The organism is Novosphingobium sp. FG90 (genome assembly GCF_057808725.1).
The window spans coordinates 57,672-115,342 of the sequence record NZ_JBMDIO010000013.1; the positions used below are offsets into that span (position 1 = coordinate 57,672).

Genomic DNA, 57,671 nt, shown 5'->3' on the forward strand with positions numbered 1-57,671 from the left:
CGCGCGGGCCTGCACCGACGAAATCCGCGACTTCGCGCCAGCGGGCGGGTCCGATGCGCAGTTCCAGCGTGCTCGCGCGGCCGAGCGGCGTGGGGGCCGATACCCAGGTCAGCGGCTTGCCGGGCAGCGCCACGGCCTGGAAGGCGAGCGTCGCATCGCCGTTGCCGATGGCGTCCTCGCGCGTTTCGCCGTGGCTGGCGGCGACGACGTTGGCATTGATCCGCAGGCTGCGCGGGGTGAGCGGCGGGTCGATCTCGGCGGTGAAGGTCAGGCGGGTGGCGTCCCGTGCCGGGGGAGCGAGTTGCGGCGCGTCGCCACCCGCCGCGACCGTGCCGATCTGGGCGATGGTGAGGATGCGCGCGGCCGCCGCGCCGCTCGCAGCCTCGGAGCCGGTCAGGGCGACGCGCTGGCCGACCGAAAGCCCGGTAACGTGGCGGCTTAGCGTCACGCTCTTGCCGCTGACGGTTTCGGTTACCGGCGTCATCGCCCAGCCGAGCAATTCGCTGACGCCGTGCACGGTGGTCGAGCGCGGCGAGAAGGCCGTCATCGCAGGGCCGCTCAGCTTCAGGCGGGTGACCTTGCCGGACATGCCGAAATCGCTGACGCTGATCTCGCTGGCTTCGGTGACCTTGTAGGTCTCCATAGTCGTCCCGGCGCGCAGCACGACCCAGCTTCCCGCCACGAAGCGTTCGTAGACCTGGTCGAGATCGACATAGTCGCGGGTGGCGGGAAACGGTGCATCGACCCAGCTGGAACGCCTGCGGGCGTAGAGCCCGGGCGCGAGTTTGCGGGTGGTGTCGAACTCGATGATCTCGCTGATGTCGTCCAGGATACCGTCGTAGCCGATCGCGCTTACAGCGGTGTCGCCGATGCCGCCCACGATGGCCCGCTTGATCGCCTTGGCCTCCACAGCGGCCGCGGCGATCGGCAGGAACTCGCCGACGCGCAGGGCGAGGGGCAAAGACTCCCAGGCGGGGGCATTGTGCCCGAACAGGCTGGCGCGCTGGCGCAGAGCGAAGACGCGGGGCGCCAGTTGCGGGATGGCAGCGGCGACGCCGAGCGGGGCTTCGAGAACGACTTCGCTGCGGGCGGGGATCTGGTCGGCGGTGTCGGTGGGTACGTCGGTCACGCCCGCGACACGGCGGGCCTGCCAGCGGGGGCTGGTGGTCGCGGTGTCCCGCTCGGAGCCGACGATCAGCACCATGTCGCCGGTGCGCAGCTGCGTGGGCGGCTGCAGCATGAGCCTGTCGTCGCCCGCCTTCGGGGCCACGTAGCGGACGCTCTCGGCGCGCAGGTCCTGCCAGTTCGGGCGCGCGTCCATGGCGGCGTCGGTATCGAAGATCTGGGGCTTCTCGTCGGGGCCGGGGATGCTCATGATCCCGGACCCGGCGGGGAGCGAGACGACCTCAGGTGAGCCGGGAATGGTGTCGCAGGTCACCGCCAGCCAGGCCGAGGCGGAGACGCCGGGTGCGGGTGCATAGCCGATCAGCCGCGCCAGTTCGAGCACCGAGCGCCGCTCGGTGGCGGGGCGCAGGAAACCTTCGTTGCCGATGCGCTCGTTGTAGAAGGCGAGGATGTCGAGCGCGGTGGCCCAGCCGTCGAGCAGGGCGATGGCGGGGTCGGCGGGGTCGCGAGTGGTCAGCCGGGCGAGCGCCGGGGCCTTGTGCAGCCGGTCCAGCATCGCGCCGTTGAAGCCTGCGTGCGTGGCCAGTCGCCACGGGATCATGGCGAGGTTCGGAGCGGGCGTGTCCGGCGGCGTGTCTGCGCCACCGAAGCAGGCGCATTCGGGGTCAGTGGTCATCGTCCGCCCTCCATGTCGAAGCGGATGCGGCCCCGGTCGGGATGGTCGGGGTCATTGTCGAGCCGCAGCAGTTCCGGGCCGGTCGGTGCGATCACGCCGTCGGCGACCGGGTCTATCGGCGGCGCCCCGGCGCGGCCGAAGCGCGTCAGCATCGCCGATCGCACGCCTTCCACGCCTACGGCAGCGGCGAGGATCGCGCTGGCGTGCACCGGGTCGCCGAAGCTGCGGCGGTCGGGATGGAAGAACCCCGGCGCCCCGTCCGGCGCGGTGGCCGCGCTGAAAGTGCGCTCCAGCCGCTGCCGCACATCGGCGAGGATCGCGCCGGGATCGACGCAGACGTGCATCACGATGTCGAGCGGCACGTGGACCGGGTCGGCGACTTCGAGGTCGAAACCGGCCATGCGCTTCGCTTCCAGATGGGCGAAGAGGTCTGCAGCGAAGTCCGGGTCGTTCGTCGCGGACAAGCCGCCGATGCGGTCGACGATGAGGAACACGGTGTACCAGCTTCCCGTCCAGCGAATGCGCGCCTGTGCGCGCTGGACGCCGGGCAGTTCCTCCAGTGCGGCTGCATAGTCGGCCTCGGTCACCGCGCGGTCCTGCCTGGCGACGCGGGCGGGGGCGAAGCGGCGGATGTGCGCGGCATCCTCCCGGTCGCGGCCGCCCTGCGCCGGGAGCGGGTTGGTGACGGCGACGATACCTTCGTGCGGCGGCAGGGCGACGTGGCGCAGCACGTCGCGCCCGACGTTTCCGGCCGCGCCGCCGCCCAGACGGTAGGCGACGGAGAAGCGTGTGCCCAAGGCAGGCCGCACGCCCAGCCGGTCGTCGCCGAAGCGCAAGCTCACGGTGCCGCCGTGCTCGACTTCGGTGACGGCGGCGCGGGCGAAGCGGTCGGCGCCGAGCAGGTCGGGCAGGATGTCCCACGCCTGCGCTCCGTCGTTCAGCCGGATCGCGGCATGGGTGGGCGCTTGGGCGGGCGGGGCAAGGAAGCCGGAGACCGGCCCCGATGCGGCGAAGTCCGCTGCGAAGACGACGCCGGCATGCGCCAGTTGCGGACGATAGGGCCGGTCCGTGTCCCGGGCGGTGTCGGGCAGGAGCGTGGCCTGCGGCTCCCAATGCCCGGCATCGGCAGGGGCGAGGTTCGCCATGGCGAGGGCGCAGGGACGCACTTCACCGGCAAGGCTCAGGCTGTCGAGAGGCAGCGCGAAGGGCAGGGCGTCCTCCTCGTCCCACGCGACGTCGCAGACCGGGGTGCCGTCCACCGGATCGACGGCGTGGCGCACGGCGGTCAGCCGCACCGCATGGCGCAGGCGCGGGTCGGCGTCAGTGGCCGCGCCGGTATCGGGATCGGCGCTCTGGAGCAGCATCAACAGGTCGCCGGGGGCAAGGTTCAGCCGGGGCTCGTCCACCAGAGTGACGCCGAGCGCGCCGGGCGGCAGGCAGCAGGCCGCATCGGACCAGGTGTGGATGGGGATCGCGTCGTGGGCGGACCACAAGGTCACGTCGGCCATCGTCTCGAAGATCGCCGCGCCCGAGCGTAGCGCCGCGTCGCGCTGCGCGGCGGTCTTCAGCACCGCCTCGCGCCCGGGCTGCATCCCGGCGACGAGCTGACCGGCGGGCAGCACCCGGCCGTCCATCGCCGATCCCGCCGCGACGCCGAAGTGGACGAGCGTGCGGGCATTGGCGCCTTCGTCCACGCGGTAGTCGACCAGCCGCGCGTGGCGGCGCAGCGATATGCGGCTGCGCGCGGTGCCGAGGTAGGCTTCGGTGCCCGCCGCGTCCTGCGCGTAGCTGAGCCGGTCTGCGTGGTAAGCCAGCGTCTCCACCAGTGCGAGGTAGGGATCGGCCGCACCCCGGTCGCGCCAGCCGGGCATCAGCACCGCCAGCCTGTCGAGCATGACGCGGCGGAAGCTGGCGTAGTCCTTCGCGAGATAGTCGATGCGCGGTTCCTCGGCCACGACCGGGGGGCAGCGGTGCACGGGGGCGCAGTCGAAGTCGCTGGGGCAACCGGCCTTGAACAGGAAGTCGATGGCGGCAAGGCGCGGGTCGAAACGCTGCGGTGGTTCCTCCTCTCCGCTCGCGCTGACGAGGTGCAGGACGTAAGTGGAGAAATCTCCGGCGGCATTGACGCGCAGGCGTATCCGGTTACCGTCGGTTTCGATCAGTTCCTCCACGCCGATCCCGGTCACGCGGTCGCCGCCGGTCACGCTGAAGTTGGCCGCGACCAGCGGCGGCGAAGCGGGAACGCCAGCGGTCTCGCCGGGCAGCGGATGGACGAAGAACACGTCGATCAGGGTCTGATCCGGCGAGGCGATCTCCAGATAGTCGAAGCCGTTGATGGCGTCGGGCTGCGGGTCGCCCAGGGTATCGCGCACCGCCGCCACGCGGCGCGCCTCGCGGCAGAGGTAGCGGACTGTCATGGCAGCGGCCTTTCGATCGTGGCCAGCTTCGGTTCGCCGCTGGCGCGCAGGACGTAGGCGACGCGGATGCGCAAGGTGGCCTCCTCGATGGTCACTTCCACCTGCCCGACCTCGATCAGATCGCCGAGCCACTGGCCGAGCGCGCCCTGCAGGCCGAGTTCGACGGCCACGGCGATCGAGGGATCGTTGCCGCCGAACAGGATCTGCCTCAGCCCGCTGCCGAAGTCGGGCCGCATCACCCGCTCTCCGGGAGAGGTCAGCAGGAGCTGGCCGATCAGCATCCGCACATAGCCCTCGGCGTCCATGGCGGCGGTGCGACCACCGGAATCGAAGGCGAGGGGGAAGGCGATGTGCGGCGCCTGCGAGGTGGCTGGCTGGGTCATTGCGCGATCACTCTCGTCTGCACGGTGGTGACGGTGGGCGGGCCTTGCGGGATCTGCTCGGCGCTCTTGCACAGGCCCGGCGAGGTGGAGAGGATCAGCGGCTGCCCTCCGGCGGTGACGCGGGTGGCGGGCACCAGCCACTGCACGGTGACGCAGGGCTGGGGCTTGGTGCCCGCGCCTACCGGGACCTGGAACGGGCAGGCCGCGATCGTCGCCATGTCGGCCGTGGTCGCGGCGGGCATCCCGCCCAGCATGACGCGCGGTGACCCGGGGGCGATGCTCATCTGCCCGGAGTGGGGGCACATGCCGAGCGCGCCGACGTGGAGGACCGGGCCGGGCATCAGGTCACCACCAGCGCGCCCTGGTTCACGGTCACGGTCGGTCCCGTGAGCATGATCGTCGCGCCCTTGCCGTTGGTGATGGTGATGCCGACGTCGTTGATCGCGATCATCGCGCCGGTCATGGTCTTGAGCAGGAAGCCTCCGGTCGGCCCAGGGGTGTCGCTGATCATCAGCGTGTTCTGCCCGGCGGTCTGGATCACGAAGTTCGACAGGCCGGGCGTGCCCGCCATCGCCAGCGGCGGGACTTCGCTGGTGCTGTGGTAGTAGCACCCGGTCCAGATCGGGTAATTCAGGTTGCCCTGTTCGAACTCCACCCACACGCCCGCGCCGATCTGCGGCAGCCAGTGCATGCCCATCTGCTTGCCGGTGGCGGGAAAGCACGGCTCTGCCCATGTCGAGGGGGCGAGGCCGGGACCGTCGGGGACCTGCACCATCAGGCGGCCGGTCTGCATCGGGTCGATGTTGTTGATCACCGTGCCCCGGTACTTTCCGTAATAGCGGCGGGTCTCGGTCATGCGGCCACCTCCTGTGTCCATGAGCCGTGCGCATTGCGCGTCAGCTGGAAGTTCTGGCGGAGTTCCCCGCGCTTGATCGAGGTCGTCACCGACTTGACGAGGTAGACGCCGTCGTGATGCGGCCCGGCCCCGCGCACCGGCACCAGCCGCCCGGGCACCAGCACCCGGCCGTAGCGCGCGACGTCGAGCGTGCCCGAGGCACCGACCACGCGGCTGGCCTGCGCGGCTTCTCCCAGCCCGCGCATGACCAGTTCGGGGACGTCGAGCCGTGCCTGCGTCTCCCGGTCCGAATTGCGGCCGAGGTCGGCGAGCTTGGAGAAGCGGGCATAAGGTATCCAGCCCGGCCCCATCGGCGGGCTCAGGACCTCTCCGGGAATGGGGATCGGGATGGTGAGGCCGGTGCCGCGCACTTCCTGGCTGAGCAGGTAGGGCAGCAGCTTCTGGGTACCGTCGAAGGTGAAATTCAGCGACTGCACGTTGGATGCCTGATCCATGTTCACCGTCAGCGCGGGCTGCATCGAGAAGCCCTGGCTGTTGAAGTTGCCGCCCGGCGTCAGGCCGCCGAGGTCCGGCCCCCAGTAGGCGGTCGTCACGCCTTCCTCCTCGGTCGGCTCGACCATGAAGACGTAGCCGCAATCGCGGGCGAGACGGTTGACGTGGCCGTAGTCGGTGCCTTGCTGGACGTGCCAGCCGTTTACCGGATTGGGGATCGTCCAGCTCGGCGGAGGAAGGATCGCGGCGATCACCCCCAGCGGCGTCCACCGGGCCAGGATGAAAGCGACCTGGCCCATCGGCGGCATGCCCGGCATCGGCAGGCCGGTGACGTCGTATTGGTCCATCAGTTGCGTCACGTCGCCGCCGGTGACGCTGAGGGTGGCCTTGCCGCTCTCGTTCGACTGCGCGACGTCGTAGCGGGCCACGAAACCGTCGAGCAGCACCGTGCGCAGGCCGTCGATGGTGAGCGAGAAGATGAACCGCTTGCCCGGCGTGAACATGCCGCCGGGCAGCATCTCGGTCTCCACCGCGCCGCCTTTGGCGAGGTTCAGCTTCATCTGGAAACCGCCGCGCGGGGACTGGCGGGTCACCTGAAGTTCGGTGATCGCGTCGATCAGCGCGGGCGGCACCGGGTCATGCGTGATGAACCCGGTCCGGATCGAGAGCTGCGCGCCCCTAAGCATCGCCTTGCGCCTGATGCGTGGGGCCGGGCAAGGGCACCATGACCCGCGAGCCGGGCGTCGCGGCGAGCGCGTCGATGTCGGACAGCCCGGCCGCGTCGGCGAGGCGCCAGTCCAGTTCCGCCCGGCCGTAGGCCCGCGCCGCGACGAGGTCGGCGCGGTCGCTCACTCCGATTTCGGCGACCCCGGCGGGGGAGAACGCCTCGGGCGGCGGGATCAGCCGCCGGGTGACGTAGGCCGCGTCACTGCCGTCTGGCAGCGTGACGGTGGCGAGCGGCAGGCCCTGATAGCGGCTGGTCGCGCCGAATGCGGGCTCGGCACCGGGAGTAAGGCCGGGCAGGACGGGAAGCTGCGACGTGCTCATTGCAGCGCCTCCAGCCCAAGATCGGACAGAGCCCGCCCGCCGAAGCGTCCGGCAAGGCTCTCCTTGCGCCCCTGATAAGCGAGGTAGAGCGATGCGGGCCAGCTGGTGAAGCCCAGATCATTGGCATTGAGCACCCGTAGCGACAGCTTCACTTTCGCGCGGATCGGGTTGAGCGCGGTGTCGAAGGCCTCCTCGGTCACGCTCATGTCGGTCAGGCGCACCGGCATCACCCGCGAGCGGCCCCAGACGAAGACGGTCAGCGGCTCCGGCGCGGGCAGCACCTCGATCGCACCGCGCGCCGCCTGTGCGTGGGCCGCGCGCATCGCCGCAAGGCCGGGGTAGAGCATCCGTTCGAGGATCGCGAGCTGGGGCCAGAGGCCGAGCGTGGCGGCATCGTCGGTCGGCTCGGCATTCTCCAGCGCATCGATGGCGTCGAGTTCGGCTTCCAGCGAGATCGTCTCGGTCGGCGGGCCGGTTAGGCGGGTCGCCTCCTCTGCCGGGGCGCTGTCGGTCGCCCCGCGCGGCTGCAGGGTGCGGGAGAGGGTGTCGGGGTTGTACTGCAGCGGCACGACCTCGATCAGCACGCCGGTCTGGGGCTCGACACGCACGAGACCGGCCTTGAGCAGACGGGGGGTGAGGGGGGAACTGGCCATCGTCGCGCCTTTTGCTTCAGGGTTTCTTTTTCTTCCTCTCGGCCCAGGGGGGATCGAGCAGGTCGATCGAGAGCCCGCGCACCGAGGTGCCCCGGATCTCGTCTTCCTGCTGCCAGCGGTCCCACTGGTTCGGGTTTTGTCGGTACTGGTAGGATTCGTAAGCACTGGAGATCGTGCGGCGGGCGAGGAAGTCGCCGATGCCGAGGCCGAAGATGTCGCTCCAGAACGGCAGGAGTGCGCGATATCGCGCTTCCGCCGCGGCCGCGTCGCGCGGGTCAACCGACTGGCCGCGCAGCGCCGCCGAGCGCGAGAGCGCGGTCCAGTCCACGCCATCGCCGTTCCATAACGAAGGGCTTGCCCCCGTCAGCGGCGGGACCAGAGTGGCATCGAAGCGCGCCGCGTAGTCAGGAGGCAGCAGGCTCTCTCCGAAGCGCGGGGAGAAGAGAGGCACGGATGCCTCCGGCTCGCTCCCGACCGGCGGCGTGGACGTATTGGGGCGTCCCCCGACCAGCGGGCTCGGATCGAGCTGCAGATGGAAGTCACCGAGCAGGCCGATGCTGGAAAGCTCCGGCGCGTCGCGCAGGCGGATGCCGACCCGGCGGTTCTCTTCCACCGGACCGAAGTCCTGCACTTCGCCCTGCGCGTGGACGTCGAGCAGCGAACCGGGCGGCAGCAGCGGCTCGATCGCGCGGCGAACCGCGACGCCGCGATGGGCAGAGAGGTTCGCGTTGTAGGCGTCGTCGCCCTCCAGCGAGGCATAACCGTAGACGTCCACCCAAAGCCTGCGGCTGCGCCCGCGCATCAGGCCCTCGATGGTGGCGAGGTCGCCGGGGTCGAGGTCCGCGCTGTCGCGCTCGAACAGGACGTGGCCGGTTTCCGGCATCACGCCCTCGCCGCGCTCGAACGGCTCGCGCGGGGGCGCTGCGCCGATGCCGCGCGGGCGGGGCGGATCGTCGTGGAGCGCGATCGGCGGGGCGGCCCCGGTGCGCGTCTGCGCGACATGGGCGAGTTCGTGGAGCAGTACCGGCGTATCCGCTCCGGTGGCGAGCACGACATCGTCCCCGAGTGCAAAGGCATTGGCGCCCAGCGCTTGCGCACGTTCCCGTGCTTCGGCTCCGGTATGGAGGCGCACGTCGGACAGATCGACGCCCAGCCGCCCTTCGGCCTGCCGACGCACCGGATGAGGCAGCGGGGCACCCCCGCTGCGGGGTAGCAGTCCGGCGTCGTCCCGAGCGTCCCGGCGGGCTGCGGGCAGGCCGCCGAGGAGGCCCGGCGCGGCCAGTCCGCGCACCGCCGTATCGTGCGCGCGCTGCTCCAGCGCGGGGCGTATCGCCGTCTGCGGGGCGCGGGGCGCGGGGGCGTTCACGGCCGGTCCTCCACCGGCCTGCCGTTGGCATCGAGCGGCCGGAACGTGCCTGCCGTGTCGAGCGCTGGCGCACCCGTGCGGCGCGCTGCGGGCGTCTCGGGCACCGGGCAGACCTGATCGGGATTGAGCGTGACGATCAGGTTGGTGACGCTAGCCTCGGACAGCGTGCCCTCCGCCGTGCGCGGGGTCAGCCCGGCAAAGGCGATCTCGGCGTCGGCGATGCGGCCGATGTGCACCGCGCCGGTGCGAACGTCGCGCGATCCGCGCCCGCGCGTCGGGAAGCGCAGGTCGAGCGCGCTGAGATCGAAATGATCGAGCCGCACCGCCAGCGCGCCGGGGCGCTCGGGATTGGTGATCCCTTGGCGGCGGAGGCTCGGGTAGGCGTTGAAGATCGGGTCGAGTGGCTGCAGCGCCCCCGTAACCGTAAGGCCCCCGAGCGCGTGCGGGGCGAGTGTCGCTGTTCCCATCGATCCCAGCGAGACGGTGAGGTCCGACCCGTTGTCCAGCCCGAGCGCGAGAGCCAGTCGGTCGATCCTGAGCGGCGCCGCGTAATCCGTGCCGCCGGAGTCGTCGGAAGGTGCGGACGGTGCGCGGGGCGAGCGGGCTCGCAGCAGGGTTTCAAGGTCGATCCGGCCTGCTTCCGCTTCGCGCAGGTGGTTGCCTTCGAGGTTCCATTCGAAGAAGTCGTGATAGATGGGGATCGGCTCCGGCGCAGGCCCCATGCCTTCGGGGTCGCCGGGCGGGTAGAAGTGGAAGCCGGCGCCGATGAAAAGCGTCGATCCTTCGAGGTGGAAGTCCACCAGCGCATCGGCGAGGTTGGGGATCTGCGCCTCGAGGTCGGCGTAGCTGATCGAACCGTTGGTGATCGGAACGTTCACCCCGAAGGTGTAGTCCAGCGAAGGGATGCCCAGCGCTCCATCGATGCCGTAGGCCCCCGCCAGCGTGAAACTGCCGTTGACGTGGCTGAACAGTTCATGGTTCGCGGCCAGCCATGCCGCGCCCGCGTCTCCCGCCACGTAGCGCGACGCTGCTGCCCCGCTGCCGCTGCCGCCGGACGGGATCGGATCGATGCGGAACCAGGCGTCAGTAATCGTAGCCGACGGAATCTCGATGACCCGGCGGCCCTGGTTGTTGCCGCCAAGGTCCACCGCGACTTGCGGAGACTCGATGCGGCGGATGTCGAGGTGGATGCCAGAACCCTCGTCGTCATAGCGCAGGCCCCGCGCATTGAGCCCGGCGACGGTGACGTGGCCGCCCTCGGCCTCGTTGTAGGTCAGCCGCTCGCCACCGATGCCGGTGCCTTCGCCGAACATGTCGTGCCGGGTGCCGCCCGCACCCCGGCGCACGCGGATGCGCTGGTCGGGGTCGCCCATGACGTAGCCGACGATCTGCGTGGCCGACCAGTTGAGCAGGTCTATGCTCATCGGCCCGCTTCCGGCGAGGTTCGCTTCCAGCACGTCGGCGTGGAACGCCATCCGGGCGTTGAGGGAGCCGACGAGTTGCGCCTGCAACCGCTCGGTGTGCAGCGCCTCGGCGCGCACCAGCCCGGTTATCGCGGTTCCGCTTGCGGAGGGTACGATCTCCAGCGGTTCGTTGCTGGCGGGATCGACGGGGCGGCCGACAAGGACCGGGCCGACCGTGAAGGGCTCGTTCTGCGGCAGGTCCAGCCAGAGGTCGAGACTCGCAAGGTGGATGCGCATCCCCGCAGCCGCGACCTCGCCGATGCGCAACTCGTCGATGACGATGCGCTCGTAGGGAGTGCCGGCGGCCGCCGCGGCTGCGGGCGTGGGATGCAGGTGGATGGAGAGGCGCGCGGTGACGTCGCCGACGGTGATCTCGCTGGTGTCGGGCGCGAGGATCTGCATCGACGGTCCCGACAGCTCGAGCTGGGACAAGGCGATGCTGTCTAGGTGCAGCGGCGCGCTGCCGTTGGCGCCGATGGAGACGACGTTGCCCGAATAGCGGATCAGGCCGGTGTCGAAGTTCCGGAAGCCGTAGCCGACATCCACGCTCGTTCCGGTGCCCGTTCCCCCGCCTGTTCCCCCGGCCGTCCCAGTGCCCGTCCCATCGCCGTAGTGGACGGTCCCTGCGCCGGACATGCCGGTCGCTCGCCCTTCGATCGCGCCGCCGGGATCGAAGGCGAAGTCGATCCGACCTGCGCTCAACATGCCGGTCGCACGCAGTTGTTCGCCGTAGCGGACCAGGAAATCGGCCTCGACCGAGCCGATCGAGCCGCGCGCCCGTGGGGCGCCCGGCGTCGGCCCGATGGTGGTGGCCGCGCCGCCCCCGCTTGCGATCAGCAGGTTGTGCACGTTGATGTCGGAAAGCGTCGCCGCCTCTCCGGCCAAGGGATGCCCGCCGGGAGCGGCTTCGGGCAGTTCGAGATGCAGCGAACCGGCGTCCACTACGATCCGCGCGGCGGTGATCCGGTCAACGTGGAGGCGGTCGATCGCGAATTCGCTGCGGTCGTCCGCCAGCGAGGCGTAGTGGCCGGAGAACCGGACGCCGGTCGCGATGGTCGGGCCGTCGGCCCGGATCGTCGTGCCCTCGGCGGTGCGCCAGTCGATGCGGCTGAAGGCCAGCGTGTCGAGGCGCAATGCATCGATGGTGGTGACGCCGCCCGCCAGCGCGATCCCGCCGGACAGGTCGCCGCGTGTGATATGCATTCCGCCGCCACTGTGTCCGTCCGCGCTACGGTAGGTAACATCGGTGTCGGATGCGACGAGGGCGTCGAGGTCCACGGTCATCGGACCGTCGCTGGCCATGCCGACGCGGACGGCCGGAGGTGTACCCGCCACGCCTTCCGGGCGATCCAGCCGGCCTGCGGCTTCCAGCATACGCCCCATCGCGAAGTGGAAGCGCATCTGGTCGAATCCGGCGACCTCGATGGTGCCGGACATGCGTGTCTCCTCGCCGCCGAGGTCGAGGTCGAATGCGTGCAGCTCCAGCCCGAGCAGCGCGCCGGACGTGATCTCCACCCGGTACGAACTGGCGGCGCCCACCAGCCGTTCGTAGCCGAGGCCGTTTCCTTCGATGCGGTCGATCCTGGACGCCTCGATTCGGATGTTGCGGAAATCCAGGCCGCCGCTTTCGCCCGGGTGGCCGGGGGCGCGGCGGCGGAACAGGATGTCGGCGGTGATGCCGCGCGCCGTGCTGAGCCCGTTGGCCCAGATGTGATGGGTTCCGTTGTTGTAGTCGAGGGCCTCGAGGTCGAGCTGCCGGACGGACAGCCCCTCCACATGCAGTCCGTCAGTCGCCAAGCGCAGGCCCGCGCCGAGGCCCGAGAGAGTCAGCGCCTGTCCTTCACGCTCGGTGATGCCCGCGCCGTGGATGCCGCGCACGGATACGGAGCTTGCGCCGATATGCGCGGAAACCATCTCGCTGCTGCCGACCGAGAGGGTCGGCCCGGTCACGGTGACATCCCGCACCCGGATGTCGAGCAGTTCGCCCAATTGCCGCGAGACCTCCAGCAACGCGCGCTGGTCCTCGGGCGAGCGGGCCAGTCCTTCCGGAGCGGCCGTGTCGAGCGAGCGCGAGCGCAGTTCCTCATAACGGCGCACCAGCGGGCGCAGGCGCAACAGGTGCTCGTGCTCGGCGGGCAGCGGCGGCGGATCGGCCCGCAACTGCCTGTCGATCGACGCGAGCGTGGGGATGGTCGCGGGCAGGGCAAGGTCGCGCAGGGTGAAGTCGTCGGCGGTCACGCTCGGCCCGCTGGTCGCGGTGCCGAGGCGGGCGGGGGAGGGAGGGCCGGCACTGATGAAGCGGCGGATCGCCTCTTCGCTGGTCATCTGGCGAAACGCGAGCGCTGCGGTGTCGCCGCCGCCGTGTATGCCGGTCAGTTCCGCATGGCCGAGGCGAACCGGGCCGTCGATGCCGTCGGCGCTTATCCGCGCGATGGCGACCGAGAGACCACCCGCACCGCCGACCCCAGTTTCGGCCTGCAGCGTGTCGAGGCGCGCCTGCTCGGCGGGGTTCAGGCGATGGCCTGTCTGCAGGCGCGCCATGAGCGCGAGCATTTCCGCTTCAAGCGGTTCGAGCGCGGCAAGCCGGGGACGCAGCGCCTCGCGTTCGGTGATCATCTGGGCGACCTGCTGGGGCGCCGTGGCGCGTGCCCGTTCGATCCGCGCGTCGAGCACGAAGATCTGCGCGCGCAGCGCCGCCGCGCGGTTGCCTCCGGCTGCGGCGGTGAACCCTTCGACCGAGAGGCTGGCGACACGCAGATCGCCGCTATGTAGGCCCTGCGCGTCGATGCGGCCGATGGAAATCGTGGCGGTGCCGAGCGTCGTGTTCGCCGCCGCCCGCTCGGTCAGCGTATCGCGGTTGAGCGCCAGGTCCCACAGCAGGCCAAGGACATGGCCCAGCACGGGGGAATCGGGTAGTGGTGCGGTCTGGAAGCTGGCGCTGGCATCGACGTCGGATATGCCCAGATGGCGCAGCCCGGTCGGTTCGGCCTCTCCCGCGCTGGTATGGACGATCTCGTCGAGCGTGACGTCGTCCACGTGGAAGCGCCCGGCACGCGGCGCCCGCAAGTCCTCGGGCGCAAAAGTGATCGCGAAGTCGAGATCTGTGAGCGACACCGCGCCCGCGCGCAGCGTCGATCCGGTCGAGACGGAGGCGAAGCGTGCCAGTGCGATGCGGCTTGCCCGGACGCGCATGAAACCGGCGGGCTCGTTGATCTCGATATCGACCACGTTCGGTTGGGCCAGCGCCGCCTCGCGGTTGCCCGAGCCGATGGAAACCCGCTCCCCCGGCGAACGCGCCAGCACCGCGCCGGTGTAAAGGGGGGCAACGGCATTGTCCTGCAACTGCTCGAGGTCCACGGTGACCCTCAGCCCGGTGGTTTCGGCGTAAGTCGCGGGCTCGCCGGTGAAGGGATCGACGCCGTGGACGGGGCGCGTGTACTCCTCCAGTTCGTAGGCGCCGGTGCCGAACAGCATTGCCAACAGGTGACGGCTGTTCCGCGCCGCGCTGACGGTGTGCGGGCGAGGGAAAGTGCGGCCTACGCGCGGGTCGTAGAGCGCGAAACGCTCGATCACGGGGCCGAGCGGCTCGCGCGTCCATGCCCGCTGGCGGCGCGATTGCTCGAAAATCCAGTCGAAGTCGCCCGCCGTAATGCCCATCTGGACCAGCAGGGCCAGTTCGGCCGGGTTCGTGCCGTCCCACGCGGCCGGATCGGCCATCTGGCGACGCAGTGGCGTTTCGCCGTGCTCGTCGGGGCGGGTGAAGGCGAAGGACAGCCCGGCCTCGTGCAGCATCGACTGCGACAGTGCCCCGGCGATCCGGGTGGCATAGGCACCGCGATCTTCCATTTCGAAGGCGTGGCGCTGGTCTTCCGGCAGGGCGCGCAGGATATGGAACGCGAACAGCGCCTCCTCGAAAGTCACCTCGTCGATGGTGATGAACCACAGGAAAGTGCTGACGTGGATCAGTCGCCGCAAATCCTCGCGGTTGAACGCCGGGTCGCGGGCGCCAAGGACCGTGGCCAGATCGTTCCAGTAGCGCCGGTCCTGCTTCACCCCGTCGGACAGGGCGGCGAAGAGGCGGCGCATCAGGCCCAGCACGTCGAGCCTGTGTACGACCGCTTGAAGCACGGAGAGGCCCGGGGCAGGGCGCTCAGATGCGGGCCGGGTTCCCTCTGGCGGCGCATGAGCCGGAGCAGGCACGGCAAGTGCGGTGAGCCGGACGAACAGGCGATAGGCAGCCTCGGCGCTATCGTCGAAGGCGCGAGCGGCGGCGATCAGTTCGGCCTGACCCTCCAACAGTGGGCCCGCTTCTCCGGTCAGGTCGGAAAGCGAGCCGTCCTCCCCGCGCACCACGATCAGCCCGGCCATGGCGGCTTCGGCGCGCACATAGTCGGGCAGTTCCTCGATCAGCCGCAGGTAGAGGCGGCCGTCGTCGAGCGACTGGAAGCGCGCCTGTTCGGCAGGTGGCATGGCGCGCAGCATGTCCCAGGCGAGCGAGGCTTCCCAGTCGCGCACCGCCCAGTCGAAGAAGTTGCGGGTGAGCAGCGTGCGCATCCGGGCCATCGTCCGGTCCGGGCGGCGGGTGCGGATGAGCATCGCGAAGCCGCGCGCCTCGGGTGTCTCGCCCTGGCGGTCGGCGGGTTCGAGCGCGCCGATCCAGCGTTCCACCATGCCTGCGCCGTCGAGCCGTGCGATCACGCTCTGAAGGCTGCTTTCGGGCAAGGGCGGCAGGGCATCGTCCGGCGCAGGCGCAGGTGCCCCCGAGAAGCGAGGATCGGGCGCGGCAAGCGCCGGATTTTCGGCCAGCAGGCGTAGTGCCTCGCGCGCATCCTCTCGGCTCGCATCGGTGAGCATGATCGAGAGGGTGCGGCGCAAATCCTCCTCGCGGCGGGTTAGGTCGGGAGAGGCCGCGCGCCGTCCCGCCTCGGTGCGCGCGGTGCGGCGGCTGGCCTCGTCGCGGTTGTATTCGGGCAGGGCGGTGGTGCGCAGCGCCCGAAGGTCCGCGCCGTTGTCGCCGGCTTCGAGACGGGTGAGCTGGTCCACCGGCACCCGGCGCAGTGCGGTGACGGCGGCGTGATGCTCGGCCGGGGTGAGCGAGCCGGGGTCGAGCCGCATTGCGCGGAAGATGCGATGGCCGTTGTCGGCGCGGCCCAGCAAGTCTGCGGTCAGCGCGTCCGCTGCGGCCAGGACCTCGCGCCGATGGCTGCGCGCATGGTCTTCGCCGAGGCCGTTGGCCAGCGCCGCAAGAGGGGCGGCGTCCAACTGGGCGACCAGCACCCGCGCCGTCTCGAAGGGCAGCGGCGCCAGCAGGTCCAGCACGCGGGTCACGGCGTCGGAGGACGGGGTTTCCTGCGCGAGCAGGCGCACCATGTCCTCGCGTTCGTCCCGGTAGTTGGCCTCGACCAGTTCCTCCAGACTGCGTGGGCGGGGCGGCTCGGCACCGTCGAAGTGGAGCGCGCCGCCGGTCGCGATACGCGGTCGCGGTGCCATCGCTCCGGCCACCAGCGCTGCGGCAAGGCCCTCGGCCTCGTGCTCGGCGGCCAGTCGGCAGGAGGGGCGCGAAGTGGGGCGGGGGGAGGTCAGACGGCCTTGCGCGACGTGGACCAGTTCGTGCGCCAGCGTCAGGCGGCTCGCTGTCGATGCGGGATCGTAGCCGCGCAACCATACCACGTTGCCGCGCGCCGCGCCGCGTGCCCCGGCATCGGCGAGCAGGCGATCGCCTTCCCGGTCGAGCCTGAGGTCGATCTCACCCGGCATCAGGCCCAGAGTCGGGGCGAGGCGGGCGAGAGCGCCCCGTGCCGCGCCCTGTGCCGCGTCTTGAGCCGAGGGGCACTTCTGGGAGAGTGCTGCGGGCGCGCGTTCCGGCGCGGATGGGACGCTGCGTTCGCTCACGGCGCGCGCCTTCCGCTCACTATCCCCGCATGGACACGGGCGGCGGCGGTACGGCCGATGTCTTCGGGACGGGTTCTGGTCGGGGCGGGAAGCGGGGGCGCAGCGGGCCGCGACAGTCCGCGCTGGCCGACCAGGCGCTCCAGTTCCACGGAGAACGCGGCCCCGGCGCGGCCCGCTTCATCGGCGTCGAGCCCGTGGAAGACGAGCCGGCCGACCTCGATCGTCACGCGGCTCACAGCCAGCCTCCCAGTTCCGCCGAGGTGACGGGCCGCTCCATCTTGCGGCATTCGAGCACCGCGGCCTCGTGCAAGTGGCGCATGCCGACCGATCCGCCTTCCGCCGCCGCGAGGAAGGCGGCGTTGACGGCGATGCTGCGGATGTTGCCGGGGGCGACGTTGAGCCGCGCAAGGCGGCCCAGGTCCAGGTCCTCGGTCGGCGTGGCCTGCGGGAAGGCGCGCTCCCACACGGTGCGGCGCAGCGCCTCGTCGGGGAACGGGAAGGGCAGCACGAAGCGCAGGCGGCGGAAGAATGCGGTGTCCAGTGCCTCGCGCTGGTTGGTGGTGAGGATGGCGAGGCCGGTGTAGCTCTCCATGCGCTGCAGCAGGTAGCTGACCTCGATATTGGCATAGCGATCGTGGGCGTTGCCGACTTCGCTGCGCTTGCCGAACAGGGCGTCGGCCTCGTCGAACAGCAAGACCGCACCGCTGCCCTCGGCGGCGGCGAAGACGCGCGAGAGGTTCTTCTCGGTCTCGCCGATGTACTTGCTGACGACGCCCGCCAGATCGACGCGGACAAGGTCGGTTTCGAGGTCGGCGGCGATGACTTCGGCGGCCATCGTCTTGCCGGTGCCGCTGGAGCCCGCGAACAGCGCGGCGATGCCGAGGCCGCGCCTGCCTCTTGCGGCGAAGCCCCAGTCCTCGTGGACACGCGCACGGTGGCGTACTTGCGCGGCGATGGCGTGGAGCACGGCCTTGAGATCGTCGGGCAGGACGAGGTCGTCCCAGTCGGCGGCGGGGTGGATGACTTCGGCGATGGCGGCGATGCGCGACTGGGCATGGGCGCGGGCCTCGCGGCGGAGCAGGTCGCGCGCTGCCTCGCGGTCGAGCCCCCCAGCCAGCGGGCCAAGACGGGCGATGGCGGTGGGACCGATCGCGAACTGGCTGGCCAGCGCCTCGGTCGCGCCGTTGAGTCTGGCCGCCTGAGCCTGCCCCAGTGCCTGCGTCCATAGGGCGTGACGTTCGGGCGCTGCGGGCACCTGAAGTGTCGCGGAAACGAACGGGCGGCGGCAGGGGAGCACGCCCGTCCCACCACTCACGATCACGCACTCGTCCAGTCTATCGATGAGGTCGGCGGCGAGCGCGGCCTGCTCCGGGGAGGCGTCCTCGGGCAGTTCGATCAGCAGGGCGAGGCCACCGAGCAGCGCCTCGCGCCGCCACAGGGCCGCGAAGCCGTGGCGTTCGGCGGGGGTGAGCGGGAGGTTGGCGGCGCCGAGGACGTGGAGATGCCGTCCCAGCCGGGTCGCTATAGCCTGAGCGATGAGCCGCGCGTCGGCTGGATCGCCGTGATGCAGCCGGATCGCCGGAGCCTCTCCCCCTGCACGGATCGACCACCAGCGTTCGACCAGCCGGTCCGCCAGCGCGCGGCCGGAAGGGCCGATTTCCGCCCCCGCCGCCACCGGCCGGACCAGCGGGGCAAGGCGTTCGTCAAGCGCATCCTCCCCCAGCAGCGCGAGGAGGATGCGCTCGTCGATCAGGAGTTCGGAGAGGGTCGGCCGGTCGGGATCTGCGAGGCGCAGGCACCGCAAGGCGCGCAGCGGGGCGTCGGGACGCAGCGCCGACCATGCCGCCTCGGGCAGCACTGCCATCGCGAGGGCGGCGGTTATGCGGCCTTGCGGGTCGCCGGTTACAGCGGCACTCAACGGCACACAACGGGTACTCAAGTGGGGCATAGCGGCCAGCAGGAGGCAGTCCCGCGCGAATGCGGAAAGGCCAAGGCGTTCGGCGAGGCGGCGGGCCGGTCCGCCGGGTTGGGAAGCCTCCTGCGCCGCCTGCAATGTCGCTTCGGCGGCCGCGACTTGCTCACCGGTTCCGGCCGACCGCGCGGCGGCGAGCGCGAGGTGGGCTTCGATCACCGCGATCTCGCCGGCGAGAGACGGCGCGCTCATAGCGTCACCAGCGGGGTGGCGAAGCGGCCGTCGCCGCCGGGGGTGAGCAGGCTCTCGGCGCCGTCGATCCGCAGGCGCACGAGGTAGCTGCCGCGCGCGACGGCGCGGTAGGGGATCGCGATCTGCGCAGCCTCGTCCACGTTTTCGGCGAGGCCGTTGGCGGCGGGCGCGGCGATGACGTAGCCGCGCGGGGGCCGTGAGACGGGGGCACCGCGTTCGTTGAGCAGGACTTCGACCCGCTGGTCGAGGCCGATGGCGCGGGCGGCGGTGACCGTCAGGGTGCCGTCGGCGTAAGTGATGCCGTCGATGGTTCGCGTCGCGGAATTGGCGGCGGATACGGTGTTCACCACCGGGCGCAGGATCAGCGCGGCGGCGTTGGAGAACACGCCCTCGTGCGCGGTGGCGGGATCGCCCATCTGGCGCGGGTGGATGACGGTGACGCTCTGCACTCCGGCGCGCGGGCGCGGGGCGGCGGCGAGGTCCACGTTCAGGACGTGGGCGCGGGAATCGGCGGCGGGCGAGCGGTCCGTTGCGCCGATGCGGACCACGGTGCCGCTGGCGGCGAGCAGGCGCAGGCCGGAGATCGCCAGCGTGTCCTCGGTGGTCACCGCCGCGCTCGGATCATCGGCGAGGCCGATCCGCGCGATCTCGGGCAGCGCCAGCGTCTCGCCGAAGACGGCGCGGGCAGTGGCGGGCAGGGCGGTGCGGCCCTTCGCGCGCGGATCGATGAGCACGACGCTCGCCTCGTAGGCGACGGTGGTGCGGTAATGCGCCTGGAACGCCGACCAGATGCGCGACATGTCCTCCAGCGCGACGGCGGTTGGGGTCAGCTTGACCAGTTCGATCTGGTCGGCGAGGCCGCAGTTCTCCAGAGCCGTGGCGAGCGGGCTCGCCGCCGTGGGCACCAGTGCGCGGCGCACCGCCTCGCGCGTCAGCACCGCGTTCTCGCCGAGGATGCGCAAGGTGTGGCCGAGCAGGACTTCGGCGACGAACATCTCCGCCGCGAAAGTCGTGACGAGATAGTGCAGCGTGAACGCCAGCGGCGGCGCGGAGACGAGGTCGCCCGCGCTGTCGCGCCCCGGCAGGCCGAGATTGCGCCAGGCCGCGTTGGGCGTGACCTGATGGAGATAGAGGTTCACCCGCGTCGGCTCGGGCTGGCCGGGCTTGGCGACGAGGTCGGGCGGCCCGGCGCTGACGCCGATGGTGCCGACCGCGTCGCCCGCCTTGTCGAGCGCAAGCCCCTCGACGATCAGCTGGCGCAGCACGACGCTGACCCCGGCGATGGCGAAAGGCGTGCTCATCGCGCGGGCTCCTTGCCGGAGAGGAATTCGGCGAGCGAGGGGCCGGGCGCAGGCGCTGTAGCTGCGGGTGCGCGGCGGGCGGGCGGCGGCGCGAGAGGAGGCGGGACCGCGTGGACGTCGATCCGCTCGATCCGGATGACGACCGGCGGCTCGCTGCGGGGCGCGGCGGCGGGGCGCTGGCGAGGTTGCGGTGCGACGGGCGCGGACCGGGGAAGCGTGCGTGCGACCGGGAGGGGAGCGGGTTCTATCGTCCGCGGCGCAGGCGCCTGATCGTGCGGGCCGGGCGTCGTATCGGCGGGTTCGCCGGTTTCGCGGTGGTGGACGATTTCGCGCAGGATGGTCCGTTCGGAGCGCGCGAGGTCCGGCTGGGCAGCGGGGGGCATCGGTTGGTGAGCGGCGCGGTCCGGCTCATGAGCCGGGGTATGCGTGAGATTGAACTCATGGCCGGCTTCTGCAGGGGGCTGCTGAACTGCAGGGCGCTCGCCATTCGCGGCTGCTGGCGGGATCGGGGGCACAGGCCGGGAATGGACAGCCGGTTGCACGTCCGCGAAGGGGGAGAGCACTTGCGTAACCTGCATGACCGGCCCCTGATGGATTGTCGCCGCGATGGTCGGGGCTGCGGTGACGGGGAGCGGTGCCATGTTTTCCCTTGCGGGGGAGGGTGCCTCCTCACTCGGACGCGGCGCAGCCTGCGCGCTCCGGGCGATCGGCAACGCCGGTTCCTCGAAGGCCATATCCTCACCGCCGCCCTCGTAAAGCGTGCGCGGGCGCGGGGAGAGCAGCGCCACGCGGCCCGAGGCGCGGGCGGCGAGCGTGGCGAGATAGCGGCTCACGCTGCCAGCTCCAGATAGGCCGCGCGGCGCTGCGGGGTCATCGTCAGGATGTCCGCCTCCCGCCAGCCGTAGGCACGGGCGAGCGCGGCGACTTCGGCCAGCAGCCGCCGCGCCTCCGCCGCGACCGAGCGGGCGAGGTGGTGCGCGGGATCGTGCAGCGCCGGAATGCTCGCGCCGCAATGGGGGCAGGCGACCAGCAGCGTGATCGCCGCCAGCGGATCGGCGGCTTCCAGCGCATCCTCGATCGCGGCGACGGCCTCGGGCGGGAGGTTCGCGGGATCGGCGGGCGCACCATCGCGGGTGCAGAGCGTCACCACGCGGGCGAGGAGGGCGCGCTCCGCCGCTTCGGGCTCCTCTGTCGCCAGCGCCGCCATGTCGCGGCTGTCGGCGGGGCGGGCCTCGATCCTCCACGCGCCGGTCGTCACCGAGATCGGCGCAATCTGCTGCGGGGCCATCGCCAGCAGGCTGTCGGCGTCGAGGGTGACTTCCGCCGTCTCGCCACATGCGGGGCAGGGCACGGTCGCTTCGATGGCCGGGCCGAACAGCCGCCGCTGGTGCGCGATCAGCTTCCCGTCACGCGCGCCGACGGGAAGGCGTTCAAGGGCATCATCCCCGGCACCGGGCTCGGCGGCCCGGAGCAGGGCGAGCGGGCTCGTGCCCGCCTCCCAAAAGGCGAGCAGTCCCTCGGCCGGGTTCGTGGACATGGCCTTACTGCGGTTCGACGAAGCTCGGTTCGGAAGGCTCGGTTACCGCGTAGTCGCGCTCCCAGCCTTCGTTCTCGATCTTGATGTGCTGGATGGCCACCGCGTTGGCGTTGGCGTCGAGGTCGGGCATCGACTGGAACTCGCTGATCCAGCAGCGGAACAGGCGATAGACGATCGCCGGTTGCCCTGCCTCATTGTAGAGTTCGATGGTGATGTCCTTGCGGAAGTCGGCGAGCGAGACTTCGGCGCCGAGGGCGGAACCGAAGTTCCAGACCTTGTTGGCCCACCGCTCGAACTCGACGTCGTGGGTGACGCCGCGTTCCAGGGTGACGGCCTCGAACTCGCTGCGGCCGGGGGACTTGCGGCTGGAGGAGGGATCGCCCCCTTCGCGGTGCTTGACCACCTCGGTCGTGCGCTTGAGCGCGCTGACCTTGCTGACGCCCGCGACGTAGCGGCCATCCCATTTCACCCGGAACTTGAAGTTCTTGTACGGGTCGAAGCGCTGGGCGTTGACGTTGAACTGGGCCATCGGGCAACTTCTCCCTTGCCGATTACGAAGCGGCCTGACCGGCCAGTTGCTGGATGCGGATCATGACGAATTCCGCGGGCTTGAGCGGCGCGAACCCGACCAGGATGTTGACGATGCCCCGGTCGATGTCGGCCTGCGTGGTCGTCTCCCTGTCGCACTTGACGAGGTAGGCATCGCGCGGGGTCTGGCCCTGGAACGCGCCCTGCCGGAACAGGCCGTGCATGTAGGTGGTGAGGTTCAGCCGGATCTGCGCCCACAGCGGTTCTTCGTTGGGTTCGAAGACGACCCACTGGGTGCCCCGGAACAGGCTTTCCTCGATCATCAGGGCGAGGCGCCGGACGGGTACGTACTTCCACTGGCTTGCCTCCACGTCGGAGCCGACGCGGGTGCGCGTCCCCCATGAGAGCGTGCCGTAGACCGGCAGCGCGCGGATGCAGTTGAGGCCCAGCGGGTTGAGCAGCCCGTTCTCGGAATCGGACAGCTTGTAGACGAGCCCGCGCACGCCGCGCAGCTGCGCGTCGGTTCCGGCGGGGGCCTTCCACACGCCGCGCTCGGCGTCGGTGCGGGCATAGAGCCCGGCGATCGCGCCGGACGGGCCGAAGGTGCGCAGCTGGAAGTCGTTCAGCGGATCGGCCATGCGGACGCGAGGGAAATACGTGGCCGCGTTGGCGCCCTTGACGGTCAGGCCCGAGGAGATCCACTCGAACGCGCGGTCGACGGTGTTCACGGTCGGCGGCGGGTCGATCAGCAGGAAGGCGCGGCGCTTGGCGCAATAGTCGAGCGCGGCCTGATAGATGGCGTTCGGGTCCAGCCCGGTATCAAGCGCATTGGGATCGCCGGGGCTGGCGCGGGTGGCGTCAGGCAGGACGAGGATGTTGAAGATGTCCGCCTTTTCCAGCGCGTAAATGCCGGTGAAAGCCGAGGGGCTGCCGATAACGTCGGCGCTCTGCGGGAGCAGGGTGCCATCGGCGCCGGGGACGGGACCACGCTGGGCGTTCTCCGCCGTGCCGGTGCCGAGACGATAGCGGCCGACGTTGAAATTCGCAGCCGGCAGCTTGAGCATCGCGAGGGCACCGGCCGGGGCGCCGTCCGCCAGCGAGAGTGTCGTGTCCACGGCTGCGGGGAGAAGCGCCGGGTCGAACATGGGCACGATGCGCAGCGCCTTGCCCGAACCGGTCACGCCAACGGTGACGGCTGCGCCGGGAAGCGCGGCGGCCAGCGCTTCGTTGAAGCGCCGCTCCAGCAGCCGGGCGAGGGCGACGACCGAGGTGGGCAGAGTCTCGGCCTGCTTGATCAGCGTGACTTCGAGCGCGGTGATGGGGCCGCTTGGCCGGTTGGCGGTGACCCTGACCTTGTACGCCTTGTCGTTGGCGAGGCCGGTGATCCCGGTGGAGGTGACGGTGAAGTCGGTGCCGACGATCCCGCTTTCGGCCGGACGCGCACCGGGGTTGGACGCGGGCACTTTCGCCGTGGCGAGGCGCGAGCCGTTGGCCGGGTCGTTGAGCACCGCCTCCACGAAGCGCGGCGAGGCGGTCGATACGCTGAGGTCGCCCCAGCGCTCCACCGCGCCGCTGCCGAGGTCGGTGAGGGTGAGGTTGAAGTTGCCCGCCGATGCGCCGTCGTAATCGACGTCGGCGACGATCCCGTTGCCCCAGTCGCCCTTGCTGGTCGCGGTGAGGGTGAAGCTGACCTTGGCGGCGTTGGCGACGCCTTCCTTGAGGTTGACCTGCGCGGCGACCCCGTCGCTCTTGGGCACGCGCACGACGATCGCCTGTCCGCCGCCGTTCTGGAAGAACTGCTGGACCGAATAGCTCAGCTCGCTGTTCGCGGCGAGGCCGCCGAATTCGCGCTCGTAGTCGGCATAGCTGAAGATCGTCGTCGCCCGGTTGTCGAGCCCGCGCGCGGTATAGCCGACGAAGGCGGCGATCGCGGTGGGTACGCCGGCCAGCGGACGCACGCCGCTGCCCAGTTCCTCGACGTAGACGCCGGGATAGGTCGGTACGATAGGCATGAGGCCCCTCCTCCCCCTTATCCGTCAAAGCGGATGGTGGATCGCTGTTGATGTGAAATCGACTTTGGATGGCGATAGCTATGTATGGATACTTGGCGACCGGATCTGCGTGCCGTGCTTCAATAGCACTTGGGAAAATTCGGGGCACATGACGATGTATGTTAGGGAATGTTCGTTATTGTACGACGAAACGACTTGAATTGCCGGTCAATCGATGTTGGTTAATGATCTGTAGTTGTATTTCTATTTGATTATACTGTGTTAGTCGGGTTTTCGGCCGATGGGTCGGTTGCCCCGGACCGTGAGAGCAATTCTTCCGGCGGGCGCGCCGCAGCCCCCGGCGAGTCGCCGCCCCGTTCAGAGTGATCGGGTTGGAAAGGAAGCAAGGCCCTGCAGCGGAGTTGGCGCACCCCGGTGTCAATCAAAGGTTTTCTTTAGGGTGCGCCTGAAGTTATACGGTGGCGACGTCGAGCCATGACCGGCACAACGGCCACCTGCAGTCCGACGGCCACGAGGCCGAGGCGATCCTCTCTACCGGGAAACCACATGAAGAAGACCTCCGCCGCCGTGCGGGCGCTGATGGGCGCCGCCTGCTTCGCCGCCCTCTCGCTTGCGCCTGCGGCCGTATCGGCGAAAGCGCCCGCCGCGCAGGCCCGGCCCGCGAAGGAGGCGCGCCCGCGCAATATCGTATTCGTGCTGGTGGACGACCTGCGCTACGACGGGCTCGGTTTTCTCCAGCCGGGTCTGCTCAAGACCCCCAATATCGACCGCATGGCGAAGGAGGGGACCTATTTCCCCAACGCGGTGGTCACATCCTCGCTGTGCAGCCCCAGCCGCGCGACGATCCTGACCGGGCAGACCGCGCGCAACCATGGCATCGTCGACAACAACGACAGTTCCGAGGCAGGCCTCACCTATTTCCCGAGCTATCTGCGGCAGGCGGGCTACCAGACCGCGTTCTTCGGCAAGTGGCACATGGGCGCCAGCACCGATGCGCCGCGCCCCGGTTTCGACAAGTGGGTGAGCTTCATCGGTCAGGGCAATTACTGGCCGTCGAAGGTCAATACCGGGCAGTCCTCTCCAAACCTCAACGTGGACGGGAAGACGGTGCCCCAGAAGGGCTACATCACGGACGAACTGACCGACTATGCGATGGACTGGCTGACGAAGGAGCGTGATCCGAAGAAGCCGTTCTTCCTCTATCTCAGCCACAAGGGCGTCCATTCGGACCCGCTGCCGCCGCCGCGCTACGTGCACCAGTACGACAAGGCGAAGTTCACGCTGCCCGCCTCTGCGGCGAACACGCCCCGGAACAATGCGGGCAAGCCGCTGTGGGTGCAGAACCAGCGCAACACCTGGCACGGCATCGACTTCTTCTACAACGCCGACGTGCCGATGACGGAGTATCTCAAGTACTACTACGGCACGCTGTCCGCGATCGACGACAGCCTCGGCCGGGTGATGGACTACTTGCGCGAGAACCATCTGGAGAAGGACACGCTGGTCGTGTTCACCTCGGACAACGGCTACATGATCGGCGAACATGGCCTGATCGACAAGCGCAACGCCTACGAAGCCTCGATCCGGGTGCCGCTGGTCGTGTGGGAGCCGGGCACGGTCCCGGCGGGCAAGGTGAACGATGGCCGCATCCGCAACCTCGATTTCGCGCCGACTTTTCTCGACGTAGCGGGAGCACCGCGCCCACCGCAGTTCGAGGGCACGAGCGCCTGGAAGCTGTGGGAGGGCGTGCAGCCGGTCTCCGCATGGAAGCCGGGTGACTTCACTTACGAATACTACTGGGAATACAACTTCCCGATGACCCCCACGACCTTCGCCATCGAGCGCGACCGGCTGAAATATATCCAGTACTACGGCGTCTACGACACCGAGGAACTCTATGATCTCAAGTCCGACCCGGACGAGATGCACAACCTGATCGACGATCCGGCATGGGCTCCGAAGAAGCAGGAACTCCGCCTCGCGCTTTACGACCAGCTGGCCAATTCGGGCGGCAAGCATGTCATTCCCTATGGCAAGCGCACCGCGCAAGGGTCGCTGCGGCGGGGGATCAACGGGCCGCATGCGGCGGACTTCCCGGCCGACTGGTATATCAAGCCGAACCCCGTCGACCGCTTCGATCCGAATATGCCCGATACCCCGGCCAAGCTGAAGGCGCAGGCCGAGGGCAGGCCGCTCATCTACACCCCGCCGCTGGCCGACGAGTTGAAGCGGCAGATCGACGCTGGAGGCCAGACCTCGGACAAAGCCTCGGAGAAGTGAGCGTGGGCGCGTTGCTTTCCCCCCGTCGCCGCTGGCTGATCTTCGCGCTGGCGCTGACGGCGGGGGTGCTCAACCTCGTGGACCGGCAGATCATATCGGTGCTCAAACCGACGATCGCGGCCGACCTCGGCTGGAGCGACGACGACTACGGCACGCTGGCCGCATGGTTCCAGGCGGGCGCGGCGGTGGGCTTTCTTGCGGCGGGGTGGCTGGTCGACCGGCTCGGCGCCAAGTGGGCCAACGTCGCGGGTGTGGCGGCGTGGTCGGTCATGGCGATGACGCATGGCTGGGCGCAGAGCTTCAGCCAGTTCGTATTTTGCCGCATCGGCCTCGGCGCGACGGAATCGATGGGTACGCCCTCGGGCGTCAAGACGATCGCCGCGCTGTTTCCGCCCGAGTCCCGGTCGCTGGGCTTCGGCCTGTCCAATGCGATGAACAGCCTGGGCGCCATCCTCGCGCCGCTGGCGATCCCAGTGGTCGCGCTGGTCTGGGGTTGGCGCGGGGCCTTCGTGGCGGCCGGGGCGGTCGGGCTAATCTGGGTGCTCGGCTGGCTGCTGGCATCGCGCGGGGTCGATTTCGGCGACCGTGCGCCGGTCAGGTCGGCCCTGTCTTCCGGCAGCCCGCTGGCAGGCGACCGGCTGTTCCTGCTGGAGCGGCGGACATGGACCGTCGCTGTCGGCAAAGTGCTTTCCGACGCGACATGGTGGCTCATGCTGTTCTGGATGCCGGATTACTTCCACCGGCAGTTCGGATTGTCCGGCACCGAGTTGGGGCCGCCGCTGGCGCTGGCCTATTGCGGTTCGGCGGCGGGATCGCTGCTTGCGGGCTACGCCGCCAATGCGATGCTGGCGCGCGGAGCAGGCGTCAACAGGACGCGCAAGACGCTGATGCTGGTATCCGCGCTCTGCGTGGTGCCGGTGCCGCTGGCGCTGCATGTCGATGCCTACTGGGCCGCCGTCGCGCTGCTGGCCCTCGCGCTGGCGGGGCATCAGGGCTTCTCGACCAACCTGTTCGGCCTGATCGCCGACGTCACCCCGCGCGCAAGGGTGGGCCGTGTGACCGGCTTCGGCGCATTCTGCGGAAACATGGGCGGCGCGGCCATCAGCAAGGTGTCCGGCCTCGTGCTGGCGGCCGGGCTTGGCTACGGGCCGCTGTTCGGCTTCGCGGCGTGCTCCTACCTGCTCGCGCTCGGCTGGATCCAGCTGACGATGCCCGTGATCGTTGCTGTGGACGAGCCCCAGGTGGCTTGACGATCCAGCCCCCTCGTCATTGCAAGCGCAGCTTCGCTGCGCTCGCAATGACGGGAGGGGGGACGACGGCAGCGCTCGCTTAGGGGAAGTTTCATAGGGGGCTAAAGGAAAACTATCTTTCTCAACTGAATTGGTTGACTATCAACGCTCCCATTCCAGGGAGTTTCCGATGACCGATATCTCGTACCGCTTCGTCCGTTATGCATTGCTGGCGTCTGCGGCCGTTTTCCCCGTGGTTGCGCAGGCCGAGGAAGCGCCTGAACCCGTCTCCGGCGAGATCGTGGTGACCGCGCGCTACCGCGACGAATCCATCCAGCAGGTGCCGATCGCGATCACCGCCGTCAGCGGCCAGTCGCTGAACGATCGCGGCATCCACAACCTGCAGGACCTGTCCGCCACCGTCCCCTCGGTCGACTTCCGCACCAGCGCGTCCAACAAGGACCGCTCGGTCTTCGTGCGCGGCGTCGGCACGATCAGCACCTCGCCGGGCGTGGAATCCTCGGTTTCCACGGTGGTCGACGGCGTCGTCCTCTCGCGTCCCGGACAGGCTACGCTCGATGTGGGCGAAGTATCGCGGATCGAGGTGCTGCGCGGGCCGCAGGGCACGCTGTTCGGCAAGAACTCTTCGGCGGGCGTCATCAGCGTGGTCACCGCCGCGCCCTCGGACACCTTCCACGCCTACACCGAAGGCACCGCCACCACGGATGAGGAATACCGCCTCAAGGCCGGCGTCACCGGCGCCATCGCCTCCAACGTGACGGCCCGCATCGACGGCCTCTACGCCAACTACGCCGGCAACGTGCGCAACCTCAACACCGGCAGCAAGGTCAACGGCTACGAGCGCTACGGCGCGCGCGGCAAGATCGAGGCGCGCCCGACCGAGACACTCAAGATCACCCTCGCGGGTGACTACCTGCACTCCTACGACGATGCCACCAGCGTCTATACGAGCACCTCGCAGACCGCCTACCCCACCGGCACCGTCACCACCTCGGCTCCGCTCGGCGCGTTCCTGTCGGGCGTGGGCATCACGCCGAGCGCGTCCAACCGGCAGGCCAGCACCAGCTTCGACACGCACGTCACCGACAAGAACTACGGCGGCTCGCTGACCGGCGAACTGGAGCTGGGCGACTATACCGTCACCTCGATCACCGCCTATCGCGAGTGGAAGAACCACCAGTTCCAGGACAACGACGGGCTCTCGGAGCTGACCGCCACGTTCCCGCAGATCCACGACGAGGGCAAGCTGGCCTCCAGCCAGTTCTCGCAGGAACTGCGCCTGACCTCGCCCAAGGGCAATTTCATCGACTACGTCGTGGGCGCCTACTACATGCGCGCCAAGACCGACGAGACCTATGAACGCACCGTCACCCGCCTGATCTCCGGCAGCGAAGTCCCGGTCACCGGCGTCGCCGACTACGGCATCCTGAGCAAGAACTATGCGGTGTTCGGCGAGGCGAACTTCAACTTCACCTCGTGGCTGCGCGCCTTCGCGGGCTATCGCTCGATCTGGGACGACCTGAGCTTCTACCACGAGCGTACCTCGACCAACGATCCGACCAATTCGGGGGCATCGTCGCTCGATATCACCTCGATCCGCGCGTACCATCAGGCGCAGGGTTCGACCTCGCAGCGCGGCGATTCCTATCGCGGCGGCATCCAGCTTGACGTGACGCCTACCACTCACGCCTATTTCACCTATGCGCGCGGCTACAAGGGACCGGCCTACAACGTCTACTTCAACATGCGTTCGCTCAATGCGACGACGCCGCTGGACGAGATCGTGCTGAAGCCGGAAACCTCGGACTCGTTCGAGGCGGGCATCAAGGGCACCGCGCTGGACCGCAAGATCACCTATGCGCTGGCGGTCTACCAGACCAAGTTCCACAACTATCAGGCCAACTACAACGACGTCGTCGGCGGCGCGCAGGTCACCCGCCTGATCAACGCGGGCACCGTGGAGAGCAAGGGCGTGGAGCTGGAGTTCGGCCTGCACCCGATTCCGGGCCTCTCGCTCGATACCTCGCTGGCCTATACCGATGCCAAGGTGGTCCATTTCAACTGCCCGGTCGGCGCGCCGACCAGCTGCGATATCGACGGCCAGCCGCTGCCCTTCGCACCGAAGTGGAAGCTCTACAGCAACGCATCGTACCGCTTCGCGCTGACGGACTCGCTGAACCTGGAAATCCAGAGCGACGTCTCGCTCAAGAGCAAGACGCAGTATTCGCTGACGCAGACGCCCAGCACGGTCCAGCCGGACTACGTCATCTGGAACGCCAGCGTGGCGCTGCTGGGTGCGGACGATAGCTGGCAGGTGCGCGGCTTCGTGAAGAACATCACGAACCAGAGCTATGCGACCCTGCTTGCCAACGGCGCGCTTGCGGGCACCGTCCGCTTCGTCCCGCGCGACGACAAGCGCTACGGCGGAATCATGCTGCGCAAGGACTTCTGATCCGACCTCGACTCGAGGTTGCGAACGAAGCGAAGCAACCCGGGGTGGCGTCATGCCGCTCCGGGTTGCTTCGTTTTTTCCGCAATGGCGAGATGAATGATCGCATGTCGCGGCAATGCCGGTGGGGTGGGATTGCCGGTCATCGCTAAGTCATTATTCAATTTCCATAATCGCGATGTGGCTGCGGATCGCCGGGATTTCTGGGAGAAATCTCTTTGAGTGGCGGTCCGCTGAGCGCTATATTGCGGCCCCGAAGTAATGGGCCAAGCGGGATCCCGGCGGAACAATCAGACCCATACTATTGCGCCTTTCCTGCTGCATTGCAGAAAGGGCATGGACGCCGCCGCCATCCCGTATTACCATGTTTGAAATAAGTATTACTGACATGGGTGGTCAAATATTACGAGGGCAGGCGCATGGACGGGGTTCGCGTAGGTAACAGGTTGATCGGTACACAGGCCCCAGTCACTGTCGGCTGGGAGAATATCGGCAGGGTCGAGGGCGGCCCGTTGAAGCAGTTCGTCTTCACCTGGTTCCAGCCCACGGTGCTCTTCGCGCTGATCGCCTTCTGGTACTATGCCCCCAATTCCATCGCCAAGGCATCGACCGCGATCGGCATCGGCATCGGCTTTCGCCTGTTCCTCCTCGCGCTCGAATGGTTTTTCCCGCGCTACGAGAGCTGGAACCTGACCTGGAAGGAACTGGCGACCGACCTGTTCTACGTCGGCCTCGGCTATACGATCCTGCGCATCATCGACGGCTACATCGGCGACGGCGTGATGATCGAGGCGATCCAGGGCGCGTTCCACTGGGACAAGTTCGCCTGGTTCACCGGCCTGCCGCTGCTGCTGCAGGCATTCCTGATCTCGTTCATCTTCGATTTCGGGCAGTACTGGATGCATCGCGGGATGCACAACTGGTATCCGCTGTGGCTGCCGCACTCGGTCCATCACTACATCACCCAGTTGAACATCAACAAGGGCGCGGTCGGCAACCCGGTCGAGCTGTTCCTGATCGGCCTCGGCGTCGGCGGCTTCTTCGACTTCCTGCCGCGCGCGTTCCTGCTGGCAGGCGCGATCGGCATGGCGGTCGGCAGCTACCAGCACATCAACGTGCGCTTCAATTCGCCCCGCTGGTGGCGCTACCTGTTCCACACGACCGAGCATCACAGCCTGCACCACTCGCAGGACTTCGAGGCGAGCCGCAGCAACTTCACCAACACCTACATCTTCATCGACCGCATGTTCGGCACTTGCGTCGATGGCGAGGCGGAGTTGCTGGGCATGGAGGGCGGCCGCCGCATGGGCATCCGCGAGCAGATGACCTTCCCCTTCACCGAAGGCTGGAAGACGCTGAAGGAACGCTTCGGGCGCCAGCCGATCACCGCCGTTCCGGCCGAGTGATCCGGCGCTTCGGACGCGGCTCTCCTCCCATGCACATGCAGTCCACCGATCTGGGCGGCTCTTGTGGCCGTGCCGAAAGGAATACCATGAACGCGCGTTTCATCGACTGGATCTGGCATGTTAGGGGCAGCCTGCCGCTCGCGCCCGGACAGTCGCGCGAGGATGCCCTGGACCGCCTCACCCCGCTGTTCTTCGAAAGCGGGACCAGCCACGATCGTGGCGGCGACACGCTGACCTTCACCAAGCGCGATCAGGCCGCGCAGGACAAGATGTCGGTCTTCGACGGCGGCACCCTCAGGATCGAGAACGGCGCGGCCGGGTCAGTGCTGCGCTGGCACATGACCAGTCGGGCGCTGCTGTTCTGCTTCCTCGCGCCGCTCCTGTTCCTCGCCTTCGGACAGTTGACGATCGCACTCGGCAAACTGGAGACGCCCGCGTCCGAGGCATCGCAGAAGAAGGACGATAAGAAGGACAAGGAAAAGGCCGAGGTGCCGATGAATCCCATCGACAAGTTCCTCGGCGCGCCTGCTCCGGAGAAGCCCAAGAAGGATGGCCCAGACAAGTCGAACGGGGACAAGAAGAAAGAGGAGAAGAAGGACGACAAGCACTCGCCCACTTCCGCCTATGTCTTCGCGGGCATCTTCGCGGCGCTCTACGTCGGCGGCCGGATTCTGGAGGACTGGAAGATCAAGTCGCTGATCAGGAGGAAGCTGGCGGGCGCGTAGCCGCCGCCTCAGGCGATGATGACCCTGACGCCATGGTCGCTCAGCCGGGCGGCCATGTCCCGCGGAATGCCGGGATCGGTGACGATTGTGCCGATCTCGTCCAGCCCGCAGACGATCGCCCCGGACGAGGAGGTGAACTTGCTGCTGTCGACCAGCACGATGACTTCCTCGGCGCGCTCCATGAAACGGCGTTCGGCGGCGACGAGGATGACGTCCTGCTGCATCACGCCCTGCGGGCCGATCGCGGCGGCGCCCATGAACAGCTTGGGCGCGTGAAAGCGCGGCATCGATTCCTCGCCCGCCGGAGCCAGGATGATGTTCTGCTCCCGGAACACGGTGCCTGACGGCAGCAGCACCCGCGTGCCTTCTTGCGGCAGCAGGGCATCGACAATGTGCAGCGAATTGGTGAGGACCTGGCAATCCAGCCCCGCCAGATGCGGGCACATCTGCAGGGTCGTGGTGCCGCCGTCGATCATGATCCCCTCGCCCGGGCGGCACAGTGCCGCCGCCGCCCGGCCGATCGCCTGCTTGGCGGGGAGGTTCTGCAGGATCGACTGGGCGAAGGGCGTGCCGGCAAGGCTGCCCTCGCGTTCGTCCTTCTGCTCCTGCGGCAGCTTGGCGCCGCCGTGCACGCGCACGATCAGGCCTTCTTCCTCCAGCCGCGTCAGGTCGCGCCGGATCGTCGCGGGCGATGCTTCGAGCCGGGCCTCGAGCGCGCGATACGTCACGAACCCGGTGGCGGTCACCGCTTCGAGGATCAGGCGTTCACGCTGGGTGGAGTGCATTGGCTACCTTATGTCTCTTCATGTCGGTTTATGTCGGCCTTTGGACGGGCTTATGGCCGATTTTCCGATCATGATCCATCATTTCTGCTCACGGATGGTTGGTCAGGGATGCGCGGCTGCCTCGGTCATGTTGCCCATCCCGATGATCACGGTGGAGCCCATCAGCAGGCCGATCCCGGTCCACACCAGCGCCCGGGTGCGCGGGGCGGCGCCTTTCCATTCCTTCAGCGCAAAGCCCCAGAGCGTCGAGAAGAGGATGATGGAGGCCATGTGTAGCGTCCACGACGAAAAGCCGTAGCGTCCCATCTGGCTCTCGCCCATGGTGTAGAAGAAGAACTGGAAGTACCACAGCGTACCGCCGAGCGCCGCCAGCAGGTAGTTGACCAGAAGCGGCGGCGTCTCGCCCGTCGGTACGCGGCCGAGGAACTGGCCGAAGCTGCGGTTGCGGCGGATGAGGATGGCGCACCAGATCGCGTTGGTGGTAAGGCCGCCCGCCAGCACCACGCATAGCACCGGAAGCCCCTGGCTCAGCGGGTCGGTGCCTGCCGCCAGCGTCAGGTCGCGGATCGGCTGGCCGGCATCGAGCCCCCACGCGAAGCAACCCGACATGACGCCCGAGAACACCGCGATCAGCAGGCCTTGGCGCAGGTCGAACTCGGCCACGCCCTCGGAAATCCTGCCGCCGAGATCCTTGTCCTTGGCATGGCCCGCGCGTGCGACGACGATGATGCCCGCCAGCGTCACCAGAATGCCCAACAGCGTCAGTTGCCCGCTGGTGCGCGAGGCGATCTCGCCGATGGTGCCGTGGAAGATCGGCGGCCCCATCGTGCCGATCACGGTCGTCAGCCCCAAGGCCACCGCCATGCCGAGCGAGAGCCCGAGATAGCGCATCGTCAGCCCGAAGGTCAGCCCTCCGAAACCCCACATCGCACCCCAGAACCAGCACCACAGCAGGGTCCGCGACGGCGTTGCGGCAAGAACGCCGAGCAGGTCCTCGGTGCGCAGCGAGGCGAAGAGCCATGGCGCGATGGCCCAGGAGAACACCCCGCCCGCGAGCCAGAACACTTCCCACGACCACAGCCTTATGCGCTTGTAGGGAACGTAGAAGCTGGCGGACGCGAAGCCGCCCAGCCAGTGAAACAGGACGCCCAGCGGCGGATTGCCTCCCATGATCCTCGTGATCCTCTCTCTTCTTGTCTTTTTGTCTCAGCCCAGCGCCAGGCAGTTGCGGTCTATCTCGTCGATGCGGGTCGTGCCGGTGAGGGCCATGGCGACGCGCATTTCGGCCTCTACCAGCCTGAGCATCTTCGCAACGCCCGCCTCGCCCCCGGCCGCGAGCGCCCAGGCCCATGCACGGCCGAGCAGCACGCCTTTGGCGCCCAGCGCCAGCATCCGCACGACGTCGAGGCCGGAGCGGATGCCGCCGTCCGCCAGCACGGTCAGCCGCTCGCCCACCGCGTCCACGATCGGAGGCAAAGCGCGGGCGCTGGACAGCACGCCATCGAGCTGCCGCCCGCCGTGGTTGGAGACGACGATGCCGTCCGCCCCCAGCTCCGCGGCTTCTCGCGCGTCGTCCGGATCAAGGATGCCCTTGATGACGAGCGGCCCCGTCCATTCGGAGCGGATGAAGTCGAGGTCGCGCCAGTTGATCGAGGGGTCGAAGTTGTTCCGCATCCAGGCGAAGAAATCCTCGATCCCGGTCCTGCCCTTCAGCACCGGGGCGACGTTGCCCAGCGTGTGCGGGCGCCCGTTTATCCCGACATCCCATGCCCAGCCCGGCCGAACGGCGGCCTGCGCGAAGCGCCACAGCGCGCCCTTGGTCCCGCCCGAGCCGGCAAGGCCGGTGTGGTAATCGCGATAGCGGCTGCCGGGCACCGGCATGTCGACGGTGAAGACGAGGGTGGAGCAGCCCGCCTCGGCCGCCTGCGCCAGCAGGTCCTTCATGAAGGTACGGTCGCGAATCATGTAGAGCTGGAACCAGAACGGCTGCTCGGCCGCCTTCGCGACTTCGCCGATGGTGCAGGCACCCACGGTGGAGAGCGTGAAGGGCACACCGGCGGCATTCGCCGCTCGCACCGCCTGCGTCTCGCCGCGCCGGGCATTGAGCCCGGCCAGCCCGATGGGGGCGAGCGCGAGGGGCAGGGCGAGTTTCTGGCCGAACAGCTCGGTCGACAGGTCGAGCGCGGAGACGTCGCGCAGTACGCGCTGGCGCAGGGCGAGGTCGGCAAGATCGGAGACATTGCGGCGCAGCGTCGCCTCGGCATAGGAGCCGCCGTCGATGTACTCGAACAGGAAGCGCGGCAGCTTGCGCCGCGCCGCTTCGCGAAAGTCCGGGATCGAGGCGGTGATCATGCGGGCACGCCCGCGGGCGCCTTCGCCACGGCTTCGCGCCAGGCGTCGCGGTAGCCGAGCAGGTCACCCTCCAGCGGCTCGACGCGGGTAAGCTCGCCGCCTGCCTCCAGCGACGGATCTATCAGCCGCAGTGCGCCGAACGACACGTCGTTGTGGGCATTGGCGAGGAAGACCTCGGTGCCGGGCCGCAGTGCGGCGAGCGCGCGCACGAAGACCTCGGCCTCGGAGAACCGGCCCTCGATCAGCAGCCGCTCCTTGGATCCGATCAAGTCGAGCGCGGTATCCGCCACGAGCGCGGCATAAAGGCAGATCGCCGCGCGCCGCGCGTACCAGGTTCCCTGCCACTCGACCGGCGCGTTGACCCAGCGCGCCTCGCCGTCGGGATAGGGGCCGAAGCCGGGGGCGAGCGTGGGCATCATCATCGTGCGGCGGCGCAGCAGCGCCGGGACTTCAGCCATCAGCCGAGGCTGGTCGGGCCGGATGTCGATGCGGCGGGTGTCGAGCTGGATGACCGTCTCGATTTCGCGGCCGCCCATGAAGCGGGCCGATGGCACGGGCGCGCCATAGGCATCGACGTTGACCAGCGTGTCACGCCCTTCGGGCAGCGCGGCGATGGGGAAAGGCTCGGCCGCAAGGCGCATGGCGATGAACCATGTGCCGGTGGAAAGGATCGTCGCCTCCTGCCGCGCGATCTGTGCGAAGCCGCGCGCGGCAAGCAGCGCGGCGTTGGAATCGTGAAGGCCGGCAAGCACTTGCGCGGTCGGAGGCAGGCCGGTCTCGGCCGCGAGTTCGGGGCGCAGGGTGCCCACCACCTCGCCCGCGCCGACCACGGGAGCAAAGCGGTCGGCCCAGCCGAGGCGCTCGGCCATCGGCGAAAAACGCGCGTCGCCGGGTGCCCACAGGTCGGAGTGGCAGCCGAGGCTGGTCACTTCGCTGACCGCCCGGCCGGTGAGGAACCAGGCCCAGTACTGCGCCCAGGGCACCAGCGTCCCGCTCGCCATCGCCTCGGGGTGGCGCTGTGCCATCCACCAGATCTGCGCGCCCATGTTGAGACCGTCGGGCAGGGCGGGGGAGCCGGTCACGGCAAGCGCGTCGCGCTCGGCGCGGTAGGCGGCCATGACGTCGCCGGGGATCGGCTGTTCGTAGTCGATAGGGGCGAAAAGCAGCCCGTCTTCTCCGATCGCGGCGAAGGCGGCGCCGTGGGCCACGGGGATGATCGCCTCGACCGGATGGCCTGCCCATTCACGCAGGGTGGCCCGCAGAAACTCGCCGATTCCCTCGGCGTCGAGGCGGCGAATCCCGTCGATTTCGTGCGTCGGGTTGGGGTGCACCCGGCGGCACACAAGGGTACCATAACGGCACCACAGCGACACCTTGCTGAGGGTCTTGCCGATATCGACGACGATGTAGGTGCCTGTTCCTGTCATTCTCTCCGCCCGCCATTTTCAACCAGGCAGCGATCTGCCCGAACATGGTGTTGATTGATTGCTTATGAGCGATTAGTATCGAGTCAGATTGAACATGAAAAGAGGAAATGTCAGAGGGTGTCCATGGATACGATCACAGCCCCCGCCGACCCGGCAAAATCCGCCGCCATTCCTGCCGCTTCCACCGATGCGCTGAACTTTGCCGTGCCCATCAGTCGGTGGGACGACTCGGTCGCGGCGTCTCTCTCTCCTGCCCAACTGCTGCTCTATCGGTCCAACCTGCTGGGTTCGGACCTGACTGTCACCAACTTCGGCGGCGGCAACACCTCCGCCAAGCTGGAGGAGGTCGATCCGCTGACCGGAGAGACGGTCGAGGTCCTTTGGGTCAAGGGTTCGGGCGGCGACATCGGATCGATGAAGCTCGATGGCTTCGCGACGCTCTATCAGGACAAGCTGCTCGGCCTCGAACAGCACTACGGCGGCCCTGACGACGACGACAAGATGGTCGGCTACCTGCCTCACTGCACTTTCAATTTGAACGGCCGCGCGGCGTCGATCGACACGCCGCTCCATTCGCTGCTGCCCTTCGCGCACGTCGATCACGTTCACCCGGATGCGATCATCGCACTGGCTGCCAGCTCGGGCGGTGAGGAAGCGACCCAGGCGATCTGGGGCGGCCGGATCGGCTGGCTGGCGTGGAAGCGCCCCGGCTATACGCTGGGCGTGCAACTGCGCGATTTCGTAGCGGCGAACCCCGGTGTGGAGGGCGTCATGCTCGCAGGGCACGGGATCATCTGCTGGGCCGAGAGCGCGAAGGCCTGCTACGAACACACCGTCGAACTGATCGCCGACGCTGCCGCCTATCTCAACGCGCGGCTGGCTGGAAAGCCCGCGTTCGGCGGAGTCGCCGTCGCCACGTCGGCCGAGCGCGCGGCAATCGCGGCCGATCTCATGCCCCGTCTGCGCGGCCTGATGACCGGAGCGCGGCGCAAGGTCGGCCACTATTCGGACGATGCCGAGGCGCTCGAATTCGTGAACTCGGCACACTTCCAGCGCCTTGCCGATCTTGGCACCTCGTGCCCCGATCACTTCCTGCGCACCAAGATCGCGCCGCTCACGCTCGATCCGGCGCGGCTTCAGGATGACGCTTATCTGGCTGAGAAGATCGCCGCCTATCGCGATCTCTACGCCGCCTATTACGAGCGTTGCAGGCGTCCGAACTCGCCCGCGATGCGCGATGCAAACCCGGTCGTGGTGCTGGTGCCGGGCGTCGGGCGCATTACCTTCGCCACCGACAAGACCACCGCGCGCCTTGCGGGTGAATTCTACGGCAACGCCATCAATGTGATGCGCGGGGCCGAGGCGATCGGCGACTACATCGCCCTCGACGAGCAGGAAGCCTTCGACATCGAATACTGGCTGCTCGAGGAAGCCAAGCTGCAGCGCATGCCCGCACCCAGGCCGCTGGTCGGCCGGGTCGCGCTGGTCACCGGCGGGGCGGGCGGCATCGGCGCGGCGAGCGCGGCGCGGCTGATGGCGGAAGGCGCCTGCGTGGTCCTCGCCGACCGCGACGGCGCCGTGGTCGAAGAGGTGCGCGCCGGCTTCGCGAAGCAGTTCGGCAAGGACGTGGTGCGCTCCGTCGTGTGCGACGTGACGGACGAGGCGCAGGTCGCCGAGGCTTTCGCCTTTGCCGCGCGCGAGTTCGGCGGGCTCGACATCCTCGTCGCCAATGCGGGCATCGCCTCTTCCGCGGCGATCGAGGAAACCACGATCGAATTGTGGAACCGCAACTACGACGTTCTGGCGCAGGGGTACTTCCTCACCAGCCGGGCCGCATGGCCGCTGCTGCGGGGCATGAAGGAACAGGGCGGCACCAGCGTCGTGTTCATCGGCTCGAAAAACGGCGTCGCCGCGGCTACCAATGCCAGCGCCTATGCCTCGGCCAAGGCGGCGGCCAATCACCTTGCGCGCTGTCTGGCGCTGGAGGGGGCGCCGCACGGCATCCGCGTCAACGTCGTCAACCCCGATGCCGTGATCAAGGGCAGCCGCATCTGGGACGGCGACTGGCGCAAGGAGCGCGCGGGCGCCCACGGTATCGACACCGGCAAGGAACTGGAGGAACATTACCGCCAGCGCTCCATGCTCAAGCGCGACGTGCTGCCCGGCGACATTGCCGAGGCGGTGTACTTCCTGGCGGGGGACCAGTCCGCCAAGTCCACTGGCAACATGATCAACGTCGATGCGGGCAACGCCCAGGCGTTCACCCGATAAGAATACGGCGAGAGGACAAGAAACAATGACGAACCTGCCGATTTCCGCCGAACTGATCGCGGATGCCAATGCCCGCGCCGCCGAGGCGCTGGAAGACGACTACGCCTCGCTCGGCCGCAAGCTGGAGCGTTCGGGCATCGCCATCGACGCGATCAAGGACAAGGTCGCGGGCTTCTCCGTGGCGGTGCCGACATGGGGCGCGGGGCGCGGCGGCACCCGTTTCGCCAAGTTCCCCATCCCCGGCGAGCCCACCAACATCCACGAGAAGCTGGAGGACTGTGCGGTCATCAACCAGCTCTCGCGCCTGACCCCGCGCGTCAGCCCGCATTTCCCGTGGGACAAGGTCAGCGACTACGGCGCCCTGCGTGAGGAAGCCGCGAGCCTTGGGCTCGGGTTCGATGCGGTGAACTCCAACACCTTCCAGGACCAGAAGGATCAGGCGCAGACGTATGCCACCGGCTCGCTCTCCTCGACCGTCGCGGCGACGCGGGCTCAGGCCGTCGAGCACAACATCGAGTGCATCGAGATCGGCCGCAAGCTGGGTTCCACCGACCTGACGGTGTGGGTGGGTGACGGCACCAACTTCCCCGGCCAGCAGGATCTGGGCCGCAGCCTCGACCGCTATCTGGACGCCGCGAGCGAGGTCTATGCCGCGCTGCCCGACGACTGGCGGATGCTGCTGGAACACAAGATGTTCGAGCCCGCGTTCTATTCCACCGTCATCAGCGACTGGGGTTCCTCGATCCTTGCCGCGCAGGAACTTGGCCCCAAGGCCAAGTGCCTCGTGGATCTTGGCCACCATGCGCCCAACGTCAACATCGAGCAGATCGTGGCGAGGCTGCACCGCTTTGGGAAACTCGGCGGCTTCCACTTCAACGACAGCAAGTACGGTGACGACGACCTCGATTCCGGGTCGATCAACCCGCACCAGCTGTTCCTCGTTTTCAACGAACTGGTCGAGGCGGAACTGAGCCCGCGGGACGGCTTCAATCCCAGCTACATGATCGATCAGTCGCACAACGTGACAGACCCGATCGAATCCATGCTCTCGTCGGCCGAGGCGATCGGATCGTGCTACGCCAAGGCACTGCTGGTCGACCGCGAGGCGCTGCATCTGGCGCAGGAGGCCAACGACACGATGATGGCCTTCCAGGCGCTGCGCCGGGCCTACAACGTCGATGTCTCGCCGATCCTCGCGAAAGCGCGGGTTGAGGCGGGCGGCGCGGCGGACGTGCTCGGCGTCTACCGCGAAAGCCGCTGGCGCGACCGCAAGGCGCAGCAACGCGCCGCCGTGGGGCTCGGCGCCGGAATCGTCTGAAGCATCGTCTGAAGCATCGTCTTATGGATCGGCACTCACCCGTCGGTGCGGATTGCGTCGGCGGGTGATCTTCGTCAGGGATGTGGCCCAGGCAGAGGAAGGCATACCGGAATGGCGGAAGCACGCGAATATCGGCGCAGTTCGGCGATCGACCCGCGCGCTCTGCTGACGTTCCGCGCGGTCTGCGATACCGGATCGATCAGCGCCGCCGCGCGGGCGCTCAACCTGTCGCAGCCCTCGGTATCGAACACGATCTCGCTGTTGGAGCGCAAGCTGGGCGTCGTGCTGTTCGAGCGCGGGCGCGGCGGCATCGTGCTGACGGCGGAAGGCGAAGTGCTCCAGCGCCGGGCCGAGGCCATGGCGACGCTGCTGGACGACGCCGTCACCGAGATCGAGCATACCCGCCACGGCATCGCCGGTCCCTTGCGCATCGGCGGCACTCCCGGCGCTCTGCTGACATTGCTGCCGGGCGCGATCATGCGGGTGGAGGAGGCGATCGGCGACTTTGCCCTCAGCGCCATCGAACGGCCGGACGAGGAACTGCTGGAGATGGTGCGCAAGGGGGCGATCGAACTGGCTTTCGTGACGACCGGCATCGAAAGCGTTCCGGCGGACATGAAGGAAGTCACGTGCGCCAGCGATCCCTTCGTCCTGATCGTCGGCCCCCGGCACGAGCTGCTGCCGGGCCGCGTATCGCTGCGCGAGGTCGAGAGTTATCCCTGGGTGCTGCCCGAGGCGCGCGGCGCGTTCCGGCGGCAGGTCGATGCGCTGTTCATCGCCGCGGGCGTGGCGGTGCCGCGAACGACGATCCGCTGCGATTCCCTCCTCACCACGCGGGCCATCGTGCGGGAGAGTGACCGGGTGACCGTGCTGCCGCGAACCGTGGCGCTCGACGGCGTCACCGACGACAGCATCCGCGCGATCATGATCGAGGAAGCCGTGCGTGAACGCAGCGTCGGCGTGCTGTGGCTGGCGGGTCGCCCGCTTTCCCGCCCGGCGCAGGCGATGATGGAGGCTCTGCAAAATCCATAGCCTGTTGCTATGGCATCGCAAAAAATCATTATTTTACTTTGTGGGTTCGAGCGGTCTAACAAGCAATCAATAACGATCATCGCAGGAGAGCAGGATGCGGGCATTGATCCGCCAGGTTTCGATTTTCGACGGCACCGGATCGCCGCTCCGGACAGGATCGGTGCTGGTCGAGGGTGAGCGTATCGCCCGCGTCGCGGTGGGCGAGGATGCGCTCGCGGACGAGGCTGCGGACCTGGTGATCGACGGGCGCGGGCTGACCCTCATGCCCGGCATGGTCGATGCGCATACGCATCTGACCTGGGCGTCCTCGCTCGAGAAGGTCTACCACCAGTTCATCCTGCCGCATGACGAGTTGAAGGTCGCCGCCTGGCGCAATGCGCGGGTGCTGCTCGACCACGGTTTCACCAGCCTCTATTCGGCCGGCGCGCTGGGGGACATGATCGAGCCGGAACTGGCACGCGCCGTCGATGACGGTGCTACCCCCGGCCCGCGCCTTGTCCCCTCGACGCTGGAGCGCAGCCCCGAGGGCGACGACGGCGTCGATACCGGCGACGTGTTCAACGGCCGTGGCCCGGATGCGATGCGCCGGTTCGTGGCCTATTGCGCGGACGAGGGCGTCAGGTCGATCAAGCTGGTGGTCTCGGGCGAAGATGCGCTCAAGCCGGGCAGCGCGATGGACGTGCTCTATACCCGCGAGGAAATGCTGGCAGCGGGCGAGGCAACCCGCGAGGCCGGGATGTGGATCGCCTGCCATACTTATTCGCCCGAGGCGATCGGCCTTGCCCTCGATGCAGGCGCGCGGATTCTCTACCACTGTTCCTTCGCTGATGAAGCGACGGTGGAGCGGATGGCGGCGGAGAAGGACAGGTTCTTCTATGCCCCCGGTCCCGGTGTCTCGGTCGCCGCGCTGGAGGCGAACCCGCCGCCGCACGTCGACATGACGCACATGAAGGCGAGCGCAAAGGTTCGCATGGAACTGGAGGCGAAGCTGATTCCGCAACTGAAGGCGCGCGGGGTGCGCGTGCTGGTCGGCGGTGACTACGGTTTTCCGTTCAACCCGCATGGCCGCAACGCGCGCGACCTGCAGCACTTCGTCGATTACTTCGGCTTCACCCCGGCGGAGGCGCTGCGCGCCGCGACCCAGCATGGCGGTGAACTGATGGGCATCGAGACCGGCGTGATCCGCGAGGGCTGGCTGGCCGATCTGCTGCTGGTGGACGGCGACCCGACGCAGGATGTTGCGATCCTGCAGGACAAGGATCGCCTGAAGATGATCATGAAGGGCGGCAAGCTGCACAAGGCTCCAGGTGATATCTTGGCCGGGGCAGGGGTCGCCGCCGCCGCGAACTGAGTTTTAACAGGGACGAAAATCATGTCATACGACGTCGTTGTCGTAGGCTGCGGCCCTGTGGGCGCGCTGGCCGCGAACCTTCTCGGCCTGAAAGGGCTGCAAGTCCTCGTTCTCGAACGGGAACTGGAACACTACCCCCTGCCGCGCGCGGTCCATCTCGACCATGAGATGATGCGCCTGTTCCAGTCGGCCGGGGTGATCGACCGTGTCGAGGGCGACATGATCGCCACTGACGGGCACCTCCATGTCGGCGCGGATCACGGCGTCATCCGCTATATGGGCACGGTGGGCAAGCCGCGCCCGTTCGGCTGGGCGAACGACTACTTCTTCTACCAGCCCGAGCTGGAAGCTCACTTGCGCGAAGGCTTCGCCGGCATGGCGAACGTCACGCTGAAGCTGGGCGCGACGTTCACCGGTCTGGAGCAGGACGCGGGCAGCGTTACCGTGTCCTACGACGAGGGCGGTGAGCGGCAGACCGCCTCGGCCCGCTGGGTGATCGCCTGCGACGGCGCGCGCAGCACCGTGCGCAAGGCGCTGGGCGTGGATCTCGACGATCTCGATTTCGAGGAGCCTTGGCTGGTCGTCGATGCCGAAGTGCAGGGGCCGGTCAGCTTCCCGCCGATCGCGGGCGTGCCCGAAGGGGCGGACCTGCAGCGGCTGTCGGTGATGATGTGCGATCCGGTGCGCCCCGCGACCGTGGTGCCCGGCCGCCGCGACCATCGCCGCTGGGAATTCATGCTGCTCCCCGGCGAGGACGACAAGGCGATGTCTGCGCCGGACAAGGTCGCCGAACTGGTCGGCGCGTGGATGGCCGACGTACCGCACGAGATCGTGCGCGCCGCAACCTATCGCTTCCACGGCCTCGTCGCGCATCGCTGGCAGGTGGGCAATGTCTTCCTCGCCGGGGACGCCGCGCATCAGACGCCGCCGTTCTTCGGGCAGGGCATGTGCCATGGCCTGCGCGACGTCGCCAATCTGGCGTGGAAGATGGACGCGGTGATCAATGCGGGCGCGTCGCCTGCGATCCTCGATACCTACCAGCCCGAGCGCGACCCGCACGTGCGCGCGGTGATCGGCGCGGCGGTGGCGGCCGGGCGCTACATCTGCGAACTCGACCCCGACCTTGCCGCCGCCCGCGATACCCGCATCCGTGAGGAAGCACGCGGCAGACAGGGTGAGACCGCGCATGACCTGATCCCCGCGATCCGCGAAGGACTGGTGCTTTCCGGCACTTCGGGTGCAGGCGCGCGCTTCGTCCAGCCGGTACTCGCCGACGGCAGCAAGCTGGACGAATGCACCGGCGACGGCTGGCGCCTTTTCGTCCGCGACGACACCGTGCCCGGCGAGGCCGGGGGCGTCACCCGCGTCGTCGCGGCGGCGCTGGCGGACAATCAGGCGATCGCGTCGTGGCTTGACCAGCACGGCGTCGATGCCGTGCTGGTGCGCCCGGACCACTACGTCTTCGGCACCGCGTCCGACAGCGGCGAGGACCTGCTGGCCGCTCGCGCGGCCCGGCTTTTCGATCATAAGGAATTTACCGCATGACCCTGACGCTCCTGCAGGCGCAGACCATCGTGACCGCCGCGCTGGCCGAAGCACGGGCGCGGGGCGCGAAGGCTTTGGCGGTGATCGTGCTCGACGCCGGAGCCCACCCGGTCGCCTTCGCGCGTGAGGACGGGGCGAGTCTCTACCGCTTCGACATCGCCCGCGCCAAGGCCGAAGGGGCCGTGGGCATGGACGCCGACACCGCCGTCCTCGCCGAGCGGGCCAAGGGCAATCCGGTGTTCTTCCATAGCGTCAGCGCGGCCGTGGGCGGGCGCATCGCCTTCTCGCCCGGCGGCGTGGTGATCCGTGATGCGAGCGGCGCCCTGATCGGCGCGGTGGGTGTCAGCGGCGATACCGGCGAGTGCGATGCCGAATGCGCGCTCGCAGGGATCAGGGCGGCCGGACTTGTCGAGGAGACCGAGGCATGAAACTGCGAAGCATCGAACTGGCGCTGCCCGATCCGGCCGCTGCTGCCGCCTTCATGACCGATGTGTGGGGCATGGCGGGCGCCGAAGTGATCGGCACGACCCATTACCTGCGCGGTTCCGGTTCCTACCCCTACCTGGTCGCCTTCGAGCAATCGGCGGACGAGTTCGTCCGCTCCACGACCTTCCTGTGCTCGGCGGAGGAGCTTGACGGCATCTCGGGCCGCGCCGCTGCCGCAGGTTGGCCGCACCGGGCCACGGTCAGCGAGGACCCCGGCGGCGGTTACGGCCTGCTCGTCGAACTGCCCGAGGGCGAACTGCTGCGCTTCCTCGTCGATGCAGGCGAAGTCGAGCCGATCGCGGGCCGCGACCTGCCGGTCAAGCTCACCCATGTCGTGTTCAACTCGGCCGATGCCGAGGCGTCGGGGCTGGCGGTGGAGGAAGTGCTGGGCTTTCGCGTTTCCGACCGGACCAAGGGCATGGTCTTCGTGCGCTGCAACGACAGCCACCACTCGACCGCTTTTGCGCGGGCAGGGATCAGTTCGCTCAACCACATCGCCTTCGAGATGGAGGACCTCGATGCGGTGATGCGCGGCATCGGGAGGCTGCGCGACCATGCGCTGGCGCCTGCCTGGGGGCCGGGGCGGCATGGGCCAGGGGCCAACGTCTACGCCTACTACATCGCGCCGTTCGGGCCGGTGATCGAGTTCTCCACCGCCGTCGAGAAAGTGCCCGAGGATTACCGCGTCGGCGCGCCGGAGGACTGGACCTGGCCGGAGAACCGCATCGACCAGTGGGGCATCTCGGACAAGGATTTCGCCGGACTGCGCCGCGCCGAGGAACGCTTCCGCTTCCGCCGCGACTGGCAGGACGAAACGCAAGCACAATGAACGCCGCTGCCGCAATCCCGGCAGGTCAGGAGAGAATGAACATGACCCAGTATATCAGTTTCCAGCGCCCCGACGGCACCAGCAGCTTCGGTCGCCTCGACGGTGAGACCGTCTTCGATCTCGGCGTTTCCGGCAGCGATGCATGGCTGAAGGACGTGCTTGCGGGCGACCTTGCGGCGCTTGCCGTCACCGGCGAATTCGCGCGCGCCGCCGTCAGGTTGCTGCCGGTGGTGCCCAACCCCGGCAAGATCCTGTGCGTCGGGCTCAACTACGCCACCCACGTCGCCGAGACCGGTCGCGAGCAGAAGGAGCATCCCGCGATCTTCACCCGCTGGGCCGACAGCCTGATCGCCGACGGCGACGCCATGGTCCGCCCGCTCGAAAGCGAACGCTTCGACTACGAGGGCGAGCTTGCGGTGATCATCGGCAAGGGCGGACGCCGCATCGCACCCGAGGATGCATGGGATCATGTCGCCGGCTACGCACCGTTCAACGACGGCTCGATCCGCGACTGGCAGCGGCACAATATCCAGTTCACCCCCGGCAAGACCTGGCCCGGCACCGGCGCCTTCGGCCCGCACATGATCCCGGCGGGTGAAGTCGATGACCTTGCCGCGCAGCGCGTACAGACCCGCGTGAACGGCGAACTGGTGCAGGACCAGCCGGTCTCCGACATGATCTGGGATATTCCCACGGTCATCGCTTATTGCTCGACTTTCACCGAACTGCAGTCCGGCGACGTCATCGCCAGCGGCACCCCGGGCGGCGTTGGCGACAAGCGCAAGCCCCCGCTCTACCTCAAGGCCGGAGACACCGTCGAAGTCTCGATCGGCGTGATCGGCACCCTTTCCAACTCCGTCATAGATGAAGCCTGAGCCGCTTCGACCAACCAGATAACAAGTTCAAGGGAGAGACAGACATGACCATTCGCAAGATTGCGCTGCTTTCGGGCATCGCTCTGAGCACCATCGGCGCTCCTGCCCTTGCGCAGGACGCAGGTGCGCCCGCCGACACTTCGACCGCCGACGCCTCGGGCAACGACATCATCGTCACCGCCCAGCGCCGCGCGGAGAAGGTGACCGAGGTGCCGATCTCGATCACCGTCGCCAGCGCGGCCCAGCTCGAGCGTCAGCAGGTGAACACCGTCAACGACCTCGCCCGCATCGCGCCGAGCCTCGAAATCCAGTCGGCGCCGGGCCAGAACACCGGTGGCGGCGGATCGATCCGCGGCATCGGCACCCTGACGTTCTCTCCCGGTGCGGTCGCCTCGGTGGGCGTCGTCGTCGATCAGGTGAGCCAGGGCAACGCCAATATCTCGGACCTGTTCGACATCTCCCGCGTCGAGGTGCTGAAGGGTCCGCAAGGCACGCTGTTCGGCCTGACGACCTCGGCGGGTGTCATCAACATCACCACCAATGCGCCCGAATTCGGCGAGTTCTCCGGCCGTGTCCGCACCGAGCTGTCGAATGCCGGGACGGCGGGCGCCAAGTACGGCAACCAGGTGGTGCAGGGCGTCATCAACGTGCCGCTGGCCTCGAACGCGGCAGTGCGCGTATCGGGCGTCGCCAACTTGCGCCAGGGCGTCAGTCGCAACGCGACGACCGGCGACTACAACGACAACGACCGTTACGGCGTGCGCGGCCGCCTGCTGTGGGAACCGACCGACCGGGTGACCGTCAACCTCATCGGCGACTATTCCAAGAGCCGCTACGAGAACGGCGGCGACTTCTTCACTTTCGTCAAGACCAGCGGCCCCGGCTCTTTCCTCGGTGGTGCGGGCTTTGACCCAGTGGGCATCACCGACCGCCTCGCCAGCTGCGGCGTAACCCCGCGCGAAGGCAACCGCGACTACTGCAGCAACAACGACCAGGTCGGCAAGTCGACCAGCTACGGCGGCTCGCTGCAGGTGGACTATGCCGCCGACCCGTTCACGCTGACCTCGATCACCGCATGGCGCAAGGCGACCGAGACCGGCTATGGCGCGGCGTCCGACGTCTTCCGCGGCTCGCCGCTGGAATTGCAGGTGGCCAATGCCCCGGTCGACCGCGACTTCAGCCTGTTCACACAGGAGTTCCGCGTCAGCTCGGCGGCGGGCTCGCCCATCGAGTATACGGCCGGCGCTTTCTATTCGAGCCAGAAGCAGACCCGCATGCCGGAGACCGTGCGGGTCACGCTGGTTCCGGTGCCGGGCGTGGTGATCCCGATCGTGACATCGACCACGTCCGCGCTGACGGTCCGGGACGAATCGCTGGCCTTCTTCGGGCAGGCGACCGGCCACGTTTCGGACAGCTTCCGCCTGATCGGCGGCGTGCGCTACACGACGGATCGCCTTTCGCTGAACACCGCGACGTCCGACACCGAAACCTTCCTCGATGTCGCCAGGTGGTCCTGGCGTGCGGGCGCGCAGTACGATCTGACGCCTACCATGATGAGCTACGCCACGGTATCACGCGGGTTCAAGGGCGGCCAGATCGCGGTTCCGGTGGTAGGTGATCCGTCGGTCGTCCAGCCCGAGATCCCGACTTCCTACGAAGCAGGCCTCAAGGCCACGCTGTTCGGCGGCTGGGTGGCCGACCTCAGCGTGTTCTACATGAAGATCCGCAACTTCCAGGCGCAGCAGTGCACGGTCGACAGCAACGGGATCATCTCGTGCGTCCAGACCAACATCAACGGCGTGAAGACGCGCGGCGCCGAGCTGAACTTCTTCGGCAAGGTGACGCCCAACCTCTCGCTCAACACCGGCTTCATCTATGCCAAGGCGACGTATCCCGGCGGCTTCGTCGGCACCGACGGTACTGACATCGGCGGCACGCAACTGGCCAATTCGCCGCGCTACAAGTTCACGCTCTCGGGCGAGTACGAACAGGACTTCGGCGATACCCTGGCCGGGTTCCTGGCGGTGGACACCGTCTGGAAGTCGCGCGTGCGGTACGAGGCGAACTCGGTGGCGGACACCACCTTCCGCGCGCACTGGATGGTCGGCGGGCGGGTCGGCCTGCGCACGCAGGACCAGCGCTATTCGGTCGCGCTGTTCGTGCGCAACCTGTTCAACGTACATGAACCCTCGCTGATGCAGAGCGACTTCCCGTACACCAGCACGACGACTGCGGGGGCGAGCGAAGGCAACATCGGGGCGATCTACGGGCCGCAGTCGTTCCGCAACGTCGGCATCAGCCTCGACGCGAAGTTCTGACGATGGCGGCGCCGTCAGGTCTGGACCTTCGGGCTCTGCTTCGCCGCGAACAGGCGATCAGCGCGATCATCAACGCGGTGCTGAGCGCGGTGTTCTTCGCCATCGTCTTCGGCCTTTCCGCAAGGCCGCTGACGATGGCGGCGCCGGATCGCTTCGCGCTCGATTTCGTGCCGCAAGGGGTGATGGTTTCACTCATGGCCTCGCTGGTGCCGACCTTGCTGGTGCGGGCGAAACTGCGCGGGATGGGGCTGGCGACGCCCGCGAGCATTGCGGGTATCGTCCTGCGCGGCGTGGCTTGCGGGGTCGCATCCGCGATCGTCCTTGCGGCGCTGGCACTGTTCGGGCCGCTCCATGAAGTGCCGAGCCATCCGGCCCTGGCTTTCAAGATCGTGTATGGCGCGCTGTTGGGGCTTGCCTGCACGCGGCTGGCGGTGTCCTTCCTGTTCGACCGCACGCTGAGGGAGCAGGCTGCTTGACCGACACGATCGCCGAACTCGGAACCCGCCTCGGCCCCGATGTGGTGGGCGCGGTGAGGGCGCTCTACGCGCCCGAGCAGGAGCCGCGTGTCGCCGCCCTTACCCCGGTCGCGAGCGACTGCCCCTATGGCCCGCATCCGCGCAACCGGATGGACCTCTATCGCGAGGGGGAAGGCGAGGCGCCGCGTCCGGTGCTGCTGTTCGTCCACGGCGGGGGCTTTCTCGTCGGCGACAAGGGCGGCGATGGGAACGGTAACGGCGGCTGGGCCAACGCCCATGTCGGTCGCTGGGCGGCTGCCAACGGGATGCTGGGCGCGGTGATGAATTACCGCCTGGCCCCCGACGAAACCTGGCCCGCCGGGGCCGAGGACGTCGCCGCCGCCGTTGCATGGCTGCGCGAGCACGCGGCCGGACACGGCGGCGACCCGGAACGGATAGTGTTGCTGGGCACCTCTGCCGGTTCGGTTCACATTGCCGGTTTCCTGAAACTGCGCAGCGACCATGCCGAGATGGTACGCGCCGCCGTCCTGCTCTCGGGCCTATACGGCTTCACCCCGCTCGATGAGCGCGACATGCTCTACTACGGCCCGCAGGATGCCTACGCCGGGCGGATGCCGCGCGAGGCCGTGGTCGAGACCGCGCTCCCCTTGCTGCTCGCCTGTGCCGAGTTCGATCCGCCGCGCTTCCAGGCCGAGTGGACCGGGCTTCTGCAGGACCGGCTGGACCGCCACGGCTGCCTGCCGCGCGCGCACTATGCCAGCGGCCACAACCATTACTCGATGGCCATGCACCTCGGCACCGCCGACCGGCGGCTTTCCGACGAAATCCTGACTTTCATCTCCGCGCATTCGTGAGGAAATCCTGATGACCCAGATAGACCGCCGCAGCATGCTCGCCGCCGCCGCCATGATCGCCGCTAGTCCCGCCGTGTCGCGCGCCGCCGCGAAGCGCCCGAGCCCGGCTTTCCCCGCCGGCTTTCTGTGGGGGACCGCCACCGCGCCGCACCAGATCGAGGGCAACAATGTCGCCGCCGACTTGTGGGCGCTGGAGAACCAGCAGCCGACGATCTTCGCCCAGCCTTCGGGCGATGCCTGCAACAGCCTGGAATTGTGGCCCAGCGACCTCGACATCGTGAAGTCGCTTGGCCTTACCTCCTATCGCTTCGGCGTCGAGTGGGCGCGGATCGAGCCGGAGAAGGGCTTGTTCTCGCAGGCGATGCTCGATCACTACAAGGCTATCGTCGCGGGCTGCCACGCGCGCGGGCTGAAGCCGCTGGTGACGTTCAACCACTTCACCGCGCCGCGCTGGTTCAGTGCGCAGGGGGGCTGGACCAATCCGGAAGCGGCGCAGCTTTTCGCGCGCTACTGTGACAAGGTGGCCCGCGCGATCGGCGCCGACATCGCCATGGCCATGACGCTGAACGAGCCAAACATGCTGCTCATCCTCAAGTACATGCTGCCCCCGCCGGTATGGGACATGCAGCGCGAGATCCTCGCCGCCGCTGCGAAGCGCTTCGGCGTGGAGAAGTACGTCTGCGCCAATGTCGCCACGCTCGAGGATATTGACGCGATCGAGACCGGACTTCTGGCCGGGCACAAGGCCGCGCGCGCGGCGATCAAGGCGGTGCGTTCGGACCTGCCGGTCGGCTTCACCCTGTCGGTGCTGGACGATCAGGCGGCGGGCCGCAACTCGATCCGCGACAAGGTGCGCGCGGAAACCTACGGGGCCTGGCTGGAACTGGCGAAAGCCGACGACTTCATCGGCGTGCAGAACTACGAACGCGCGGTGTGGAACGACAAGGGGCGGCTCCCGCATCCGGACGGCGCCGACCTCAACTGGTCGGGCACCGAGGTATGGGCGCCCTCGCTCGCAGGCGCGGTGCGCTACGTTCACGAGGCGACGCGGGTGCCGGTGCTGGTGTCCGAGCACGGCGTCGGCACCGACGACGACACTTTGCGCGCGCGCTTCATCCCCGCCGCGCTGGAGGGGCTGAAACAGGCTATGGACGATGGGGTGCCGGTGCTGGGCTACATGCACTGGTCTCTGCTCGACAACTTCGAGTGGATCTTCGGCTACAAGCCCCACTTCGGCCTGTGCAGCGTCAATCCGGCAACGTTCGTGCGCACGCCCAAGCCCAGCGCGTCGGTGCTCGGTGCGATCGCGCGGCGAAATGCATTGTAACGCACGCGGTGTTTGCAAATTGGAATGAATATATTAATCCATGCAGGAGCCCGATGCGGCTCCGCAAGGATAGAGATGGGGAGTATGGAATGCCGGGTCGCCGTTTTCGCGTGATGTTGATGCTCGCTTCGGCCCTGGCCGCGCCGCATGCTGTGGCGAAGGAGGAGGCGCCGACCTCCGCGCGGGTGGAGGCAGCCGACCCGCTGCTCGAAGCGTTCCGCGATCCGCCGAACTCGGCCCGGCCGCGCGTCTGGTGGCACTGGATGAACGGCAACATCACCAAGGACGGCATCGCCAAGGACCTTGCATGGATGAAGCGCGTCGGCATCGGCGGTGCCCAGACTTTCGACGCCAACCTGCAGACGCCGCAAGTGGTGGAGCGCCGTCTCGTCTACATGACGCCCGAATGGAAGGATGCCTTCCGCTTCGCCGCGCATGAGGCGGACCGGCAGGGGCTGGAACTCGCCATCGCCTCCTCGCCCGGCTGGTCGGAGACGGGCGGGCCGTGGGTGCAGCCGCAGGACGGGCTGAAGAAGCTGGTCTGGTCGGAGACGTCCGTAGCGCCGGGCAAGCGCTTCACCGGCAAGTTGACGCCCCCGCCGCAGACGACCGGTCCGTACCAGACCCTGACCCCGCCGCTGTCGATCGAGGAGATGATCTCCGGCCACCCCGCGCCTCCCGGCCCGCAGTTCTATGGCGAGGTCGGCGTCTTCGCGTTTCCGGAGGCGATGCCGGTTGCGCTGGCGATGCCGCGCGCTTCGGACGGCCTCGGCAATGCGCTGGATGCTGCGGCCCTCGGCGATGCGGACATCGCTGGCGGTGTCACGCTGGTTCGCAAGGAGGGCGCCGCGCCCGAACTGCGGCTGGACTACGCCCGGCCGACCGAAGTGCGTTCGGCGACGCTCTACATCCCGGATGTGGTCGTGCCCTTTGCCGGAGCGGCCTTCACGGCGGCGCTGGAGGGGAGCACGGACGGCACCGCCTGGACCCCGATCACCACGCTGACGCTGGGCGCCGTGCCCACGACCGCCAGCTTCCCGGCCGTCACCGCCGCGCATTTCAGGGTGGTGCTCAATCCGCGCAAGCCCGATGGCGGGCTGGGGTCGCCTGCGCCGGGCACGGCGATGGCGGGGCTGTTCGACGGTATCGGCGCGATGATGGCGAAGAAACCGCTCGTCGTCGGCACGTTCGCGCTGGATGCCGCAAGCAAGGTCGATCGCTTCGAGACCAAGTCCGGCTTCATCATGAGCCGCGATTACTACGCGCTCGGTGAACCGGCCGACGCGGCAAGCGGCGTGACGCCCGCCAAGGTCGTCGACCTCACCGGCAGGCTGCGGCCCGATGGGTCCCTCGACTGGCAGGCCCCGGCGCTGCCGAAGGGGCAGCACTGGCGCGTCCTGCGCATGGGTTATTCGCTGCTCGGCACCACCAACCATCCCGCCCCGCCCGAAGCGACCGGGCTTGAGGTGGACAAGTTCGACGGCGCGGCGGTGCGGCGCTATCTCGACCACTACATCGGCATGTACAAGGACGCCGCCGGTGCCGACATGGTCGGCAAGCGCGGGGTGCGGGCGCTGCTGACGGACTCCATCGAAGTCGGTGAGGCGAACTGGACGCCCCGGATGATCGAGCAGTTCCAGAACCTGCGCGGCTATGATCCGCGTCCGTGGCTGCCCGCGCTCACCGGCACGCTGGTGGGCACGCGGGCGCAGTCGGACAAGTTCCTGTACGATTATCGCCGCACCCTGGCGGACCTCCTCGCCAGCGAGCATTACGGCACGGTTGCCAAGGTCGCCCACGAGAACGGCCTGATCGTCTACGGCGAAGCGCTGGAGGACAAGCGCCCCATGCTGGGCGACGACATGACCATGCGCAAGGCGACCGACGTGCCGATGGCGGCGATGTGGACTTTCGGCAAGGACGACGGCCCGCGCCAGACGCTGATCGCCGATATGAAGGGCGCGGCGTCGGTGGCGCACCTCTATGGCCAGAACCTTGTCGCGGCGGAATCGATGACGGCCTCGATGGCGCCCTGGGCCTTCGCACCCAGGGACCTGAAGCGCTTCATCGACATGGAATTCGTCAATGGCGTCAACCGGCCGGTAGTCCACACGTCCGTTCATGTCCCGGTCGATGACAAGAAGCCGGGGCTTTCGCTGTTCATCTTCGGCCAGTACTTCAACCGCATGGAAAGCTGGGGCGAGATGGCCAAGCCCTGGGTCGATTACATCGCGCGGTCCTCGCTGTTGCTGCAGGCTGGGCGTAACGTCGCCGACGTCGCCTACTTCTACGGCGAGGAAGCGCCGCTGACCGGGCTTTACGGCGACAAGCCGGTGGCCGACGCCCCGGTTTCCCATGCCTATGACTTCCTCAGCTTCGATGCCCTCGACACCTTGCTGAAGAACGACGGTGCCGACCTTGTCGCGCCCAGCGGGGCGCGCTACAAGGCGGTCTACCTTGGTGGTTCGTCCCAGCGGATGAGCCTGGCGGCTTTGCGCAAGCTGGCGGCGCTGGTCGAAGGCGGCGCGACGGTGATCGGCAACGCGCCGGTCGCAGCGCCCGGAATGGATGGGCGGGCGCGGGGCAACAATGCCGAATGGTCCACTCTCGTTGCCCGGCTGTGGCCCGGCGAAGGCCAGGCGACGGTGGGCAGGGGAAGAGTAATCCGCGGCAATGACGTGGAAGGCGCTCTGCAGTCCATGGGCGTTGCCCGGGACTTCACGTTCACCGGGGCCGACGCAGGCGCCAGGATTCCCTTCGTCCATCGCCGCGACGCGCTTGGGGAGATCTACTACCTCAGCAATGCACAGGACAGCGCGCAGACCATTGAGGCCCATTTCCGGGTGACCGGCAAGGCCCCGCGCCTCTGGCACCCGGAGACGGGGGAGAGCGAGGCGGTGAGTTACCGCATTGAGGGCGGCGAGACGATCGTGCCGCTCTCGCTGGTGGCCGGTGATGCCGTCTTCGTGGTGTTCCACGAGGATGCTACCGCGCCCGCTCTCGACTTGCCGAAGAAGACGACAACGACCCTGGCCAGCCTCGACGACGGCTGGACCGTGCGCTTCCAGGCGGATCGCGGTGCACCTGCCTCGATCCGGCTGGCCACGCTCTCGCCGCTGGACCGCAATGCCGACCCGGCGATCCGGTACTTCTCGGGAGAGGCGACTTATTCGCGCAGTTTCGCGTTGCCCCGGGGGGCGGAGCCGGGAAGGTCGTTGCTGCTGGACCTGGGCGAAGTGGGCGATCTGGCGCAAGTCACGGTCAACGGGCAGGACATGGGTACGTTGTGGCATGCGCCTTATCGCGTCGATGTCGGCAGCGCGCTCAGGAAAGGCGCCAACACGATCGAGATCAAGGTCGCGAATCTCTGGGTCAACCGCCTGATAGGGGATCAGCAGCCCGGCACGAAGCCGATCACGTGGACTGCGATGCCAACTTACCGACCCGATGCGCCGCTACGGCCCTCGGGTCTGATCGGGCCGGTTACGTTGAAGGGCAACTGAAGGCGCGTGGCAATCCCCGGCAAATGTCACTAGAAGAAATTAACGCGAAATAATTCGACACGCCACTTGATAGTGAGAGTGACTCTCATTATCAGCCCCCTCGTCCACATGAGGGGGAAAATATGTCAATTCGTTCGTCCAAGACGGCTGCGCGCCGCACGTTCCTTGCGTTGTCCTGCATCGCGCCTGCGTTTGCGTCGGGCACGGCAATGGCGCAGTCGGCGGAAACCGAACGCAGCCTCGGTGGCGTCACCGTCTCCGATTCCGCAATAAGCGAAGCGCCCGGCCGCAAGCTGGAATCGCCCAAGCGGACCCGCCCCGTCCGCGATACGCCGCAGACGATCACGGTTCTGTCGAACGAGGTGATCGAGCAGCAGAACCTCCTGACGCTGCGCGATGTCCTGTCGACCGTCCCGGGCATCACCTTCGGCGCGGGAGAGGGCGGCACCGGCCCCGGCGACAACATTACCTTCCGCGGCTACAGCGCTGCCAACGACATCACCGTTGATGGCGTGCGCGATAGCGCGCAGATCACCCGCACCGACCCGTTCAACCTCGATCAGGTCGAAGTGACCAACGGTGCGAACTCGGTGATCTCGGGCGCAGGCTCGGTCGGCGGGAACATCAACATCGTCACCAAGCGCCCGAAGGCGGATGACGCCTACGTCGCCTCGGCGGGCATCGGCACGGACAACTACTACCGCGCCACGGTCGACCTGAACAAGCGCGTCAACGACCTCGTCGCCTTCCGCCTCAACGGCATGTGGCATCGCAACGATGTGCCGGGTCGTGACGTCGAAGACTACAGGCGCTGGGGTATCGCACCCTCGGTGACCATCGGTATCGACAGCCTGACCCGCCTGACGCTGCAGTACAGCCATCAGGAAGACGACAATATTCCGCAGTACGGCGTGCCTTACTACGCAGCTGCCGGCGGCATTGTTCCGGGCGTCCACCGCAGCGACTACTTCGGGTTCCGTAACGTCGACAAGCAGAAGATCAACGTCGATCAGCTGACCGCGATCTTCGAGCATGAATTCAGCGACACCGTCTCGATCCGCAACCTTGCCCGCTGGCAGGATTCGCGCCAGCTAACCCAGGTCAATCCGCCGCAGGGCACATATTGCCTGTCGAGCGGCGTGACCCCGCTGGGCGCCGCGTGCACGGTCAACATCGGCACGACCGCTGCGCCCAACAACGTGCTCGTCCCCGCCGGTTATTACTATGCCATCGGCCCGCGCGGCACCACTCGTGACACGCGCAACCAACTGATGTTCGACCAGCTCGACCTCAAGGCGGTGTTCAACACCGGCGCGATCGAGCACACGATCACGCTGGGCGGCGCCGTCACCTGGGAGAAGTACGACCTCTACAACGGCAACGTGCTGCGTAATGCCGACGGCACCAATGCCTTCACCCGCCTGCCGCTGATCAACATCGACAACCCCAACGAAGTGATTGCCGGCCCTGCCACTTCGGCGTTCACCTACGGCAGCAACGTCTATACCGGCGCGGTCAACTTCATCCGAACCGGCCACACGATCGGTGAGCAGACCAACGTGGCGGGCTATCTGTTCGACACGATGAAGCTGGGCAAGTTCGAACTGAGCGGCGGTGCGCGGCTCGAGCGCAACACCGGCACGAGCCGTACCGACACACTTTGCGGCCTCGTCGTCGGTTGCGCAGTCAGCGGCGTGCAGTACGGCTTCGGCGATGTCACCGCCACCACCGGCGGCAGAAACGCGAACACGCTGTTCTCGTACCGCGTCGGCCTCAACTACAAGCCGGTCGAGGAAGTCAGCCTCTACGTCGCATACGGCAATTCGCGGACGCCTTCGAAAAATTCGGTCAACGGATCGTGCACGGCTGACGGCCTCGCCGCCGATGGCTTGCCGATCCAGAACACGACTTGCAACATCAACCCGGAATCGGCCAAGAACTACGAGATCGGCGCCAAGGCCGAGCTGTTCGACGGTGGCCTGCTGCTGACCGCGTCCGCCTTCCGCAACGAGCGTGACAAGTACCCGGTCGTCTCGGGCGATCCGACGGTGCCGAACCAGCAGCTCGACGGCAAGTCGCGAGTAGACGGCATCGCGATCGGTGCATCGGGCACGATCACGCCCGCATGGACGATCACGGCCAACTACACCTATCTCAAGGCCAAGCTGATCCAGTCGGTCTCCGACTACTGCCTCGCCAATCCCGGCGCGGTGACGGGTAAGCGGACCTGCACCAATACCGCCGCGAACCCGAACCCGGGAGCCGGGCAGTACCTGCCGCAGACGCCCAAGCACTCGGCCAGCCTGTTCACCACCTACCGCCTGCCGTTCGGTCTGACGGTCGGCTACGGGTTCACGTACCAGGGCAGCTTCCTGCTGACCGCCGCGACCCCGACGGCCGATGCAATCAGCTCGAAGGACTATCTGGTCCACCAGGGCTACCTGTCCTACGAGTTCTCGCCCAACCTGTCGGCGCAGCTCAACGTCAAGAATATCGGAGACAAGCTGTACTTCACCCGCATCCGCAACAACGGCTGGGCCACTCCGGGCGACGCCCGTTCGGCGGTCCTGACCCTGACTGCGAAGATGTGATGAACCGCTGAACCGTGGCGGTGCCGTGAGCGGTACCGCCACACTTTACCTGCTGCGAAGTCACGACAAATCGTAGTGGGCCACGTAGCCGAGGTGATCGGAAAACGCATCCTTGCCGGTGCCGTCGCCAAGCGGGACCTCGAGGCTGCGCAGCCGCATCAGCCCGCGAAAATAAAGCTTGTCCTTGTTGCGCTCGCGGATGGCGGAAAGGTCGCGCTGCTGCTGCGCTGCGGCTTCAGCGTTCTTCGTGGCATAGGTCTTCGTAGCATCATGGCCACCCGCGATCATGTCGCGGGTGGCCATGATGCG

Annotated in this window: 41 protein-coding genes (2 of these 41 cut by a window edge); 19 read left to right on the plus strand and 22 right to left on the minus strand. The window is 68.1% G+C overall.

The annotated features are described in order from the left end of the window. The 17 genes in view from ACODRZ_RS13465 to ACODRZ_RS13545 are tightly spaced (at most 22 nt apart) and all read right to left on the minus strand, a layout consistent with a single transcriptional unit that may run on beyond the window. Window positions 1-1,801, minus strand: partial view of a baseplate J/gp47 family protein gene (locus tag ACODRZ_RS13465; RefSeq protein WP_488971335.1) — the 5' portion only. The gene continues 875 nt to the left of window position 1, outside the view; the window shows 1,801 of its 2,676 coding nt (coding positions 1-1,801); the start codon lies at window positions 1,799-1,801; the stop codon falls past the left edge of the window. Further along, window positions 1,798-4,218 carry a baseplate J/gp47 family protein gene (locus ACODRZ_RS13470; protein ID WP_488971336.1) on the minus strand — a complete coding sequence of 807 codons (2,421 nt, stop codon included), beginning with the start codon at window positions 4,216-4,218 and terminating at the stop codon, window positions 1,798-1,800. Before ACODRZ_RS13470 ends, ACODRZ_RS13465 begins: the two co-directional genes overlap by 4 nt. After that, the gene (locus ACODRZ_RS13475) at window positions 4,215-4,601 is read right to left on the minus strand and encodes a GPW/gp25 family protein (RefSeq protein ID WP_488971337.1); all 387 of its coding nucleotides are present in this window, start codon (window positions 4,599-4,601) and stop codon (window positions 4,215-4,217) included. Before ACODRZ_RS13475 ends, ACODRZ_RS13470 begins: the two co-directional genes overlap by 4 nt. After that, the gene (locus ACODRZ_RS13480; protein WP_488971338.1) at window positions 4,598-4,942 is read right to left on the minus strand and encodes a PAAR domain-containing protein; all 345 of its coding nucleotides are present in this window, start codon (window positions 4,940-4,942) and stop codon (window positions 4,598-4,600) included. The genes ACODRZ_RS13475 and ACODRZ_RS13480 overlap by 4 nt, the downstream gene beginning before the upstream one ends. Continuing rightward, entirely contained in the window at window positions 4,942-5,457 is a 516-nt protein-coding gene (locus tag ACODRZ_RS13485; protein WP_008831698.1) for a phage baseplate assembly protein V, read from the minus strand. Before ACODRZ_RS13485 ends, ACODRZ_RS13480 begins: the two co-directional genes overlap by 1 nt. Further along, window positions 5,454-6,635 (minus strand): hypothetical protein, encoded by a 1,182-nt coding sequence (locus ACODRZ_RS13490; RefSeq protein WP_036529072.1) that lies wholly within the window; start codon window positions 6,633-6,635, stop codon window positions 5,454-5,456. The genes ACODRZ_RS13485 and ACODRZ_RS13490 overlap by 4 nt, the downstream gene beginning before the upstream one ends. Then, window positions 6,628-6,996 carry a hypothetical protein gene (locus ACODRZ_RS13495; protein WP_211150823.1) on the minus strand — a complete coding sequence of 123 codons (369 nt, stop codon included), beginning with the start codon at window positions 6,994-6,996 and terminating at the stop codon, window positions 6,628-6,630. Before ACODRZ_RS13495 ends, ACODRZ_RS13490 begins: the two co-directional genes overlap by 8 nt. Continuing rightward, window positions 6,993-7,649, minus strand: a complete 657-nt coding sequence (locus ACODRZ_RS13500) for a hypothetical protein (protein WP_488971339.1) — start codon at window positions 7,647-7,649, stop codon at window positions 6,993-6,995. The genes ACODRZ_RS13495 and ACODRZ_RS13500 overlap by 4 nt, the downstream gene beginning before the upstream one ends. 16 nt (window positions 7,650-7,665) lie before the next feature. Beyond that, window positions 7,666-9,015, minus strand: a complete 1,350-nt coding sequence (locus ACODRZ_RS13505) for an eCIS core domain-containing protein (protein ID WP_488971340.1) — start codon at window positions 9,013-9,015, stop codon at window positions 7,666-7,668. Continuing rightward, on the minus strand, window positions 9,012-16,370 hold the full coding sequence (locus tag ACODRZ_RS13510; protein ID WP_488971341.1) for an eCIS core domain-containing protein: 7,359 nt from the start codon (window positions 16,368-16,370) through the stop codon (window positions 9,012-9,014). Before ACODRZ_RS13510 ends, ACODRZ_RS13505 begins: the two co-directional genes overlap by 4 nt. Next, window positions 16,367-16,606, minus strand: a complete 240-nt coding sequence (locus ACODRZ_RS13515; RefSeq protein WP_488971342.1) for a hypothetical protein — start codon at window positions 16,604-16,606, stop codon at window positions 16,367-16,369. Before ACODRZ_RS13515 ends, ACODRZ_RS13510 begins: the two co-directional genes overlap by 4 nt. Next, window positions 16,603-18,534: an ATP-binding protein gene (locus tag ACODRZ_RS13520; protein WP_488971343.1), complete on the minus strand. Its 1,932-nt coding sequence runs from the start codon at window positions 18,532-18,534 to the stop codon at window positions 16,603-16,605. The genes ACODRZ_RS13515 and ACODRZ_RS13520 overlap by 4 nt, the downstream gene beginning before the upstream one ends. After that, window positions 18,531-19,835, minus strand: a complete 1,305-nt coding sequence (locus tag ACODRZ_RS13525) for a Pvc16 family protein (protein WP_488971344.1) — start codon at window positions 19,833-19,835, stop codon at window positions 18,531-18,533. The genes ACODRZ_RS13520 and ACODRZ_RS13525 overlap by 4 nt, the downstream gene beginning before the upstream one ends. Continuing rightward, the gene (locus tag ACODRZ_RS13530; RefSeq protein ID WP_488971345.1) at window positions 19,832-20,668 is read right to left on the minus strand and encodes a hypothetical protein; all 837 of its coding nucleotides are present in this window, start codon (window positions 20,666-20,668) and stop codon (window positions 19,832-19,834) included. Before ACODRZ_RS13530 ends, ACODRZ_RS13525 begins: the two co-directional genes overlap by 4 nt. Then, complete coding sequence (locus tag ACODRZ_RS13535) at window positions 20,665-21,372, minus strand: hypothetical protein (protein WP_488971346.1); 708 nt, start codon at window positions 21,370-21,372, stop codon at window positions 20,665-20,667. Before ACODRZ_RS13535 ends, ACODRZ_RS13530 begins: the two co-directional genes overlap by 4 nt. A gap of 4 nt (window positions 21,373-21,376) precedes the next feature. Further along, window positions 21,377-21,901: a phage tail protein gene (locus ACODRZ_RS13540; RefSeq protein WP_008831688.1), complete on the minus strand. Its 525-nt coding sequence runs from the start codon at window positions 21,899-21,901 to the stop codon at window positions 21,377-21,379. Window positions 21,902-21,923: 22 nt separating this feature from the next. Further along, window positions 21,924-23,912 (minus strand): phage tail sheath family protein, encoded by a 1,989-nt coding sequence (locus tag ACODRZ_RS13545; protein WP_488971347.1) that lies wholly within the window; start codon window positions 23,910-23,912, stop codon window positions 21,924-21,926. A gap of 546 nt (window positions 23,913-24,458) precedes the next feature. Between ACODRZ_RS13545 and ACODRZ_RS13550 the strand changes: the two genes are divergently transcribed. From ACODRZ_RS13550 to ACODRZ_RS13570, 5 genes are all read left to right on the plus strand, one after another. Beyond that, window positions 24,459-26,192, plus strand: a complete 1,734-nt coding sequence (locus ACODRZ_RS13550; RefSeq protein ID WP_488971348.1) for a sulfatase family protein — start codon at window positions 24,459-24,461, stop codon at window positions 26,190-26,192. A 2-nt stretch (window positions 26,193-26,194) separates the two neighbouring features. Further along, window positions 26,195-27,442 (plus strand): MFS transporter, encoded by a 1,248-nt coding sequence (locus tag ACODRZ_RS13555; RefSeq protein WP_488971349.1) that lies wholly within the window; start codon window positions 26,195-26,197, stop codon window positions 27,440-27,442. Window positions 27,443-27,611: 169 nt separating this feature from the next. Beyond that, window positions 27,612-29,894: a TonB-dependent receptor gene (locus ACODRZ_RS13560; RefSeq protein WP_488971350.1), complete on the plus strand. Its 2,283-nt coding sequence runs from the start codon at window positions 27,612-27,614 to the stop codon at window positions 29,892-29,894. A 416-nt stretch (window positions 29,895-30,310) separates the two neighbouring features. Continuing rightward, window positions 30,311-31,297 (plus strand): sterol desaturase family protein, encoded by a 987-nt coding sequence (locus ACODRZ_RS13565; protein WP_488971351.1) that lies wholly within the window; start codon window positions 30,311-30,313, stop codon window positions 31,295-31,297. 86 nt (window positions 31,298-31,383) lie between these two features. Beyond that, window positions 31,384-32,022: a hypothetical protein gene (locus ACODRZ_RS13570; protein WP_488971352.1), complete on the plus strand. Its 639-nt coding sequence runs from the start codon at window positions 31,384-31,386 to the stop codon at window positions 32,020-32,022. A gap of 8 nt (window positions 32,023-32,030) precedes the next feature. On the opposite strand, the gene ACODRZ_RS13575 is transcribed toward ACODRZ_RS13570, so the two are convergent. From ACODRZ_RS13575 to ACODRZ_RS13590, 4 genes are all read right to left on the minus strand, one after another. Further along, complete coding sequence (locus ACODRZ_RS13575) at window positions 32,031-32,807, minus strand: DeoR/GlpR family DNA-binding transcription regulator (protein WP_488971353.1); 777 nt, start codon at window positions 32,805-32,807, stop codon at window positions 32,031-32,033. Window positions 32,808-32,909: 102 nt separating this feature from the next. Next, window positions 32,910-33,977 carry an L-rhamnose/proton symporter RhaT gene (gene rhaT, locus ACODRZ_RS13580; RefSeq protein WP_488971354.1) on the minus strand — a complete coding sequence of 356 codons (1,068 nt, stop codon included), beginning with the start codon at window positions 33,975-33,977 and terminating at the stop codon, window positions 32,910-32,912. Between the two features lie 36 nt (window positions 33,978-34,013). Then, the gene (gene lldD / locus ACODRZ_RS13585; protein WP_488971355.1) at window positions 34,014-35,159 is read right to left on the minus strand and encodes an FMN-dependent L-lactate dehydrogenase LldD; all 1,146 of its coding nucleotides are present in this window, start codon (window positions 35,157-35,159) and stop codon (window positions 34,014-34,016) included. Next, window positions 35,156-36,586, minus strand: a complete 1,431-nt coding sequence (locus ACODRZ_RS13590; protein WP_488971356.1) for an FGGY-family carbohydrate kinase — start codon at window positions 36,584-36,586, stop codon at window positions 35,156-35,158. The genes lldD and ACODRZ_RS13590 overlap by 4 nt, the downstream gene beginning before the upstream one ends. 123 nt (window positions 36,587-36,709) lie before the next feature. Between ACODRZ_RS13590 and ACODRZ_RS13595 the strand changes: the two genes are divergently transcribed. From ACODRZ_RS13595 to ACODRZ_RS13660, 14 genes are all read left to right on the plus strand, one after another. Further along, window positions 36,710-38,857, plus strand: coding sequence for a bifunctional rhamnulose-1-phosphate aldolase/short-chain dehydrogenase (locus tag ACODRZ_RS13595; protein WP_488971357.1), 2,148 nt, complete (start codon window positions 36,710-36,712; stop codon window positions 38,855-38,857). Window positions 38,858-38,882: 25 nt separating this feature from the next. Next, window positions 38,883-40,175 (plus strand): sugar isomerase, encoded by a 1,293-nt coding sequence (locus ACODRZ_RS13600; RefSeq protein WP_488971358.1) that lies wholly within the window; start codon window positions 38,883-38,885, stop codon window positions 40,173-40,175. A gap of 111 nt (window positions 40,176-40,286) precedes the next feature. Next, complete coding sequence (locus ACODRZ_RS13605; protein ID WP_488971359.1) at window positions 40,287-41,207, plus strand: LysR family transcriptional regulator; 921 nt, start codon at window positions 40,287-40,289, stop codon at window positions 41,205-41,207. A 94-nt stretch (window positions 41,208-41,301) separates the two neighbouring features. Then, a complete protein-coding gene (locus tag ACODRZ_RS13610; RefSeq protein WP_488971360.1) occupies window positions 41,302-42,558 on the plus strand; it encodes an amidohydrolase family protein in 1,257 nt (418 codons plus the stop codon). 21 nt (window positions 42,559-42,579) lie between these two features. After that, window positions 42,580-44,103 (plus strand): bifunctional 3-(3-hydroxy-phenyl)propionate/3-hydroxycinnamic acid hydroxylase, encoded by a 1,524-nt coding sequence (locus ACODRZ_RS13615; RefSeq protein ID WP_488971361.1) that lies wholly within the window; start codon window positions 42,580-42,582, stop codon window positions 44,101-44,103. Next, window positions 44,100-44,531: a GlcG/HbpS family heme-binding protein gene (locus tag ACODRZ_RS13620; protein WP_271184468.1), complete on the plus strand. Its 432-nt coding sequence runs from the start codon at window positions 44,100-44,102 to the stop codon at window positions 44,529-44,531. Before ACODRZ_RS13615 ends, ACODRZ_RS13620 begins: the two co-directional genes overlap by 4 nt. Continuing rightward, window positions 44,528-45,418 (plus strand): VOC family protein, encoded by an 891-nt coding sequence (locus tag ACODRZ_RS13625; RefSeq protein ID WP_488971362.1) that lies wholly within the window; start codon window positions 44,528-44,530, stop codon window positions 45,416-45,418. The genes ACODRZ_RS13620 and ACODRZ_RS13625 overlap by 4 nt, the downstream gene beginning before the upstream one ends. A 41-nt stretch (window positions 45,419-45,459) precedes the next feature. Then, window positions 45,460-46,293: a fumarylacetoacetate hydrolase family protein gene (locus ACODRZ_RS13630; protein WP_488971363.1), complete on the plus strand. Its 834-nt coding sequence runs from the start codon at window positions 45,460-45,462 to the stop codon at window positions 46,291-46,293. Between the two features lie 44 nt (window positions 46,294-46,337). Beyond that, the gene (locus ACODRZ_RS13635; protein WP_488971364.1) at window positions 46,338-48,611 is read left to right on the plus strand and encodes a TonB-dependent receptor; all 2,274 of its coding nucleotides are present in this window, start codon (window positions 46,338-46,340) and stop codon (window positions 48,609-48,611) included. 2 nt (window positions 48,612-48,613) lie between these two features. Continuing rightward, window positions 48,614-49,087 carry a hypothetical protein gene (locus tag ACODRZ_RS13640; RefSeq protein WP_488971365.1) on the plus strand — a complete coding sequence of 158 codons (474 nt, stop codon included), beginning with the start codon at window positions 48,614-48,616 and terminating at the stop codon, window positions 49,085-49,087. Further along, window positions 49,084-49,941: an alpha/beta hydrolase gene (locus ACODRZ_RS13645; protein WP_488971366.1), complete on the plus strand. Its 858-nt coding sequence runs from the start codon at window positions 49,084-49,086 to the stop codon at window positions 49,939-49,941. Before ACODRZ_RS13640 ends, ACODRZ_RS13645 begins: the two co-directional genes overlap by 4 nt. Before the next feature lie 10 nt (window positions 49,942-49,951). Further along, the gene (locus tag ACODRZ_RS13650; protein ID WP_488971367.1) at window positions 49,952-51,268 is read left to right on the plus strand and encodes a family 1 glycosylhydrolase; all 1,317 of its coding nucleotides are present in this window, start codon (window positions 49,952-49,954) and stop codon (window positions 51,266-51,268) included. A gap of 89 nt (window positions 51,269-51,357) precedes the next feature. Further along, the gene (locus ACODRZ_RS13655; protein WP_488971368.1) at window positions 51,358-54,771 is read left to right on the plus strand and encodes a glycosyl hydrolase; all 3,414 of its coding nucleotides are present in this window, start codon (window positions 51,358-51,360) and stop codon (window positions 54,769-54,771) included. Between the two features lie 122 nt (window positions 54,772-54,893). Continuing rightward, complete coding sequence (locus ACODRZ_RS13660; RefSeq protein ID WP_488971369.1) at window positions 54,894-57,362, plus strand: TonB-dependent receptor; 2,469 nt, start codon at window positions 54,894-54,896, stop codon at window positions 57,360-57,362. Between the two features lie 60 nt (window positions 57,363-57,422). Here ACODRZ_RS13660 and ACODRZ_RS13665 read toward each other — a convergent pair whose 3' ends face one another. Next, window positions 57,423-57,671 carry the end of an endonuclease/exonuclease/phosphatase family protein gene (locus tag ACODRZ_RS13665; protein ID WP_488971370.1) on the minus strand. The gene runs 750 nt beyond the window's last position, so only the last 249 of its 999 coding nucleotides appear in the window; its start codon lies off the right edge, out of view; it ends in the stop codon at window positions 57,423-57,425.

Coding starts and splice junctions, on each gene's coding strand:
- ACODRZ_RS13470 (WP_488971336.1), bottom strand. CDS start 4,218: ATGACAGTCCGCTACCTCTGCCGCGAGGCGCGCCGCGTGGCGGCGGTG.
- ACODRZ_RS13475 (WP_488971337.1), bottom strand. CDS start 4,601: ATGACCCAGCCAGCCACCTCGCAGGCGCCGCACATCGCCTTCCCCCTC.
- ACODRZ_RS13480 (WP_488971338.1), bottom strand. CDS start 4,942: ATGCCCGGCCCGGTCCTCCACGTCGGCGCGCTCGGCATGTGCCCCCAC.
- ACODRZ_RS13485 (WP_008831698.1), bottom strand. CDS start 5,457: ATGACCGAGACCCGCCGCTATTACGGAAAGTACCGGGGCACGGTGATC.
- ACODRZ_RS13490 (WP_036529072.1), bottom strand. CDS start 6,635: ATGCTTAGGGGCGCGCAGCTCTCGATCCGGACCGGGTTCATCACGCAT.
- ACODRZ_RS13495 (WP_211150823.1), bottom strand. CDS start 6,996: ATGAGCACGTCGCAGCTTCCCGTCCTGCCCGGCCTTACTCCCGGTGCC.
- ACODRZ_RS13500 (WP_488971339.1), bottom strand. CDS start 7,649: ATGGCCAGTTCCCCCCTCACCCCCCGTCTGCTCAAGGCCGGTCTCGTG.
- ACODRZ_RS13520 (WP_488971343.1), bottom strand. CDS start 18,534: ATGAGCGCGCCGTCTCTCGCCGGCGAGATCGCGGTGATCGAAGCCCAC.
- ACODRZ_RS13525 (WP_488971344.1), bottom strand. CDS start 19,835: ATGAGCACGCCTTTCGCCATCGCCGGGGTCAGCGTCGTGCTGCGCCAG.
- ACODRZ_RS13535 (WP_488971346.1), bottom strand. CDS start 21,372: ATGTCCACGAACCCGGCCGAGGGACTGCTCGCCTTTTGGGAGGCGGGC.
- ACODRZ_RS13540 (WP_008831688.1), bottom strand. CDS start 21,901: ATGGCCCAGTTCAACGTCAACGCCCAGCGCTTCGACCCGTACAAGAAC.
- ACODRZ_RS13545 (WP_488971347.1), bottom strand. CDS start 23,912: ATGCCTATCGTACCGACCTATCCCGGCGTCTACGTCGAGGAACTGGGC.
- ACODRZ_RS13550 (WP_488971348.1), top strand. CDS start 24,459: ATGAAGAAGACCTCCGCCGCCGTGCGGGCGCTGATGGGCGCCGCCTGC.
- ACODRZ_RS13560 (WP_488971350.1), top strand. CDS start 27,612: ATGACCGATATCTCGTACCGCTTCGTCCGTTATGCATTGCTGGCGTCT.
- ACODRZ_RS13565 (WP_488971351.1), top strand. CDS start 30,311: ATGGACGGGGTTCGCGTAGGTAACAGGTTGATCGGTACACAGGCCCCA.
- ACODRZ_RS13570 (WP_488971352.1), top strand. CDS start 31,384: ATGAACGCGCGTTTCATCGACTGGATCTGGCATGTTAGGGGCAGCCTG.
- ACODRZ_RS13575 (WP_488971353.1), bottom strand. CDS start 32,807: ATGCACTCCACCCAGCGTGAACGCCTGATCCTCGAAGCGGTGACCGCC.
- rhaT (WP_488971354.1), bottom strand. CDS start 33,977: ATGGGAGGCAATCCGCCGCTGGGCGTCCTGTTTCACTGGCTGGGCGGC.
- lldD (WP_488971355.1), bottom strand. CDS start 35,159: ATGATCACCGCCTCGATCCCGGACTTTCGCGAAGCGGCGCGGCGCAAG.
- ACODRZ_RS13590 (WP_488971356.1), bottom strand. CDS start 36,586: ATGACAGGAACAGGCACCTACATCGTCGTCGATATCGGCAAGACCCTC.
- ACODRZ_RS13595 (WP_488971357.1), top strand. CDS start 36,710: ATGGATACGATCACAGCCCCCGCCGACCCGGCAAAATCCGCCGCCATT.
- ACODRZ_RS13600 (WP_488971358.1), top strand. CDS start 38,883: ATGACGAACCTGCCGATTTCCGCCGAACTGATCGCGGATGCCAATGCC.
- ACODRZ_RS13605 (WP_488971359.1), top strand. CDS start 40,287: ATGGCGGAAGCACGCGAATATCGGCGCAGTTCGGCGATCGACCCGCGC.
- ACODRZ_RS13610 (WP_488971360.1), top strand. CDS start 41,302: ATGCGGGCATTGATCCGCCAGGTTTCGATTTTCGACGGCACCGGATCG.
- ACODRZ_RS13615 (WP_488971361.1), top strand. CDS start 42,580: ATGTCATACGACGTCGTTGTCGTAGGCTGCGGCCCTGTGGGCGCGCTG.
- ACODRZ_RS13620 (WP_271184468.1), top strand. CDS start 44,100: ATGACCCTGACGCTCCTGCAGGCGCAGACCATCGTGACCGCCGCGCTG.
- ACODRZ_RS13625 (WP_488971362.1), top strand. CDS start 44,528: ATGAAACTGCGAAGCATCGAACTGGCGCTGCCCGATCCGGCCGCTGCT.
- ACODRZ_RS13630 (WP_488971363.1), top strand. CDS start 45,460: ATGACCCAGTATATCAGTTTCCAGCGCCCCGACGGCACCAGCAGCTTC.
- ACODRZ_RS13635 (WP_488971364.1), top strand. CDS start 46,338: ATGACCATTCGCAAGATTGCGCTGCTTTCGGGCATCGCTCTGAGCACC.
- ACODRZ_RS13640 (WP_488971365.1), top strand. CDS start 48,614: ATGGCGGCGCCGTCAGGTCTGGACCTTCGGGCTCTGCTTCGCCGCGAA.
- ACODRZ_RS13650 (WP_488971367.1), top strand. CDS start 49,952: ATGACCCAGATAGACCGCCGCAGCATGCTCGCCGCCGCCGCCATGATC.
- ACODRZ_RS13655 (WP_488971368.1), top strand. CDS start 51,358: ATGCCGGGTCGCCGTTTTCGCGTGATGTTGATGCTCGCTTCGGCCCTG.
- ACODRZ_RS13660 (WP_488971369.1), top strand. CDS start 54,894: ATGTCAATTCGTTCGTCCAAGACGGCTGCGCGCCGCACGTTCCTTGCG.